This window comes from Halomonas campaniensis, from assembly GCF_002211105.1.
GTDB classification, from domain to species: Bacteria; Pseudomonadota; Gammaproteobacteria; order Pseudomonadales; family Halomonadaceae; genus Vreelandella; species Vreelandella campaniensis_A.
This window is the reverse complement of sequence record NZ_JPUA01000011.1, coordinates 113,006-170,676: the sequence shown is the minus strand read 5'-3', so window position 1 is coordinate 170,676 and position 57,671 is coordinate 113,006. Positions and strand designations below refer to the sequence as shown.

The window sequence follows — 57,671 nt, the reverse complement described above, 5'->3', positions numbered from 1 at the left end:
CGACTGCGACGTCACGTGTTTCGGTCGCGGTCTGGCTGTTACCCACCGCGTCGGTGGCGGTCACGCTGACTTCCACACGCTTGTCGGCGATCAGGTCTGCAGTTGCCACAGCAGTGCTATAGCTCAGGTTGCCTGCACCATCGTCGACCACACTGGTGGTGTATATGTTGCCATTCACGCTCAGCGTGACTTGGTCACCCGCCACCACGTCTCCGCCCACCGTACCGCTGATAGCTGTGAAGTTCTGCTCAGCCTCGTCGGCATTGATCACGTCGTCATCAGCAATGGTGTCGATAGTGATGGTGGCTTCTAAATCGACGTCTGAATCGGCGTCCGCGTCGGCATCAGCATCAGCGTCGGAGTCAGCATCAGCGTCTGCGTCTGCATCCGCGTCTGCATCCGCATCAGCGTCTGAATCCGCATCGGCATCGGCATCCGCGTCAGCATCTGAATCCGCATCGGCGTCTGCATCGGCGTCCGCATCTGCATCGGCGTCTGCATCGGCATCCGCATCAGCATCCGCATCAGCATCCGCATCAGCGTCAGCATCTGCATCGGCGTCTGCATCGGCGTCTGCATCGGCATCAGCATCCGCATCGGCATCCGCGTCAGCATCTGAATCCGCATCTGCATCTGCATCTGCGTCAGCATCTGCGTCTGCGTCTGCGTCTGCGTCAGCATCTGCATCGGCGTCTGCATCTGCGTCTGAATCCGCATCGGCATCCGCATCGGCGTCTGCATCAGCATCGGCGTCTGCGTCTGCATCTGCATCTGCATCTGCATCTGCATCGGCATCAGCATCCGCGTCTGCATCCGCGTCTGCATCGGCGTCTGCATCGGCGTCTGCATCGGCGTCTGCATCAGCGTCTGAATCCGCATCGGCATCCGCGTCAGCATCTGAATCCGCATCTGCATCTGCGTCAGCATCTGCATCGGCGTCTGCGTCTGCGTCTGCGTCTGCATCAGCGTCGGCATCTGCATCTGCATCTGCATCAGCATCAGCATCAGCATCCGCGTCTGCATCAGCGTCGGCATCTGCATCTGCATCTGCATCAGCGTCTGCATCAGCATCAGCATCTGCATCAGCATCAGCATCAGCATCAGCATCAGCATCAGCATCCGCGTCTGAATCAGCATCAGCGTCGGCGTCGGCGTCGGCGTCGGCATCAGCGTCCGCATCTGCATCTGCGTCCGCATCTGCATCGGCATCAGCATCAGCATCCGCATCGGCATCTGCGTCTGCATCGGCATCAGCATCCGCGTCTGCATCCGCATCTGCATCAGCGTCTGAATCCGCGTCAGCGTCTGCATCAGCGTCTGAATCCGCATCGGCATCCGCGTCAGCGTCTGCGTCTGCGTCTGCATCAGCGTCTGCATCAGCATCGGCGTCCGCATCAGCGTCTGCGTCTGCGTCTGCATCAGCGTCTGAATCCGCATCGGCGTCTGCATCAGCGTCGGCGTCTGCATCAGCGTCGGCGTCTGCATCCGCATCCGCATCCGCATCGGCGTCTGCATCGGCGTCTGAATCCGCATCGGCATCCGCGTCAGCATCTGAATCCGCATCCGCATCCGCATCTGCATCTGCGTCAGCATCGGCATCGGCATCGGCATCGGCATCGGCATCAGCATCCGCGTCTGCGTCGGCATCTGCATCAGCGTCGGCATCTGCATCGGCGTCTGCATCGGCGTCTGCATCCGCATCCGCATCCGCATCCGCATCCGCATCCGCATCCGCGTCAGCATCGGCATCAGCGTCTGCGTCTGCATCCGCGTCAGCGTCCGCATCGGCATCTGCATCTGCGTCGGCGTCAGCATCTGCGTCGGCATCCGCGTCGGAGTCAGCATCCGCATCGGCATCGGCATCGGCATCGGCATCAGCATCCGCATCCGCGTCTGCATCCGCATCGGCATCTGCATCCGCATCGGCATCTGCGTCTGCATCTGCATCAGCGTCCGCGTCTGAATCCGCATCTGCATCTGCATCTGCATCTGCATCTGCATCTGCATCTGCATCAGAGTCTGAATCCGCATCAGCGTCCGCATCTGAATCGGCGTCCGCGTCTGCATCAGCATCCGCATCAGCATCAGCATCAGCATCCGCATCCGCATCAGAATCAGCGTCCGCATCGGCATCTGAATCCGCATCAGCATCGGCGTCTGCATCGGCGTCTGCATCAGCATCTGAATCCGCATCTGCATCGGCGTCAGCGTCGGAGTCAGCATCTGCGTCGGAGTCAGCATCCGCATCGGCGTCTGCGTCTGAATCGGCGTCCGCATCGGCATCGGCATCTGCATCCGCATCGGCGTCTGCATCCGCATCCGCATCCGCATCCGCGTCAGCATCGGCATCAGCGTCTGCATCCGCATCAGCGTCCGCATCGGCATCTGCATCTGCGTCGGCGTCAGCATCTGCGTCGGAGTCAGCATCTGAATCCGCATCCGCGTCCGCATCGGCATCAGCGTCGGAGTCAGCATCGGCATCCGCGTCTGCATCAGCATCGGCGTCAGCATCGGCGTCCGCATCGGCATCAGAGTCTGAATCCGCATCTGCATCTGCATCTGCATCTGCATCAGAGTCAGAATCCGCATCAGCGTCCGCGTCCGCGTCTGCATCAGCATCTGCATCGGCATCTGTATCATCTAGTTCATCTGAAACAGCCGCAGCGCCATCATCAAACTCAACAAACTCAGCGCCTTCTAGGCCGCCTTCAGTCTCGAAACTTAGCGGGTCAGTTTCTTCAGCAATACGTGCAACGCGGACGAAATCGCTGCCGCCGCCACCGCCACCGGCGCCACCACCAGCAGCAGTCGCGTCAAGAAGGTCGAGGAGATCTCCCTCTTCATCGTCAAGGGCAGCAAGTAGCGCTTCAAGGTCGTCGTCTTGAGCACTGGCATCGGTGGTGACAATCGCATCAACATCAAGCTCGGGAGTAACAGCAACTTCTTGACCACCCTCGACAACGTTAGCGCCAGTTCCGTCGGCAAAGTCTAGTTCAACACGGCCGTCCGCAGAGGTAATGAGCGTTTCGCCCTCCTGAAGAACGTCGCCAATGCGCAGTTCACGCAAGTTGCCGTCTTCGCCACGTGCCCAAGCCTGACCCGAAATCGCTATAACTGTCGCCGTTGCCATGTGCTGTTCCCCGCCCACCATTTAATTAAAGGTCGCCGCTTTATTGAAGCCTAATGAAAATGGCTATTTACGGCATTCTGAAGCAAGCCTAGCCTTGATCAAGGCAATTTCATATTGTACCGGTGGACAATACGGGCAAAGTGGCAGGAAAAGTAATACAAGTGACTTTTAGTGCTATCTGGAAAGGCAAGGGGTTGTACGCGGAGCAACAGTGCCATAAAACCGATACAGGCGTTTATGAGTAGTAGCTACTTTTCCTCCAAGCTCAAAACACGATGTAAGTCTGAAACATCATCATCTTGATCAGCAAAAAAAGAATGATGATGTTCTATTGCCTCATAAGCTTTTATAAGCCCAGACATCATATTAAGCGCTCCAGAATCATTATTAGCCTGACAACGCTGACAAAACTCGTGCCCGCGCGCAGCCAACGCAACGTAATGTGCAGCAATGGTAGGAGAGCCAAATTCAGACCATTTTCGCTGAGCGACCAGAGCTTCCCACTGACTTTCCATAACTTCAAACACTTCGTCATGCAGTTTTGCTGATAACGGCCAGTAAGCTCCCATCGTGTCATATACCCAGCCCTGCCAGTCCATGAGCAGCATGTGGCTGTCTATATTCGCCACCCGTGCACTACTCGGGTTTTGCACCGTCAGGCTTTTGGGGATTCTTTCCACCGCAGCCATCATTTGTGGCCACAAATGCATAAAATGCTCAACTTGAAAGCTTTCTTTATCCACGTGTGTCAAATACGCAAAATGCGAAGTCTTTATTTTCTTCATGCGCTCGGGTAAAGAGGCAAACGTTGCTGTGTATTGCGCAATCAGCCGATCAGGTAATGGAACATGAAACAGGCATTGACGCAGTTCACTCATCCAGGGTTTACGCTCTTCCGAGTTTTTCCATAGAGGAAGCTCGTCGCCCACCTCCAACAATGCAAAAGAGCACCAAGGCAAGCGGCCACTTTCCAGTAAAACAGGCACTGTGGGAATGGTGCCATAGCAATAGCCGCTTACTTCTTTTAGAAGCGCAGCTTCATGAAGTGCTTCATTCTCCCGAGCAGGCACATAACATTTGAGTAATACATAGCGTGAAGCGCCGTTACCATCCGCATCACGCACCAATACTTGCGCTATCGCCCGCCCATGTAGCAGACGGCACTGTAAAACATCAAGATCGCCGTTACAGTGCTGATGCTCAGCCAACCAGGGTAATAGCCACTGATTGAGAGTTGTTTGTTCAAAACGTTGAACAAAATCAGTAATTGAAAACAGAGAGACCTGCTGATCTCGCGGTAAAAGAAGCATATTAATCTGCTGAAAATACTTGATAATACTCAAGAAACTCACCAGCGCATTAATACTTGCCGCCATGAGTTGGCGCATACTCAGCAACAGTATAAATAGCGTCAGGAGCGGCCGCATAGTGCCATTTAGGTAATCCAAAACAATAATCAAAAACCCCAGTACAAAACTGATATTGATCACGGTAAGCACGTTGACCTGCAGCGTACCTTGAATCTTTTGCACCCTTTCAAAGCGGTAGTAAAAGCAAACTACTATTACCAACCCAAGCACACATACCACTGCCAATAGCGCTAACAGGGGATGCAAAAGAGCGATCAGCAGACAAAATAGCAATGCAATAACCGTTGATGATATGGCGCCTACCACCACACCCAGTACACGTTTGCCGAGTAAGCGGTGATTAGCAACCAGTCGCGTTTTATTTAAGTGACGCAGTATCGTTACCGAAAGACTCGCGACGGCTTTTTTAACCAGCCATTGGAGAAGGGCATAGGAGCAAAAACAGGCTACTGCCAATGCTATCAGCACCGCTATTTTGCCGCTGCCAGTGTCTGCCCCGGTAATCCAGCCATCGATGCGGCTATGGCCGGTTATCAGCACTTGAAGCAGTTGCCAGGGGAGCACTAGGCTTGCCAATAGCATTACCTGGCTGGCGATCTGCATCAACAGGATAGCGAGCACGCGCCAGCGGAATGGCCACAGCACCGCACGTACCAGCGCAACCATTAAATCGCGGACTTGATCACTATAGATTTCACCCATCTCACTGCGTGCCGCCAGGTTGCTCATCGCTCAGCCATTGGCTCTATAAGTTGCATAAATACACGTAACTCGTCCGGCTGATCTGCTACCGGCATATACGTTGAAACTGCATGATGCACTGCAGATAGGATGGCCTCATTGTGGCGCAGACTGCGCTGGTCTGCCTCCGCCCAGCCGTACACTGGCCATTGCTCTTGAGCTGCAAGTACTGCCCCGGCCTCATGCAGTGAAGAAAATAACAGCGGTAGAAATGCGCTCCCATAACGCTCGGACACCGCCACGACTTGGCTACCATCGTGATAGCGTATATCTCGAAGCGCATCGGGAATGGATATATCCCCTTGGGGGTCAAGCAAATAAAACAATCGCTGCCAAAATGGCGCTGCGCCATAGCTCTCTTGCAACACCCTCTCAAGTGCCTCGACATTAGCAGGTAAGGGAGGCCCCTCTTGTACATTTCCTCTCAATAGCGATTCCGACCAACGAGCCAATCCTTCATGCACCCATCCTTGCTTGAACATCATGTGCGCGTTTTGGTATAGATGAAATAGCTCATGTGCAGGGGTTAGGTTGTGAGCTGCATCCACTTGCCCACCCAGTGCCATGCGAATATGGCAATCGGGCGAGGCAGCGCTGCGTACAACTTCGTCATAAGCCTGCCCTCCACGTGTTTGATCCGCACGTAAAATAACCATAATGAAGCCCGCACGCTGATAGCGTGGCATATGCAAAGGTGGCGTGAGCCCCAATACTTGGCTATAGAGAGCATCGGCAGCCGCCAACTGAATATCCAGATCATCTAGGCGCGTAGAGGGTAGTTCCGAATGCGGGTCAGAGCTCTCGACAAAGAAGTGCGTGTCATCACCTCCCTTCGCAAGATTCGGCTCATTTTCCAACTGCTCAAGCAACCTATCGCGCTGCAGGTAATAGCATGCGCCGACTTCAGACAGCGGATAAGCAGCACCAGGAGGTAGCAACGCCACACAAAACAGTAGCAGAGCACCCCACCCACACCGAGCTATCGAGACGTAGTTACAAATAGCCGTCATGGTGAGAAAAGTGCGTGCAACCCAATGCCATGGGAAGCCTTAACAAGCACACAATCCTGAGGTTTTAAGTATCCAGGTAATGCTGTTTCTAATGCTTTGACATCTGCAAAGTGAAGCACACCGGCGGCTTCCCCTCCTAGTAGTGGCGCTAACGCTTGGCAATGTTGCCCGCACAGCAGTATTTGCCTAGCCGATAGCGCGGTAAGTATGGGCAAAAGTTCCAGGTGCAACGCCTCTGTCTCTGAGCCAAGCTCCAGCATATCACCGAGAATTAATAACTTTTGGTTAGCTTGTACGGGCAGTGCAGCGAAAGCCTCCAGCGCCATGCGCATCGATAGCGGATTAGCGTTATAGGCCTCATCATAAAGGGTGATCGCCACTCCGTGGTACTCAATGGCCCGCACCTCTCCCCTCCCTGCCACCGCCTTAAAAGAGGCTAAGCGTGCCATAACGGCATCTAAAGGTAAGTTGTCATGTCTGGCCACTGCCAGCACTGCCATGGCGTTAAGCAGCATATGGCGTCCAGCGGCGTTCATGCGGAGCTGATAAATAGCACCATCGAACGTAATACGGCCACTATTACCTGCAAATTCAAGCATGCGTATATCAGCGTCAACATGCTCACCAAAGCTGATTACTGTTAGGTTGTGGATTCTTGCCTGCTCTGCAAGATACGCATACTGCGGCATATCGCGATAGAGAATGGCGACACCATTGGGTGGCATACCCTGAAAAATAAGCGCTTTCTTACGGGCAATTTCATCCAAGGTGTGGTGGTATTCCAGATGTGACGCAGCAATATTCGTAATAATGGCAATATCAGGGCGAGCAAGCGCCGTATTTTGGGCCATGGAGCCGATGGCCATTTCAACCACCCAGTACGGAGCTTCTTGGGGCATTGAAGCAATATTCCAGGCAATACCAACCGGCAGGTTGGCGCTGCCTTGCGTTTGCCCTACTGAATTATTGTAGCTCAGAGCATGGGCTAGCATCGCCACTGCCGTTGTTTTGCCTGCACTACCGGTAATACCAACGACACGGCCAGTGTAGCAGCGCCGTTGCCGCTGGCCTATGGCCAACATCGCAGCTCGCACATTACGCACCTGTAGTACAGGGGTGCCGATATCAAGATACGTCTTACTATCCTCGCAGAGCACCGCGGAAGCGCCTTTGGCAACCAGTGTCCTCACTACTGATGGCAAACAACCTCTCCCCTTATCCTTCCCCCGGGCCACCACCACCTGCCCCGGCTGAAAAGATTGCGACCAACTGCACACCCCTCTTGCCAGCCAACCAACAGGTGGCGCTACTGCCCATACGCCACCTGTTGTCGAAGCCATCGTCGCAGCATCAAGCTTATTACCTAACGATGACTTAATACTGGCATATTCACCTTGGCGCAGCATTTGTTGATAAGCCACCAACCCCGAAAGATAGTGTTCTACATCGTCAATCCTTACGCGAAAACTGTGGTGGCGAATAAAAAAACCATCCACGATAGTAGCGGGCGCCTTAAAGTACATCGCCATTTCCGGCCAGAAAAAACCATTCAAAAGATGGTTCGCTCTGACGTGCAGTGCCCGATAAAACGCATTGATATCAAACCCGTCCAGCACATCGACTAAATCAGGCCGCGCCTCCAGCTTAAGCAGCGTCTTGTGAAACGCCATTGCTAGCTCAAGCAGCGTGGGAAAAGTGGTGATCCGCTCGCGAATAAAATCGACATAGCCCGTGATATTGCGCACCGCAAAGGCAAAATATTTTCGCTCTGGACGATGTGACACCAATTCATTTGAGCAATAGGCAAGCCAATGGTCATGCGCCTTTTCGTGTCCATTGGCGATAAAGTAGTCAAACGCTTTGACCACGCAGTCTAGCCAATGGCGGTTGCGGGTATGATCGTAGAGACGCATCAGTGCAAAGGCAGCTTCACCATCGTAATAAATTATCCGCGTCTTTTCCTTGACCGATAAATCCGCAGCATTGAGTACATGGACAAAGCTACCGTCGGCCTCCTGCATTCGCGCAATCCCTAGCGCCAGCGCATCTGCCAGATCAGCGTAACACCCATCTCCCGTGACCTGGTGATACTTTACCAACGCCAGAATAGCGACCGCGTTGGCTCCCAGCTTAATGACATCGCCGGTGTCCACTACATAAGCAGCCCCTTGGCGATGAATAATAAACTGGGAACATAAGCCGGAAAGTGCCCAAAGTATCTGTTGGCGTATCAGGTCTAGCTGCCCATCATTTAAAAGACGCTGATCTGCGCAGGCCTCATACCCCTCTAATAAAGCATAAGTGCTGCTGGCGTGACGTAGCACATTGTAAGTGTTGATGCGGCGGTCAAAGCAGGGGAAATATCCATACACATAGTGGCCATCTTGACTCACTTGCTTACCCAGAAAACGAGTGGAACGCGCTATCAGCTCCCCAGTAGATGCTGCTGTCAGAGGAGGTGCCTCTCGACGCCCCCAGCGCCTTGGCTGGGTATCCAGAGCATGTACACTTGGTGCTTCACCACTCACGTCTAGAAACACGCCAGCAGTGGAAAAGCTCCATACCGGCATATCATCAGCAAAATCCGGCATTTGGCTGGAACCATGACGTGCTTTTATAAAACGCTCAAGGTTAGCCTGGTTAACTTCAGCGTGCGCAACCCGATTGCCTGAGTACAAACAGGCATTGGCGTTGAGCTCCATCTCTGTTAGTAGGAGTCGAGGAAATTTCTTACCCACAAACGCTAAACCGCTACGGCAATAGTTTCGCTTGCAGCGCTTAATCTCTTTTTTCAGCGCCTGCCACTGCCACTCTCTCACGGCAAAAGGCCATTCCAACCGACACCACACCAAAGGATGGGAGAACTTTCGCTCCAGCCGTGTCAACGCTTGCTTAAAAGTGGGTAATAACGACGCCCAACTGCCTGCCTGCAAACTGGCCAAATCAAGCTGCACAGACGTGACTTGGGCACGCTCATAGCCATCGCTTACCGAAATCAGCATCACCGGTGTAAATTCCGTCACCTTTGCATGCTTGTTCAACCAAATAGGCATCACCGTATCGCCCATGCTCTCCAAAGCACGCGAAAGATCAGCCGCTCGGGCAGAATGCTCAGCGCTCGACTGACTTGATGGAAACGAGCAATGCAGTGAAGAATCTTTAATACCCGGCATTAAGTTGCTCAATAATAGAGGCTAATGTGAGGGTCAGAAATATAGCGAAGAAGCTCTGCATCACATTAAGGCCTACTCACGCTAAATTAAATAAATTAAAAGCGCTCTGGAACGCGCTCAACTATCGGTGCTAGTTTCAAAATAAGCTGTAAGCGATCTCGAACAGCCAATTTTTTGAAAATAGCGCTAAGATGCGCTTTTACCGTACGTTCAGTAATATCGAGCTGACGCGCAACTTCTTTATTTGTCGCGCCGCGCACGACAGCGAGTGCTACTCCCCGCTCACGATCAGTGAGACTCCCAATCTCGGCGGTATTGAAAGTTTCACCACCTTCAGCCCGCTGCTGAAGCGCTTTGAAAGAACCACCCAACACTTTAGCCAACAACTCTTGACCAACCCACACACCTTGATTAGTCACCACCAGTGCTACTTGCTTAAGCACCTCCGGCGCAGCAAGGGTGTGAACATATCCTCGCGCCCCCAGATCCAGGGATCTCAACGCTTCTCGGTCATTCGGCGAATAACTGAGCACAACGACAATAGCTCCCTTAGCAGTTAGTGAACCAATAAGTTCTGACCACCCCTCAACCGTCGTAGACAACCACACCACATCATTAGGCTGTGCTTTACCAATAAAAACATCAGGTTTGGAAGTAACCATCTCGGGAAACGCTTTTTTCCAACGCGCTTTCAAGTTACCGTCGGTGGTAATAAACCAATGCTTCATCAGCGCTCCCCCATGGAATCACGCCACGCTCTTAAGACAGGTTTCAGCATAAACTGCATCACTGTGCGCTTGCCCGTTACTATATCCACCTGCGCTGTCATGCCGGGGATTACTTGTAATCTATCGGCGACATTTTCGTTTTCTAAACTACGCACCCGCACTTGGTAGAAGGTATTACCGTCATCATCAGTAATGGTATCGGCACTAATACGCTCTAACTCAGCCTGTAAGCCACCATAAATGGCATAGTCGTAGGCCGTGAGTTTGATAGTGGCAGGCTGCCCTGGGTGCAAAAAGGCGATATCTTGCGGGGCGATGCGTGCTTCAACCAGCAACTGGTCGTCAGTAGGCACGATTTCAACAACCTCTTGCCCTGGCTGGGCAACCCCGCCGATGGTGTTGATGTGGATACGTTGAACGATGCCATCAACCGGCGAACGAATTTCGGTCAATCGAACGCGATCCTGCAGCCCTGTGCCCGATTGCTGTAATGCGTTTAAGTCACCGAGCGTTTGCGCAAGGTCATTGCGCCACTCACTCCGACGCTCTGCGCTTAGCTCCAGCAGTTGACCCTCGGCTTCTTCGACAGCGGCTTCAAGTCGTGAAACGGCAGCATCAGCCTGGTTACGCTCACCTGTAGCGCTGGACACATCCCTTTGCAGGCGCAACACCTCTACTTCCGAGACAGCCCCCGAAGCCAACAATGGTCGCGTCAAGTTAAGCTCCTGACTAGCCATATTGACCTCACGTTGAGCTGTATCACGGCGAGCTTGTGCCTCCCGCAGCTCTTCCCGACGCTGACGAATACGGTCATTAAGTACATTTTCCTGTTCGCGCAACTCTTCGCGGCGGCTCTCATAAACCTCGCGCTCCTGGGCCACAATATCCGGCACTTCTTGGCGCAGCTCTTCGGAAGGCTCAAATGCAGTGCCTGTTGCCAATGCTCGCAGCCTTTCAGCGCGTGCTTGAAGTGCATAGCGCTGAGCACGGTTTTCACGAAAATCCGAAACGAAACGAGTGGGGTCAATTTGCATCAGCACTTCCCCTGCTTCAACAATTTGCCCTTCGCGAATAAAGATTTGTTCAATAACGCCACCGTCAAACGACTGAATACGCTGCAACTGGCTGGCGGGGATCACCCGCCCCGCTCCTCGGGTCACTTCATCGATAGAGGCGAAATACGCCCACACTAAAAGCGCCACAACGGTCAGCAAAACGGTATACAGGAATAGCCGTGCACGAATGGGCTCTTGCTGCATACGCGCCCAGTCGGTATCGCTTGCCCAATCACGGCTTAAGTGGGCGGAAGAGACACGCTTGGCAAACAGCCGATCCATAAAAGGGCGAAATGGCTTTTGGCCTTTTTCTGAGAAACGGCCAATGGCATCAAAGCCTTTTTGCTCGGAGGTAGAAGAGGATTTACGCGCCATTACGATGCCCTCCCGATCTGGCCTTTGCGCAATGCCTCGACCACAGTGTCACGCGGCCCATCGGCCACGACCTTGCCGGCATCCATGACGATAATTCGATCTACCAGGGAGAGAAGCGAGGTGCGGTGCGTCACCACCAGAATCGTTTTTCCTGCAGCCACGTTTGTCAGATTGGCTTTAAATGCCTCTTCGCTGGCGTTATCCATAGAGCTTGTCGGTTCATCCAACAGCAGAATAGGCGGATCCTGCACCAGCGCACGGGCGATAGCGACGGACTGTTTTTGTCCACCGGAAAGCGCTTGGCCACGCTCACCCACTTGCAGATCCACACCATGGGGGTGGCTATTGACAAGGGACTCCAAGCCAGCCAGTTCAATTGCACGTAGCAACGCCTCGTCATCAACGCGGTCACTACCGCCACCCGCCACAATATTATCCCGCAGTGACCCTGAAAACAGGCTAACGTCCTGGGGAACATAGCCAATATGGCGGCGTAGCTGCAGTGGATCTAACTGGCGAATATCCACGTTATCCACCAGCACCGCTCCAGACGTTGGCTGATAAAACCCCAACACCAATTTATTTAATGAAGATTTACCGCAACCAATGCGGCCAAGCAGGGCTACTTTTTCTCCGGCTTTGACCGTTATCGATACATCCTTCAGCGCTTCACGCTCTTCACTGGGGTAGCGAAGAGTAACTTTCTCAAGACGAATATTGCCAACGAAGCTGGGCTTTTCTACATAAGCTTTGCCCTCATGGCGCTCTACCTTTTTGTCCATTACTGCGTTGAGTGACTCAAGCGCCGTTGAGGATTGATGGTATTGCGCCAGCAGCGCCGCTGCCTGACTGATAGGTGCCATCGCCCGTGAAGAGAGCATATAGGCAGCAATCAACCCGCCCTGGGTGAGGTTGCCTTCGATAATTTGATAAACACCGACAATAATGACGCATACCGCCACGCTGTGCTGCGCCCACTGGGCCACATTGGAGACAGAGGTGCTGACCATTTTTAACTGCGCGCCGGTGCGGGAAAGGAAGGCCGATGATTTTTCCCAGTGGCGCTGGATACGGCTTTCTGCCCGCAGCGCTTTAACATTTTCTAACTGAGAAATCGATTCCACCAACAGCGAGTTACGCTGTGCGCCAACCTCCCAGGTAGTTTGAGAAAGCTCATGAAGTTTTCCCTGAGCGGCCAGTGCGTAAAGCAGCACAAATACAATGCCCACCAATACCGGCAGCACTAGCCAGGGGCTAATCAGCGCGATAATCGCCGCAAACATCAGTACAAATGGAAGGTCGACAATGCCCAAAATAGTCGCAGAACCAATAAAGGCGCGTACCGACTCAAAAGACTGGAGCGTTGAGGTAAACGACCCGGTGGATGCGGGGCGCTCTTCTAAGCGCAGGCCCAATGCTTTAGCCATGATTGAGGAAGAGAGCTTCACGTCCGCACGGCTAGCGGCTAAGTCGACAAAACTGCTGCGCATGAGCCTAAGCACCAAATCAAAGCACAGCACTATGAAGATGCCTATCGCCAGCACCCAGAGCGTTTCCGTTGCCTGATTGGGCACTACTCGATCATAGACATTAAGAACAAACAGTGGCATTGCGATGGCGAAAACATTGATCGCCACCGAGCCCAATACGATATCGCGATAGAGAGGTCTGTTTTCGCGAATGACGCCCCAAAACCAGTGCTGATCGCGACGCTTCTTGACCCCTGGTTCAGACGCATTATCCGCTAGAAATTTAGGGCGGACATAAATAGCTTCGCCGCTATAGCCCGCATACAGCTCTTCAAGAGGCAGTTCAACATTTGATTCCGATAGCTCAGGAAAGATGACGTTTGCTTTTTGCTGCTTGAGATCAATCCCCAACAGCACACACGCCCTACCCGGCTCCAACAAGAGAATAGCGGGAAATAGTGCAGGGTTTAGTGCCGACAGCTTGCTTTTAACAATCCGCGACGTCAGCCCGGCACGGGAAGCGGCCCTACCAAAGACGGAAGGCGTCAGCTTACCCTCCTCCAAGGGTAAGCCCGCTCTAAGGGCCTCTGATGACACCTCGTGCTGATGAAATGAGGCAACCGCTTTCAAACATTCGAGTAACTCATCGCCTAATGGCTGCTCGCCAGCATTTGCAGCGGTCGGCCTTTCCAGCTTGGTTTGTGTCACAAAGACCTCTTTACCCTAATGCCTATATAGGCATCTATTTCCCCTATGATTAGCGGAGGCCGCTAATCCATCGCCGCCAAACGACGAATAACGCTGTTTCTGTACAGAGAACTATTCAAACACATTAGCCGTTAGTGACCAGCGCATTCTCGTGGCCCAATTGCAGCTACTGGGAAATCATAGCTAGCTGCTCATTGTTGGCATAAGACGACGTTAGCGTATCGGCGTGAGTAGGTAACGAAGAAATACCGCGCGTAAAGTCTTCTAAATTAAAGCCACGTGGCCCTTCCGTTCCACAGGTCATCTCATTACTAAGCGTTATATCGTCGTAGCCAAGTTCGGCAAGGCTAGGAATATCGTCGCGCACCACTTCAAGAGTGTGCATAAGTTGCCCCATTGCTGCTAGCGTACGCGCTTGGGCCAAGGTTAAATCAAACTCAGCATTTGCGAAGGCTCGGCTGGCCTCGAAATATTCGTTTTCACTGTCAAGCACGTCCAACAACGTTCGCTGGCCAATATCAAACTGCTGCTGATAAGCCGCGCGAACTCGGTTAATCGACTGACGATGCTCATTTAGATAGCTCAGTTGCTCTTCCAAGCGCTGAGTATCGTTATAGGCAATTTGAGTGGTTTGACGAACGTTTGTACAAGCCGCCTCACGTTGATTGACGGCTTGCTCAATCCGCGTGGCCGCCGCATCAAACGCTGCACTATCAGAACCACCGCGATAGAGGTTCATGCTAGCGACCAGTTGAATACTGTGCTCGTCACTGCGCCCAGCTATTGAGTCGTCTTGATTATTGGTTCCCGTGCGCCCCTGTATATCAAGGCGGGGCATAAAGGCGGCCTTCGCAGCCCCTTGCTCAGCACGTTGCACAGCAATATTTTCAATCGCGGCATGGAAATCTGGGTTCCCTTCAAATGCCATTTCGACAGCTTGGTTAACATCCGTGGGCAGGTCAGCAGCCAAGCTAGGTGCAGGCGACATATTCTGGGGAGGAAGTTCGCCGACGATACGCTGATAGCGAGCCGTGACGTCGTGTAGGTTCGACGCTTCGGTCATCAAGTTAGATTCAGCTAACGCTAAACGGCCGCTGATTTGCTCCAGGTCAACGCCACGCCCCGCCCCGGAAAGGGCGCGCTCTTCAATTTGCGAGAATACCCGTTGATGCTCGCGGTAATTATCTTGCGCTAAACGCACCATCTCGCGGTAGCGAAGCACATCAAGATAGGTGCGAAAAGCTTCCAGCGTCACTTCTTCACTTGCGCCCAGCAACTCAAAATAGGCAATCAACCGAGTGCGATCCAACCGCTCTACTTCACTACGGGTGGCAAACCCATCAAACACCATTTGGGTGAGTGTAAGTTCCGCAAAGTCACTGCTGTAGCTTCCACGCCCATCATTTTGCTGGTCTTGACGCCCTACTCCTGCAGAGATATCGATCGAAGGCAAATAATTACCCTTTGCGACCCTGACATCGCTACCGGAAGCGCTAAAGTTCGCCCAAGCAGCATTGACATCGGGGTTCGTAATGATCGTTTGCTGAATCGTACTGGGAAGATCGGTGGAGCCTGGTGCGTAGAGACTAGCGGGAAGAGACTGCGCTAACGCCGTAAGCGGGACACACGCTAACGTGGTCACTGTCAGTGGCTTAAAAACATGGTGACAGAAGATTTTTTTTAGTCTCGATACGGCATTTTTGTTCATCGTCAGCGTTCCCTAAAGTGTGGCACTCATCGCACACAGCGCATTATTCGTGTGACCCATTGAGCTATGTTGCACTATTGCTTCAAGTATAAGCTCGCGAAATCTCATCGCTTAGCGAGCCTGTGTCCCTACGAGCACCCAATTTTTTGAAGTAAACCTATGGTAGTTAAAACTTAATCAGCTGAGCTTAGCCTAATTTAGTTAATTTCCTACTCACCCTGACGTCATAAAACCAAATGTCACAAAAAATTACAATAAGAACATCATTAAAACACAGAAAAATATTCAGAATCGTTCGCTTTTCTGTACTTGCTGCAGCCCCAGACCCAGCAGTATCAGCACTAGCCCAATTAACGTCGATGGCAAAATAGGCTCTCCCACTACCAGGAAAAGTAACAGCAGCGATACTGGCGGTGAGAGAAAAATCAGGTTGGAGACTTTTGCCGTACGCGACACCTTATGCACTGCCAACTGCCATAGAATGAACGCCACCCCCATTTCAAATAGCCCCACATACACTCCAGCACCAAAAGCAGGCCAACCGTGCCATTGGTAACCAGGGCCGAGCAGTAACAATAGGGTCAATACAGGCAGGCCTACGCTAAAATTTTGCCATTGACCAACGAGCGGAGGGCGTCGATCACGCGCATTGAGTAGCCAATAAAGCGCCCATAGCAACGTCGAAGCAAGTGCCAGCACGACCCCTAGCGGGTCGGCAAAAGAGACATTAAAAACCGCGCCGCGTGTTGCTATCACCCATACGCCTGCGTAGGCGACCAACCCAGCAACAATATCCATACGCGTCAAACGCTGCCCAAGTAATGGCACCGCCAAAAACGCCATCGCCAAGGCCCAGGTGTAATTCAAAGCCATCGCCTCCTGCCCAGGGAGGCGGTCATAGGCGGCGAAGAGCACCAAATAATAGGCCACCGGGTTCATCAGCCCTGCCCAGGCTGCTGTCTTCCAGCCGTTGCGTAGCGCTGTGGCGATATTTCCCTGCTTAATGACCAGCGCCCCCATCAGTGCCCAGGAAACGAGCGCTGCAAGCCACATCAGCTCTAGAGGGCTCATCCAAGCGAGTGCCACTTTGAAGGCCGTTGCCACCGTCGACCATAATGCGACGGCCCCTAAGCCAAACAGAATTGCTTGCCGATCCTGATTCATCGGTCGATATGCCCTAAATCTCGCCCCGGCTCCAACTGATCGCGTACACGCTGTTTGAGAAGCTTAATATCCGGAAAACCACCATCCCGCTTGCGCTCCCATAACAGCACATCATCACACCAGATCTCGAACGTACCGCCATGGGAAGGAGCTAACGATACCTCGCTTAATCCTTCACCAAAAGTTGAAAGCAATTCCTGTGCATACCAACCACTGCGCAGTAGCCACTGGCACTGAGTACAATAACGGATTTGAATACGTGACATCCCTGATCTCCAAGGCAAGTTAATGTGGCATCCTAAGAAGATATTCTGTCATCTTGAGATGACTTGAGATAGGTCAATTAAGAAGGAGCTCCGATGGCCGAACATGATGTTTCACAGTCTCGACTCTATGAGTGGCTAACGGGCGATGACGACAGCCGCATGTGCGACGACATACCTGAAAGCGCCTGCGACGAGCAACCGCACAATTTTTTTCTCCATGTATGGGCCTCTTTGGGCAATAAGTTGGCTGACGAACTGTCGAGCGCGCGTTTGGTTTTACCCTGGCTGATGGGCATTATTGGCGCTCCCGTATGGATGGTAGGCCTACTGGTTCCCATCCGGGAGTCAGGCGCCCTGCTGCCACAAATTTTTGTGGCTGGGTTTATCCGTTTAAAGCCCAGACGCAAATGGGTATGGGTCACAGGTGCACTAACCCAAGCATGTGCTGCCTTAGCGCTTGCCGTATTAGCGTTATTCGCCAACGGCACCCTAGGGGGTGCGTTAGTACTCGCAGTGCTCGTTCTGCTCTCACTGGCACGGGGGTTATCTTCAATTGCCACAAAAGATGTGCTGGGTAAAACCATTGCCAAGCGCCGCCGTGGCACGTTAATGGGCTGGAGCGGCAGTATTGCCGGTGGTGCGACGCTGGCAGCAGGGGCAGTGCTCATGTTATTTGAGAGCCGCCCCGGCAATTTAGTCGTGGCAATACTGCTGGTCATAGCCGCCAGCGGTTGGCTAATGAATGCCATCGCTGCCGCGCGCATTCAAGAAGCCGCCGGCGCGGTAGAGGGCGGAGAAAACGGCTGGGACAGCATTAAACTGGGGCTCTCGCTGCTGAAAGATGACCGCACTTTTTTACACTTTAATGTTGCGCGGGCACTCTTGCTTTCAAGTGCTCTTGCTCTTCCCTATATCGCTCTTCTCGGGCAGAACCAAAGCGGCACCGATCTGGGGGGCCTGGGCATACTGATTGTGGTATCGGGACTAGCCGCCATGGTGGCTAGCCCGGTATGGGGAAAACGCGCAGATCATTCAAGTCGGGGCGTGATGCGCGATGCAGCGATGGGTACTACTATTTGCTGCTTATTGGCCGCCAGCCTGGCTTGGCTCCCCGGCGAATGGACACACAGCATCTGGCCCTATGCAACGATTTACGCCCTGCTCGTCATTGTCCACCATGGCGTGCGATTAGGGCGTAAAACCTATCTCGTCGATATGGCAAGTCAAGATAATCGCGCACTTTACGTTGCCCTATCAAACACCTTAACCGGCGTATTAATGCTGCTCGTAGGTGGTGTCGTTGGCGCTTTTGCACAGTGGTTTGGTAGCGGCGTATTACTGCTCATTCTGGCAGCTACCGGCGCCGGAGCGATGCTAAGCGCGCATCAATTACCCGAAGTCGATTAACATGCCGCTGGCAAGCAATATGAAACAAAAGGTTATTTTCAATAAGCATGTTGGCGTTAGGCTAGCGTTCACGATTGCAATGCATGACAACGCTCGCCATGATAGGGCCAGATAGCAGTGATGCGTTGGCACATTTGCTATGCTACCTATAATAAGTGAACGGACATTCCGAGGGTTCACAGGCGTAGAAACGGCTGTGAATCATGGAAAGGACTTGGAGCTGCAACAGGAACCACTTGATGAAACGATCCCCTTTGATCAGCCCGGAGCTGCTTGAACGTATTGTTGACGCATCGGAAGACGGCATCGTCGTTGCCGAACAGGAAGGGGATGAAAACATCCTCATCTATGTCAACAAAGGCTTTGAGCGCTTAACGGGCTACAGTGCGGATGAAATTTTGTATCGCGACTGCCGCTTCTTACAAAACGAAGACCGTGACCAGGATGCGCTCGTCGCTATCCGGGATGCGCTTAAAGATGGCCACCCTTCCCGAGAAGTACTGCGCAATTACCGCAAAGACGGCACCATGTTTTGGAACGAGCTATCTATCACGCCTGTCTATGACGAAGCTGATGAGCTGATGTACTACATTGGTGTGCAAAAAGATGTGACGGAGCGTGTAGAAGCACAGCTTGCACTGGCAGCGTTACAACAGCAGCGAGAAAATAGCTAATTATTAACTTTCTCGCTAAAAAAAACTATAAAGCTTGAACTTCATCCCAACTGGCGTTATATAGCGGCAAGGCGCTTGAACTGCGCTAGGCGCTTCACGCTACGTAGCATGTGTTTTTGAACTGCATGTGCACTCGTGTGAAGCCGTTGTTTCGCCGGCACGCCGGCTGGGTTGGAGGACATCACATGAGCCGTGACCCCCTAAGTCGTGAAACGTTTACTACCGATGCACTCGAATCAGACGAGTTTGAAAGCTTAGACGCCGTCAATGATGACCAATACGGCAAAAGCAAACCAAGCAAAGCGGACAGCTTACGTGCGCGACGCCAAGTTGAAGCATGGTTGGAAGAGCGCCGACTCCAGCGCGCCATTGAAGACGACTGGGACGAAGAAGAGTAACCCTTGAGTAGCTCGGCCTTCTCAGCAATTGAGTGGGCCTGGCTTGCTATACGTTCCTAGCCTTTCCTGGCGTAGACCACTATCATCACCCCCTGGTCAGTAATACGAGTCGGCAATAAGAGCCAGTAGTCTGCTGCTGTCGCTTTATTCTTTTCATCAACTTAACGGATCTCCATGGCGCAATACGTTTTCACCATGAACCGGGTCGGCAAAGTAGTGCCGCCCAAAAAGCAAATTCTCAAGGATATTTCGCTCTCGTTTTTCCCGGGCGCCAAAATCGGTGTGCTGGGGCTTAACGGTTCGGGTAAATCCACACTGCTGCGCATTATGGCCGGTGTCGATAAAGAGTTTGAAGGTGAAGCTCGTCCGATGCCCGGCATCAATGTTGGCTACCTTCCCCAGGAGCCGCAGCTTGACGACGAGAAAAACGTCCGCGACACCGTCGAAGAAGCGCTAGGAGAGATTAAACAGGCGCAGGAGAAGCTGGATGGGGTGTATGCAGCCTACGCAGAACCCGACGCCGACTTTGACGCGTTGGCCAGCGAGCAGGCACGCCTTGAGAATATTATCGAAGCCGCCGATGCGCACAATCTGGAGCGCAAGCTTGAAGTAGCTGCGGAAGCACTGCGCCTGCCCCCCTGGGAGGCCAAGGTAGGTAATCTATCGGGCGGTGAGCGACGTCGTGTAGCACTCTGCCGCTTGCTGCTTTCCAGCCCTGATATGCTGCTGCTTGACGAGCCTACCAACCACCTTGACGCAGAGTCGGTGGCGTGGCTGGAACGTTTCCTTCACGACTATAACGGTACCGTCGTGGCGATTACCCACGACCGCTACTTCCTGGATAACGTAGCAGGCTGGATTCTGGAGCTTGACCGTGGTCAGGGTATCCCGTTTGAAGGTAACTATTCTCAGTGGCTGGAGCAGAAAGATCAGCGTCTGAATCAAGAAGCCAAGCAGGAAGCCTCGCGCCAGAAAGCCATCAAGCAAGAGCTTGAGTGGGTGCGTAGTAACGCCAAGGGCCGCCAGGCAAAAAGCAAAGCGCGTCTTAACCGCTTCGAAGAGATGCAGTCAGGCGACTTCCAGAAGCGTAATGAGACCAATGAGATTTATATTCCGCCTGGCCCGCGCCTGGGCGATAACGTCATTGAGTTTCGTGACGTGGCCAAGCGCTTCGATGACAAGCTGCTTTACCAGAACCTCTCCTTCACCATTCCCCAAGGTGCGATCGTTGGCATCGTCGGTGGTAACGGTGCGGGTAAATCGACGCTGTTCAAACTGATTACTGGTAAAGAGCAGCCAGATGAGGGCGAAGTCCTGGTAGGGGAAACCGTCGATATCGCCTATGTCGAACAGCTACGCGACAGCTTAGACGATAAACAGAGCGTCTGGGAAGCCGTTTCCGATGGTCAGGATATCCTTAATATCAACGGCTACGAAGTCTCCTCGCGCGCCTATGTGGGTCGTTTCAACTTTAAGGGTAATGACCAGCAGAAGCGTTTGTCTGAGCTTTCTGGTGGTGAGCGTGGTCGCTTACAGCTTGCCCAAACGCTCAAGCAAGGCGCTAACGTACTGCTACTCGATGAGCCCTCTAACGACCTGGATATCGAAACCCTGCGAGCACTGGAAGACGCGTTACTGGCCTTCCCTGGCTGCGCCATGGTGATCTCGCATGATCGCTGGTTCCTTGACCGTATCGCCACGCACATTATGGCCTTTGAAGGTGACTCTGAAGTGGTCTTGTTTGAAGGCAACTACGCAGAGTACGAAGAAGACCATAGAAAGCGGGTCGGAAACGATACGCCTAAGCGCATGAAATATAAGCGCATTGATGCCTAATCATCAGCATCACGCTGGCAGTCAATGCTGACGGCAAAGGCCTCGCTCTGCGAGGCCTTTTCATTTGCGTTTACGCTGACACTAGCGCAAAGCCCTAACGTCTGCGGCCTGTAAAAAAAGACACAAGAAACAAAATAACAAACAACACAAACAAAATTTGCGCAATGCTAGACGCCGCCCCGGCGATACCAGAAAAACCGACCGCTCCCGCGACAATCGCAATAATGAAAAACAGCACCGCATTGCCTAGCATGGTTTTGCTCCTCTCCTTGGTAATAACTTTCCTTAAAAACAGCGCCGCATATCCCATTATGCAACGTGAATATGTATCAGAGGTGATAGACGCTTTTAGTCATCATCTTAGAGGCCAGGCGCATCCCCCACTTCACCGGCGCTGGAAAACGAACGCCGCCTGCTTCTAAGGCAAGCTGAGCGTGGTGAGCTTCATCCATGGCCATCTGGCGCAGTATGGCGCGTGAGCGGTTATCGCCACTGGGTAGCGACTGTTGATGCGAATCAAGATGCTTACCTGCCTGCTCCTCGGTCGCAGCGACCAAGCCCAAGCTAATGCGATCACTGACCGCCCCCGCGGCCACACCCACGCCAAAGGAAGCAACATAAAACAACGGGTTCAGGTAGCTCGTTCGGCTCTGCAGTTGCTCCAGGCGCTCATCGCACCAAGCGAGATGATCGATCTTCTCCAGCGCCGACTGCTCCATCTGGTGACGCCCATGGGGAAGTTTAGCGGTTACGCCCTGCCCTTGATAAAGTGCTTGGGCACACACTTCACCAGTATGGTTAATTCGCATTAATCCCGCCGCATGGCGGCGCTCTTGATCATCAAGCACTCCCTCGGCGACTCCTTCGCCAGGGCTGGTACGCTGGGACGAGGCCGCATGGGGCATCAGCGTTCGTAAGGCTGTATCGAACTGATGTATCAGGCGATCTGAACGACTCTGCTGACGATCCATGGCAACACTCCGTTTAATTGCGATAGCGGCCTGCTGAACTCAACCGGCAGGCCAGGTGAAGGCACGCCCACCCAATAAGTGCATATGAATATGGTAGACCGTTTGACCGCCCATTTCGTTGCAGTTCATCACCACGCGGTAACCATCTTCTGCAAAGCCCTGCTCGCGAGCAAGCTTGGCAGCGGTAAACTGAAGCCGCCCAATCAAGGCCAGATCGGCCTCATCGATATCATTGAGCGTGGCGATATGCTTTTTAGGAATGATTAGCTGATGAGTAGGTGCCTGCGGGCTAATATCATTGAAAGCCAGCACATGATCATCTTCATAAACGATATCAGCAGGGATATCACGGTTAATGATTTTGCAAAACAGACAATCCATACAGCTCTCCATTGTTTACGTCTTGTCACTCAAGTGTGGAATTATCTCTACAAGCATTGATGGCGCCGACGGGGAGACAGCAACCCAACGCCCTTCATCAGCGGAAGCGCCTCTGCGCAAGAAGATGCCTGACCAAGGGGGCAAGTATTAACTCCATCGCCAACGACATCCGCGCACCCGGCACCACAAGTGTGTGCGGTCGGGTCATAAACGAATCCCTAATCATTGCCAGTAGCCAAGGGAAATCGACGGTGGAGGGATCCCGAAAGCGGATGACCACGAATGACTCTGCATCGGTGGGAATATCCTGCACCTCAAAAGGGTTGGAGGTATCGACGGTCGGCACACGTTGAAAATTGATGTGTGTACGCGAAAACTGCGGCTGGATATAGCGCACATAGTCATCCATCCGACCCAGGATAGTGTCAATGACCGCTTCTTGTGAGTAGCCGCGCAGCTTGGTGTCACGGTCGATCTTTTGAATCCACTCAAGATTCATGGTCGGCGCCACGCCTACCAGCAGATCCACATGGCGCGCAATGTCATACTCTTCCGTGACCAGCCCACCATGCAAACCTTCATAAAACAGCAGGTCGGTACCACAGGGCAGCGACTGCCACTCGGTGAAAGTACCGACCCGACATCCTGCCTCAATTTTCTGCTTATCTTCAGCGTGGATATAGTGCCGAAAAGTACCCGAACCATGTTCACCGTACTCACTGAACAGCCCTTCAAGGCGATCCAGCAAATTCGCCTCTACGGCAAAATGCGAAAGCTCATCTTTGCGCTCCGGCTCCTCCCGGAAGATGCGATGCAGGTCATCGCGTGTATAGCGATGAAAGGCATCGCCATCGACCATCGCTGCATGCACATCTTCGCGCAAAAACATGCGCTCAAAACTGCGCCGAACGGTGGTGGTACCCGCCCCTGAGGAGCCGGTTACCGCAATAATCGGATACTCCCGAGACATCAGCCACACCTCGCGCGGGATAGCGCTTGTTTAACCTGCTCAGGCACGTCGACAGGACGCCCGCTAGCAAGATCAATCAGAAGCTGATTGATCCGCGCGGTGGCGACTACCTGCTGAGAATCCAGCTGATAAATACGCTGATATATCGTCAATGATTTACCTTGCGGCTCAGGTACAGCGGTTGCAATCGTTAACCCGTCGGGCCAGCGCGCCTCGCTTTGATACTGAACGGCGAGATCAGCAACTACCGAAGGGTATCCGTGCATATCCCACTCAGGCAAATCCAATGCCGCGAAAGCTTGAATGCGCGCCTCGTGGAGCAGCGATACCAGCGCATCATGCCCCAAGTGGCGGCCGTAATTCATATCGGTTACCCGCACCGTCATAGGATGACGATGAATGACCGCCTCAGCGGGAAAGTCCAGCTTGACACGCTCCATGCCTGTTTCCTCGTCAGTGAATTAGGAAACCACTGATTAATCGGGGTATCCGTTCAGTATTTGCTTAGCGTAAGGCTTATTTACTCCTCGCGGGCAATCGCCCGGAAGGCGATATCACGGCGATACTCGACGCCATCCCACTGAATGGCACTAACGCCCTGGTACGCTTGCTGTTGCGCTGCTGAGACACTATCACCCAATGCCGTCACACATAGCACGCGGCCACCTGATGTGGTGATCTCACCTTTGGCATTTTGCACCGTACCCGCGTGAAACACTTTGCAGCCCGCTGCTTCCGCCGCGGCTAGACCGTGAATCACATCCCCCTTGCGGTAGCTACCGGGATACCCACCGGCTGCCAGTACCACCCCTACAGCCGCACGGTCGTCCCATTCGCAATGAAGTCCAGTCAACTTACCTTCAGCACCCGCTAAACAGAGCTCAGCAAAATCAGAGGTTAAACGGAGCATGATCGGCTGGGTTTCAGGGTCGCCAAAGCGGCAGTTATACTCAATCACCTTGGGGTTCCCCGCTGCATCGATCATCAGGCCTGCATATAAGAACCCGGTATACGCATTGCCCTCTTCGGCCATACCGCGCACGGTGGGCAGAATGACCCGCTCCATGATGCGGGCGTCAACCTCGGGCGTTACCACCGGCGCTGGCGAGTAGGCACCCATACCGCCGGTATTGGGGCCGGTATCACCATCGTAGGCGCGCTTGTGGTCTTGGCTGGTGGCCATGGGGACGACATTCTCTCCATCCACCATGACAATAAAGCTCGCCTCTTCGCCTTCCAAAAACTCTTCGATAACGACTCGCGCACCCGCACCGCCAAAGGCGTTGGCTTCCAGCATATCGCGAATAGCCGCCTCAGCCTCGGCCTCACTTAGCGCCACAATGACGCCTTTGCCCGCCGCCAAACCATCCGCTTTAATCACAATCGGCGCGCCCATTTTGCTTAAGTAATCAAGCGCAGGGTCTACTTCAGTAAACGTTTGATAATCAGCTGAAGGAATATTGTGACGGGCCAAGAAGTCTTTGGTAAATGATTTTGAGCCTTCCAACTGAGCGGCCGCCCGAGTAGGACCGAAGATAGTTAGGCCGGCCGCTTGGAAACGGTCAACAACACCTTCGACCAAGGGAGCCTCCGGCCCCACCACAGTCAAGCCAATCTGCTCATCACGGGCAAAAGCGACCAGGCTGTCTAGATCCGTTGCGTCAATCGCTACGTTGGTCAGCTTGGCTTCCGTCGCGGTGCCGGCATTGCCAGGTGTAACAAAGACCTGCTCAACCTGGGTGGATTGCGCCAATTTCCAAGCCAGGGCGTGCTCGCGACCACCGCCGCCTATCATCAAAACCTTCATGTGCATCCTTCTCAAACGGGAGAGCGTGTATCGGCGGCATTATGCCACAGCGCAGCACCAAGTGGGGTCAGGAGGAGGGTTTGTTATCCTTGTTGGCCTCACTGCTATCGCTCTCATGCTGCTCAGCATCACCCGGCTCATCGATCTGTCCTGGCTGATTCAAGGTTTTTTGCCAAAAACGCATGTTCTCTTCGGCGAGCTCACGCATAAATTCAAGCGGCGTATTACGCATCGCCTGCTTCCACTGGCTCTGCAGACGCTTCTGCTGCTCCAGCATCAGTTGCGTACCTTGCTCGAGATAACGCGACAACGGCAGCGGTGACGTCATATCGTATACACGGATTAGCTGCGCCAGCAGATCGTTTGAAAATACTTCCGCTTCGCTATCGGCCTGCTCCTGCTCAATAATGATAGAGAGCAGAATAGTGCGCGTCAGGTCTTCTCCGCTTTTGGCATCCTCCACCCTGAAAGGCTCTTCTTCGATGATTAAACGGCGCAGGTCTTCCAGCGTTACATAACGGCTCTGCTGAGTATCGTACAACCTACGGTTGGCATATTTGCGAATTACGCGCACGGCGCATCTCCTTAAACGCGATAGGGGCTTTTATTCCCGTTACTGGTATTGTGCCTGCACCACGCGCCTATGCAAGCCACCTTAATCGTTTAGATAGCCGCACTGCGCTAATTATTGACCAATAGACCACTATTATGAATTTGATTCTGCTCAACCCCAACGATCTTACCGACGATGGCCACGTCTGTATCACCGACCCACGCCGCCTGACACACCTTCGCGATGTTCATCGTTCGTCACCCGGCGACCTGCTCACCGTCGGAGTTCAAGGCGGCAACATGGGTAAAGCGCTGCTAAAAGAGCTCACCGCTGAGCGGGCGTATTTCCAAGTGGAGAGCCTCAACGAGCCACCGCCAGCGCCATTACCCGTGCATCTGGTCTTGGCTCTGCCCCGCCCGCGTATGTTGGCGCGAACCTTGGAGCATGTGACGGCACTTGGCGTTAAAGAGATCACCCTGCTACATACTAAACGGGTCGAGAAGAGCTACTGGCAATCCCCAGAGCTACGCCCTGATAAAATCTACCAGCATTTGATACTTGGCTTAGAGCAAGCTCGTGATACGCAGCTACCCTCGGTAATCCTAAGCAAAGGCTTCCGCCCTTTTTTGCAACAGCAACTACCCGCTTTGCTAAACCAACGCCGCGGATTGGTGGCGCATCCTGGCATGGCCAATGCCTGCCCAAGAGGCATCAGTGACCCCACCCTGCTACTGGTAGGCCCAGAGGGCGGTTTTATCGCTTGGGAGGTAGAGCAATTGATGCTGGCAGGCTGCGAGGGTATGCACCTTGGCCCGCGTATTTTACGGGTTGAAACAGCCGTGACTGCGCTTCTGTCACGGCTGTTCTAAGCCTTATCTTATTGCATCAGGCCGAGTGAGAGCATCAGGACTGATCATCTTCCGGGTCGTGGGGCACCACCTCAGCGTTTTCCCCGCACCCGGGTTCTTGCAAGAAGGTTTCGCGTACATCCAGTAAGCCAAGGTGGCTAATGGTACGGCGACCAAGCAGCAGCGGATAGTTCATCTCTTCACGGTCACGTAGGCTAAACTGCTCTTCGTAAATGGTGTCCCCCATACACACTTCCAGCAGCACCACAGGGCGTTCGTCACGGCCGCCTGCGCCACGCACGGATAGTTCCCGATAGAGCGGGCGCTCGATCTGATCGCTAAACACTTCACCACTTGCCTGATCTTCAAGCTTCAACCGAAAGCGAACCCACTCCTCGTCATCCTGCTCGAACATCTCTATATCGCGGGCGTCTAACGAGGAGGTTAATGCTCCGCTATCCAGCTTGGCTTTTACTTCGATATCCCAGGGTTGCAAGGTGGCTTTTTCAACCCAGCCGAATACCTGGTCATCATTCGCCATCGTCGTGGAGGCAGACAGAAAGGCTCCTAACACCACACTGCTAACAAATATCTTACCCATCAATTGCATAACATCATCCTTGGAAAGTAAAAGCATCCGATAAACGCGACTTACTGCGAACGCTGACGTAGCTGTTCAAGCAGCTCCTGGGTTGCAAACCCATCCGGTATTACCCCTTGATCACGCTGAAAGTTCCGCAACCCTTGCCGCGTGTTGGGCCCCATAACGCCGTCAGCGCCACCCACTGAATAGCCTGCACGGTTTAATGCGCGCTGAAGTTCTTGAACATCGTCACGGGTCAGCGGCGCTTGCTCCCGCGGCCAGCTGTGCTGAATGCCCTCGCGTCCAGCGATCGCATCGCCTAACGTTGCGACAGCCAGTGCGTAACTAGTGGCATTGTTATAGCGTAAGATCGCACGGAAATTGGCACCTACCAAAAAGGCGGGGCCCTCCGCGCCAGCGGGTATCACAATGGCTGCACTATCAAAGTTCGGCAATTCACCCTGCTGCGCCCGCACGCCTTGACTGCGCCACTCATCGCTGCTGCGTCGCTCGGTCTGGGCGTAATCAAACCCTTCAGGCAGGCGTACCTCAACCCCCCAGGGCTGGTTAGCCTGCCATCCAGCTCGGTCAAGATAGTTGGCCGTTGAGGCCATTACATCGGGGATGCTGCCCCAAATATCGCGCCGACCGTCGCCATCGCCATCTACCGCGTAGGCTTCGAAGCTGCTGGGAATAAACTGAGTATGGCCCATGGCTCCGGCCCAGGAGCCTTTCATTTCATCAGCGGCAATATCCCCTTGATCAATAATCCGCAACGCTGCGAGCAGTTCACCGCGGGCAAAGTCACGGCGCCGACCATCGTAAGCGAGCGTGGCGAGTGACTCCAAGGTCGAAAAATCGCCAAAATTACTGCCGTAATTGCTCTCAATGCCCCAAATGGCGACAATGATTTCGGCTGGCACTCCATAGCGCTGCTGCATTTGCTGAGCCGTTTCGCGGTGTTCGGCTAGCTTTTCTAACCCGTTATTAATACGCGTGGATGAAACGGCTGTATCCAAATATTCCCAAATAGGGCGGACAAACTCAGGCTGGTAACCGTCAAGCTCAATCACCCGTTCACGATAGCGAACACCATCCAGAGCGTTACTTAGGGTCGCCTCACTGATTCCCTGATCCGAAGCATACTGGCGAAAATCACGCAGCCACTGCTGAAAATTAGCATAGCTAACCTCAGTGGCCGTTTGAGTATCGACTTCAGACATCAGTTGAGGATTCGCAACCGCTACACTTGCTGCAAACGGCGTGCTTAAAACGGCCATTAATGAGGCACACAGCAACGGGCTACAACGCAGCCCAATAGAGAAATGACGAGACATTATTTCGATCCTTAGGCAGTCCTTGGCATACCAGGGATGATGGCCTAGAAAAGAGCCAGATACTAGGGTCTGGCAGAAGGTGATGATTACTTTATAACGCTCGCCACATCAGGCAGTTCGGCTGAACTGTCAAACTCACTGCGAGGGATCAACCACCGCTCCCACTGCTCAGGCTCAACGCAAGGCGCTTCAAACGTAGAAGGGTCGGCACGCCACGGTTGATGCCGTGCCAATCCATGGGGAAGTTTTTCAAGTGACTTTAACCAATGGGCAACATAAAGCCCCTGGGGATCGTAATGCCCTGCCTGCTTCAACACGTTAAAGTAGCGATCCTGGCGCGGATCGCGCCCAACACCAGCAATATAGCGCCAGTTGCCCCAATTACTGGCCACGTCATAATCAATCAGACAGTGCTCAAACCATAGCGCTCCTAAACGCCAATCGACATTTAAGTCTTTAACCAAAAAGCTGGCTACGTTTTGGCGGGCGCGATTGGATAGCCATCCAGTGTGACGAAGTTCCTGCATGGCAGCATCCACAAATGGCAGTCCTGTGGTGCCGCTACGCCAGGCATCGAAGGCGGCACACGGCCTGTCAGTTTGGTGGGAGCCAAACATCGTATCTCCTTCCAACTGAGCGGCACGAATAAAGTACTCCCGCCAGAGTAGTTCGAAAGTAATCCAGTAGCTTGATTCGTTACTCCCGTTTTCAGCCTCCCACACCCTCACCGCATCATAGACTTGACGGGCAGACAGGCAGCCGCGCGCCAACCAGGGTGAAACGCGGGTTGAAAAATTTGCTCCCAGCAGCCCATTACGGGTTTTCTTATACGTTTCACCGCCCTGTTGACGCCACAAGTAATCCTTCAGGCGCCCATGTGCTGCTGACTCCCCCCCTCTATATGCATAACCTTGACGAGCATCAGGATGCCAGGTAGCGCTCTGCTCACAGACAGCTTTGAGCGGCGGAAACCCCCTTGCCGCCTCAGGCCACGGGGGCAGTGTGACAGGGGCGCACCCACTGGCTGGGACGGTACATTCACTCTCCACGCTGCGCCTAAAAGAAGAAAAGCTCGCCGGCAACGCTTCAAGCGCAAAGGGCAATGCCGACTGGTCGATGAGGCGTCCACTCTCAAGGCAGTCAAGTGCTGTTTGACTAGGCAAGCCTTCCTTAACCGCCCGAATATGAGCGGTTTCCTCAACCCCTGCATGCTCAGCAACTCGGACTTGCCGTGCGTTAAGTGTAGAAGCCAGTTCAATCACTACGTCACTGGGTTTGCCAATACGAACCAGCAGGTCACTGCCGCGCTGCAGAAGCTCCCCACGCAACTCCATTAAACTTTGCCACAAAAAACGCAATCGAGCAGGCCCGATCCGCGGTGTCGATTCGCCGTCAAGTAAAGGAGATAACCACTGCTCGTCCAATACGTAGAGGCACAGCAGGTAACAAGGTGGGGTGGCGAAGTGAAAAAGAGGGTTATCAGCAATGCGCAAGTCGTCCCGCAACCAGACAATATCAATCGTGCTGTTCATGCTTGAGCCTCCTAGAGGTGCTTTGATGCCTGGTACATGGATGCTGGTACTTTAGGCTATGGCTGCTTAGCACTACGGCGGCACCGCTCGCTGCAGTAGCGCACTTGATCCCAACAGCGCGCCCATTTCTTTCGCCATGTAAACGGTCGCTGGCATTCAACACAGGTTTTTTCCGGCAGGTTTCCTTTGCGTCGCATACTCACGTTTAATCACATTTTTGGCTTTTTATGGTAAAAAACATGAACTCATTATCTTATACAGTACAAATATTGTACATTATTTTCTTGTACACACTTTGCTTCGGTTGAAATCATAGCGAGTGTTTACACACTCCCTACGTCAGACGCAAAAAAGCCACCCTAAGGCGGCTTTGTCGGTTACGCATTGGCTGGCGATTTAGCCAGCTCTAATCAGACGCTAATCAGGATCAGTCTCGCGGGGTTGGCGCTTGGCATTTTCCTGAGTTTCCAGGCCACTTTTCAGCTCATGGGTGAGTGGATCGTAGTTGGGGCGTAACTCATCCTTTACGGTTCCGCTCCACAGCTTGGAGCCAACGAAGTAGCCAGCGCGACCAATCACGTGAGCCGCCACCGGAGCGGTCATCAGGATAAACACGATAATAGCGAACGAGCGAGCCACTATACCTACTTCAGCAAAGTGCATAGCGGCCGCCAACATAATTAAAATGACGCCTAACGCCGCGGCCTTGGTGGTGGCGTGCATGCGGGTTAACAAATCGGGCAGCCGCAGCAGCCCAACTGAGGCGAGCAGTATAAACAGCGCCCCACCGATGATTAGCGCGCCCTTTATAAAGTCAATCATCCCTCGGACCTCCCCTTTCCAAGAAGCGTGCAAAGGCAATGGCTGCTAAAAACCCCATTAATGCGATTACAATCGCGGCATCCAGAAAACTAGCCACGTCGGACTTGATGGCATAAACCCCAACTAGCCCCACCACGGTGGTCGAAAAAAGCTCTAACGCCACGACGCGGTCGGGCAGACTCGGGCCACGCACTACGCGAACAAAGGTGAGGATAAGCGCCAGGCTCATAATCACCTGGCTGATAAGAATAACGGTGTCCATTAGCGAAACAGCTCCAAAGCCCGGTGCTCCATCTCTTTTAAGTTGCGCCGTAGCTCTTCCTCGTTGTCTAAAAACATCGCGTGGATATATAAGACTTTACGGTCATCCGACACATCCAGGCTCAGCGTACCGGGTGTCAACGAGATCAGATTAGCCACCAGGGTAATTTCCATTTCAGTACGTGCCGAAAGCGGCATCGCGATGACGCCAGGCTTCATATGCCAGGGTGGGGTCACAATGTCGAAAGCGACGCGCAAATTGGCTTGAACCAATTCTTTTAGAAAAAAACCAATAAAGCCGATGAAGCGCGGTACCCGCGCCGGGTAGCCCTTCAAAGAGTCGAGCTGAGGCTCAATCAATACCAGAGTGATATAGCCAAATATTAACCCGACGAGAAGGTTTAACCCGCTAAAATCACCGCTTAACAGCACCCAAGCAAGGCCTAGCAGCAGGTTCCAAATGGCCCCGGTCATGGCGCTTCCTCCTCGGCGTTAGGCTCTGGTGAAGGTGGTTCCAGCAGCACATCGTCAGCACTGGCCGCAACGCCTAACACCGCTTCAATATACCCCGAAGGTTCGAACAGCTGATCCCCGACCCCCATCATTACCCACATGATTGGCTCTGCAAGCACACCAATGAGCAGTGAAAATAATGCCAACACCATAACCGGCAAATACATCATCCACAGGCTGGGCTTTAGCAACCGCCCGTCATCGCCAGTAGGTGTGGTCGTTTCAGGAACGTGATTATCTTCTGGGAGAGACTTCCAAAACACCTCGTTCCAAATTTTCACCATGGAGTAGAGTGTCATTAGCCCCACAGCCAGCGCGATGCCGGTAACCCAATAGGCTTCAATCTCTAAACCGGCACGCACAATCACAAACTTGGCAAAAAAGCCTGACAGCGGCGGTATCCCCGCCAGTGAGAAGGCTGAAAGGAAGAACGCTACCGACAGCCAGGGACGCTCCCGGTACAGCCCGCCCATTTTTTTGAGCTGATAGGTTCCCTGCAAGCGGTGGGTGATACCACTGATCAAGAAGAGATTCGTCTTCACCACCATATTATGCACGATGGCAAATACACCGCCGGCAATAGCGAGGGGCGTGTACAGCGCCAGGCCCAGAATCATATAACCAATCTGGCTGACAATATGAAACGACAAGATCCGCCTAAATTCGTGCTGGGCGGCGGCACCGAGCACGCCCGTTACCATGGTGAATGCAGCGCCCCAGAGCATAATATCCTGAAGGTAGCCCATGGTTTGATCGAACATCAGCGTGAACACACGGAACATGGCATACACGCCCACTTTTGTGAGCAACCCCGCAAATAACGCAGAAACGGCGACAGGCGGTGTGTGGTACGAGGCTGGCAGCCAGAAAAACAGCGGGAACGCGGCCGCCTTGATCCCAAAGGCCACCATAAACATAACGGCAAGCACTTCGACCATGCCCGTATGTTCCGCCGCATCCATGCGCAGCGCAATGTCAGCCATATTAAGCGTACCCACCATGCCATAGAGTAGCCCCACCGCGGTCAGGAAGATGACCGATGCCAACAGGTTCAAGGTGACGTACTTAATCGCCCCTTCCATCTGCGCGCGTTCTCCCCCCAGAATCAGCAGCGCAAAGGAAGCTACCAGCATTACCTCAAACCATACATAGAGGTTAAAGATATCGCCGGTTAAGAAGGCCCCCATCACCCCGGCGAGTAGCAGGTGCATTAACGGGTAGTAGCCAAATTTTTCGTGGCCACGGCCAGTGGTGGCCAGCGAGTAGATACCCATTGCCAAACCGATAAGCGCGGTCATCAACACCATCACCGCGCTTAGCAGATCCGCAATCAAGGTAATTCCAAAGGGGGCGGGCCAGCTTCCCATCTGCATGGTGACATAGCCGTCCGACAGCGTGGATACAAACAGCCACAGGCTAACCATTAGCAGCGCAACATTGCCTGCCACCGCCAAGAAACGCTGCATAGGGCGCGAGCGCCAAAACAGCAAGGAAACCGCCCCGGTCAGCAGGGGCAAGAGGACGGGAAGAGCAACTTCAGGCCTCACGTATCAGTATCCTTCATCTTATCGAGATCATCAGCCTTAACCACTTCGTAGGCGCGTCGAATCAATACCACGGCAAAGGCAAGCACCCCAAAGGCAATCACAATAGCCGTCAGCACAACCGCTTGGGGTAAGGGGTCGGCTACCCCGCTGGGCGGCAACATCATGCCTTCTGCGATCAGTGGCGGTACCCCCCGGGTCATGCCTGCGGTGGTAAAAATCAGTAAATTGGCGGCATTAGAGAGCAGCATCAGACCAATCACTAACTTGACGATAGAGCGGCGCAACATCATAAAAATAGCCGTCGCGTACAGCAGGCCAATCGCCACTGCCATTAAAGGTTCCATGGTGTGCCTCCTGTTAACTCAAGGTTCATCCTTGTCGACCTCCATCAGCGTCATCACCATACCGGTGACCGAACCCAACACGGCAAAGTAGACGCCTATATCGAAAATTAGTGGCGTGGAGGCTTTAAAGTCGATAACCGGAATAGTCCACCACTGGGCGGTTAGAAATGGCTGGCCCATAAACCAGGCAGGCACTACCGAGATCATTCCCAGCAATAGCCCAACTCCAATCAGGTCTCGAGGGTCGACCATCCGCAGTACTTCTTTAGTGGCACTAACGCCAAACGCAAACAGATAGAGCGTAAAGGCGCCTGCTGCGACCAAGCCGGCAATAAACCCTCCCCCCGGCTCGTCATGCCCTCTCAGCAATAGGAAAATAGAAAACATCAATTGCAGCGGCATTAAAAAGCGCGCGGCGGTATTAAGAATAATCGTGCCTGACTTAACCATCGTAAGGCTCCTTGGCAGCCACATTGCTGCTATCGGCGGTTTTCGTGTTGTTGCGTAGCTTTAACATGGCGATCACGCCGATGGCGGCAAGCGCTAACACGAACATCTCACCTAAGGTATCCAGGGCACGGTAGTCGACCAAAATGACGTTAACGATGTTACGGCCATACGCCAAAGGCGCACTGTTCTCGATCATGTAGGCCGAAATGGGCTCAAACTGTTGAATGCTCCAGGAGGTCATAATCAGCAGGCAGATTAAAATACCTACCATCGCGGCCACCACGCCGTCGCGTATGCGCTCCAAGCTGGTGGAAAGATTCGAGAAGCGCGGCAGGCGAAACAACACCAGTACCAGCAAAATAACCGTTAAAGTCTCTACCAGCAGTTGGGTAATCGCTAAATCTGGCGCACTGAACAGAATAAAAATCAATGCAATGGAAAACCCCATGACCCCTACAGAGACCACAGCCCCCAGCCGCGATCGAGAAATAGTCGCAAACAGGGCCCCCATTACCATGGTGCCAGCCACGACCACCTCGTGAAAACGCACCTCCAGATCAAAGGCAAACACAGGCGAATGGCGTAATAGAATTGAATTACCGATCAGTGCAATCAGCGTCGCTAACATCACTAAAATGTAGTTACGCATATAGCCGTTTTGGAGCAGCCGCGTTTGCCACTCTGAGAAGTGCACAATGCCATTCATCATGCTTTCATACCCCGCCTCGGGGCCATGGCGCATCAACGGTGCCAACACCGAAAGCTTGCCACGCACGCTGTCCCAACGTTTAAACAGCAAAAAGCCCAAGCCAAGGCTAATGATCGACATGATCAACGCGATGTTAATGCCATACCAAAGCGACAGCGCCACCTCTATCGTTTGCCCGGATATAGCCGTGGCGGTTGTCGTTAACAATGCATCAGCACCCAGTACAGCGGGCATCAAGCCTAACAGGAGCGACCCTAGCGCGAGCAACGCGGGCCCAAGCAGCATACCTGGCGGGGCCTCATGTGGCTCAAGCAGGGTTTGGTGACGTTTACCGTAAAAAGGACGTAACGCCACAATGAAAGCAACGGCGATAGTTAAAATAGATGCCAGAAAGGCGAACAATACCAGTAGTGTTCGGAAGCTATCGGCGCCGAGAACTGATTCCAGCATCAGCTCTTTACCGATAAAACCGAGTAGCGGCGGCACACCAGCAAGCGAAAGCGCAGCTACCAACGCAATGGTGGCAGTCAGCGGCATCACTGAGCGTAACCCGCCCATCTGGGTGACATCTTTCGTGCCGGTTTCATGATCAAGAATACCGGCAACCATAAACAGCGCCCCTTTATAGAGAGAGTGCGCCAAAAGAAACGTAACAAACGCGGTCATCGCGTACTCGGTACCGATGCCCAATAGCATCGTCAGCGTGCCTAGCGCCATAATGGTCGAGTAAGCGAGCAGCTTTTTGATATTGGTGTGATGAATCGCTAAAAACGCCCCCACCAGCATCGTGGTCGCGCCGACCAAGGAAAGAACGCCAACCCACATCGCCGTGCCGCCAAGCTCCGGGTGTAAGCGTGCCAGTAGATAAATACCCGCTTTCACCATGGTGGCCGAGTGCAGGTAAGCCGAAACAGGAGTCGGCGCGGCCATGGCGTTGGGTAACCAGAAGTGAAACGGAAACTGAGCCGATTTGGTGAAGGCACCCAGTAGCAAACAGATCAGCATAGGCGTATAGAGTGCATGTTTACGCAGGTCAGCCTCCTGATCTAGAATCTCCGCCAGCGACCAGCTACCGCTGGCAATCCCTAGCAGCACGAGCCCAGCCATTAATGCTAACCCGCCCGCCACGGTAACGAATAAGCCCTGCCGCGCTGATTTACGTGCATTGATATCAGCGTGGTTAAAACCAATCAGCAAATAGGAGGTAATGCTGGTCAATTCCCAAAAAACGAAGAGCGTTAATAGGCCGTCAGCGAGTACCAGTCCCAGCATTGACACCATGAAGGCGACCAAGGCGATATGAAATCGGGCAAGATCAGGGTGATCTTTAAGGTACCCGCCGGCATATACCAGCACGCAGGCACCCATAACGGTAATCAATAGCCCAAACAACAGCGATAGACCGTCCAACAGGAAGGTAAGACTGATCCCCAAAGAAGGCACCCACTGCCACTCTAAAAGTAGGCTACCGTTCTCAATGACCTCCGGAGCTTGGAGCGCCAACCATGCGGCCAACCCCGCAGGAAACAGAGCCAGTACAAGACTGGTACGCTGACCGAACCAGTGGTTTAACATTGGCGATAGCGCCGCCAGTACAAAACCCATTAACACGGCAAATTGTATCAAGCGAAACCTCCTGAAAACGAAAGGTTCAACATCAGACAGCGGCTATAGCCCAGGCATCGTGCCTTATCACTGGCATGCCAGCGTTGAATAATAGTGATCCTAAAGTTGTACACCTTATAACAGTCAGTTTTGGCTGACCAGTCAAACCCTTAAACGCAAACAGCCGCAGGCTGTTGTAATGCGCACTGCGGCTGTTACAAGCGAGTGTTAACGGCAAATAGTTAAGCTATGGAGCCGATAGCCATCCGGCTAATTCATTATTGATGACGCCTAACAGTGCCTCAATATGGTCATCGCGATCATTCAGGCAAGGTATATAGCTGAACGTTTCGCCACCCGCTTCCATAAAGCTATCGCGGATTTCCTCTTCGATCTCTTCCAAGGTTTCAACACAGTCGGATGAGAAGGCAGGTGACATAATCGCAATGTGCTTATGCCCCTGCTCGGCAAGTTCGGCCACATGCTTAACGGTTTGCGGGCCGACCCATTTCTCGGGACCGAACTGCGACTGGAAAGCGGTATCCACCTCCTCCTTGCTAAAACCAAGCTTCTCGCGGAGCAGGCGCGTGGTTTTCTGGCACTGACAGTGGTAAGGATCACCCTCCATCAAATAGCGCTCGGGAACGCCATGGTAGCTGGCCACCAGCTTGGTCGGCCGGGTCGAGAAACCGTCGTAGGCTTCTTGTACCGAATTTGCCAACGCCTGAATGTAGTCAGGATGGTCAAAATAAGCCGGCACCGTGCGTATATAAGGCTGCCACTTCATCTTCATCAGGGTGCGAAATGCCTGATCATTCGCCGTTGCCGTGGTCGGTGAACCGTATTGGGGATAGAGCGGAAAAAATACGATTCGCTCACAGCCCTTCTCTTTTAATCGCGTCAGTACGCTTTCAGTCGAGGGGTTGCCATAGCGCATGCAAAAATCGACTTCAACATCGTCACCGTAAAGTGCTTTTAACCGCGCGGTCATTTTCTCAGTCTGGGCACGCGTCGTTGTCAGCAGCGGGCTTTCGTTTTTCTCATTATTCCAGATGCCACGGTAGGCCTTGCCCGATGAGAACGGACGCTTGGTCAAAATAATCAGCTGAAGTAGCGGCTGCCATTTCCAACCGGCATAGTCGACCACGCGCTTATCCGACAGAAACTCATTGAGGTAACGACGCATTGACCAGTAGTCGGTGGCATCCGGGGTGCCCAGGTTCGCTAGCACAACACCCACCTTGGCACGCGCTACCGGCGGGTGATCGCTGGGTGCATGGGCCAAACGGCCCTCACCCGGCTGATCCTTGACGACATTCTCGGTCATTACTCATGCTCCTGGAAAAATAACGATGATGCTCTTCTATCAATTAATTAAATCTTATCACTTTTCGGCAAAGCGGCGGCATAAAGTTATACTATCGACATTATTTGTATAACTACAGGCCAACTCATGTCCAAGCCTCTGCTTCTGGTGCTCGGCGATCAGCTCTCATTGTCACTCACAACGCTGCAGGACGCGCCCGCCAATGCGATCGTCGCGCTGTGCGAAGTGGCCGAAGAAGCGCGTTATGTGCCCCACCATATCCACAAAATCGGCCTCTTTTTGGCCGCCATGCGTCATTTTGCCCAGGCTCTGCGTGACAAAGGCTTTCAAGTCCACTACAGCGCGCTGGATGACGCGGACAACTGCCACTCCCTTATTGAGGAAGCTGAGCGCATCGCCCAACAGTATGGCTGTGATGAGATACGCGTTGCCCGGCCTGGCGAGTGGCGACTGTGGGAGACGATGCAGCAGCGCGAAAACGCAACGCTCCCCTGGCGACTGCTTGAGGATGAGCGCTTCTTCACCACCCCCGATGATTTCGCCAACTGGGCCAAAGGCCGCAAACAGCTACGCCTAGAGTACTTTTACCGGGAGCAGCGTAAGCGTACCGGATTCCTGATGGAGGGTGACGAGCCTGCTGGCGGCAAATGGAATTTTGACCACGATAATCGTCAGCCTATCGAGGCCGCGCTCGAGTTTCCTGAGCTTCCTCAACATCGCCAGGATGCGCTCACTCAAGAAGCGCTCAGCGATGCCAAGCGCCATTTTGGCGACCATATGGGATCTCTGGATAATTTCAATCTGCCAGTCACTCGTCGCCAAGCGCTGGTGGATTTAGACCATTTTATAGACCATGGACTGGCTGATTTTGGCCGCTATCAGGATGCAATCAGCGACTCTGCACCCTATCTGTATCATTCGCGTCTCTCAGCTGCCATGAACATCGGCTTACTGTCACCACATGAAGTCTGCGCAGCCGCCGAGCAGCGCTACTATGACGGCGATGTGCCGGTCAACGCCGTCGAAGGCTTTATCCGTCAAATTCTTGGCTGGCGCGAGTATGTGCGCGGCCTCTACTGGACACAGATGCCAAGCTACAAAAGCGCCAACCAGCTAGGTTTTGAGCGCGATTTACCCGCCTTTTACTGGGACGCGGATACCGATATGCGCTGCTTACAGCGTGCTATTCAGATGACCATCGACAATAGCTACGCCCACCATATTCAACGACTGATGGTCACAGGTAATTTCGCACTGCTATGCGGGGTTAAACCCGAAGCGCTGTGCGACTGGTATCTTGCGGTTTATGCCGATGCCAGCGAGTGGGTAGAACTGCCTAACACCCTGGGGATGGTGCTCCATGCCGACGGCGGTTTAATGGGCTCCAAGCCTTACTGTGCTTCGGGTAAGTATATCGACAAAATGTCCGATCACTGCCAGCACTGCCGCTACTCGCCAAAACAGGTCACGGGGCCAAAAGCCTGCCCTTTTAACAGCCTTTACTGGCACTTCCTTGAAATCAACGCTGAACGTCTGAATAAAAATCCGCGTATGAAGCTGATTTACGGCTCGCTCAACCGCATGGCCGATGAGAAGCGCGAGGCTATCCGCCAACAGGCCGAGCTCTTTCTGGATCAACTGGAAACGTCATCTGGTTATGGGCAACTCTGCCACACGGCTGGCTATGCAACGTCCACAACCGAAAGCCAATAAGGAATAACGATGAGCCGCTACTCACCACTGAAGGCAACCTCGCCTGTCACCCTCTTTCACGATGGCCACTGCCCCTTTTGCCAACAGGAAGTTGCGTGGCTGGAAAAGCATCGCCATCGGGAACACATCGCGCTGGTCGATATTCAGGCTCATGGCTTTAACGCCAAGGAGCATGGAAAAGAATTTAACGCCATGATGGGCCAGCTGCACCTGCGGGATAGCCAAGGAGAGTGGTATATCGGTATGGATGCCAGCCGTGCCCTCTATGCGGTGTTGGGCTATCGGCGGCTGGTAAAGTTGTCGTGCTTACCGGGTCTATACGGCGCAATGAACGCCGGTTACCGATTTTTTGCCCGTCGCCGAATCCGGCTTGGGCGGTGGTGGGAAATGCGTAAGACTAAATATTAATGGGTGTGAGCAGCGTTAAAAAACAAGCGGCATACGCGATGTGAGCGGCTCACTATAGTGCGCATCGCGGCCTATCACTTCATCGTGGGGCACATGCTGAACAAGATATGCGCGATGAATCCCTGCGCGCTTGAGATCCATATAGGCATCGTCCAACGAGCGAAACAGCATCGGCTTAGCACGATGCGTCAGCATATGGCGCTCGCCTTCAACATCCTCCAGCTCAACTTGATAAAAACGGCTGCCCGAATGGGTAATCACGCGAATTTCAAAATTGTCGTGATTGGCAACAAACTGCTTAAGATCTTTAAGCTCCATGGTTCCCTCCTATTATTTGGCTATTTCATACGTTATGTCTTCAGGGCACAGCATGACTGCGCCCCATGACACTTCTGTTGCCCCGTCATTGCAATGTAATGACAATAAGCAATAACTAGACATTAATAGCTAAGAGGTCAATAGTGCAAGAGAGTTCCTGACCGGAAGGTCAAGACATCAATCGATTATTGATATTCAGAGGGGTCGATGGCTTTACCAAGCGAATTGCGGTCAATCCAGTTGCCACCCTTAGTCTCTTTGTAGCGGAACACGACCTTATCGCCCACCGTCACAGGCAGCTCACCATCTTCAGTCTGGTAACTATACTTCTCGCCCGCGACTACCAAATGGTAGCGATAAAGGTCCGGCATACCCAGCCACTCTTTGAAAGGGCCTTCCCGCTCTATCGCCTCTAGTTCACCGCGGCCTTCTAACTTAGGAAGACGCTGCCGATTACCGCGCCGAAATCCACCTGCCATTTGCTGCTCCCGTTTTTACATATCGTGGGTGGGGCATTATACGAGCTCGCTCCCCATCCTCAAGTGACTCATCATAAAGCTGTCTCTACCAACCAGTCTTTACAAAACTAGTCGCCGAACGCTTGGCCGTAACTGTCCGGGGCCAAATCCTCAAAGCGGGTATATTTACCGATAAACGCCATATGCACCGTGCCGATAGGACCATTACGCTGCTTACCGATAATTAACTCAGCTATTCCCTGATTGTCAGGATTATCTGGATTATAGACCTCATCGCGATAAACGAAGGCAATGACGTCCGCATCCTGCTCGATCGCTCCAGATTCCCTCAAATCCGACATAACCGGACGCTTGTTGGGACGCTGCTCCAAGGAGCGGTTCAACTGGGATAGTGCCACCACGGGGCAGTTAAACTCTTTCGCTAACCCTTTCAAAGAGCGCGAAATCTCGGAAATCTCACCGGTACGGTTTTCACTAAAGCCGGGGATCTGCATCAACTGCAGATAATCGATCATCACCAGCGCGATATTGCCATGCTCACGCACCACGCGGCGCAACCGTGAGCGCATCTCGTTAGGCGACAAAGCCGCGGTATCGTCGATAAACAGCTGTTTGTCTTTGAGCAAATTAACCGCGGAGGTTAAGCGCGGCCAATCCTCGTCTTCCAATTGACCGGTACGCACACGGGTTTGATCGATCCGGCCCAGGGACGACAGCATCCTCAGCATGAGCGACTCAGCGGGCATCTCCATGGAGAACACCATCACCGGCTTGTCGCTGGAAATCACCGCGTGCTCAACCAAATTCATCGCGAAGGTCGTCTTACCCATCGAGGGCCGTCCGGCGATAACCACCATGTCGGATGGCTGTAACCCGGTGGTCATTTCATCCAGGTCACGAAAACCGGTGGAAAGCCCAGTCATCTCACCTTTCAGATTAAACAACTCGTCGATGCGATCAACCGCTTTGGTCAATAGATCACTCATGCCAATAGGACCGCCGGTTTTGGGACGCTCCTCGGCAATCTGAAACACTAACCGCTCGGCTTCGTTAAGCAATTCATCCGCAGGACGCCCCTGGGGGGTAAAGGCACTATCGGCAATTTGGTTAGCGGCACGGATCAGCTTACGCAGCGTTGCCCGCTCACGCACGATATCCGCATAGGCGCGAATATTGCTCGCTGAGGGTGTGTTACGGGCAAGTTCGGCTAGAAACGCCAGGCCGCCTACGGTATCCAAATGATCACGCGCTTCCAGCGCTTCGGAAAGCGTCACCACATCCAGCGGCTGACCGGCTTCCGCCAGATGAATCATCACATTGAACACTAAACGGTGCTCATAGCGGTAGAAGTCATCAGCGACCAACCGCTCTGAGACGTTATCCCAGGCCTGGTTGTCTAGCATGAGCCCGCCTAGTACCGATTGCTCCGCCTCTAATGAATGCGGCGGCAGTTTTAGCGCTGCCGTTTCTGTATCGGCAGAAGGCTGATCCTGCATAGCGAGCTCCTTTAAACACTACTGCGTAGCCGGTGAAGATGCTTATCTTAGCCGCATGCGTTGCGACTACCAACATGATCGAGGCGTTGTCTTAAAATACCCAGCGGGGGATGGGCTAGATAGTTTTGGCAACGTCCAAAAAAATGGCGAATATCCAGAAAAACAAAAGGCGCGGGAGAAACCCCGCGCCTTTTGAGGCAGCTGTATTAGCTGCAGTTAGTAACGATTTTACGTCGTTACTAACTTAATTACGCTCACTTACTCTGCAACTACCACTACGCGTACAACGGCATCCACTTCAGCGTGCAAGTGAAGGGTGATGTCGTATTCGCCGGTTTGACGAATCGGGCCATTCGGCATACGGACTTCGCTCTTGGCAATATCGATGCCAGCAGAGGAAATCGCGTCGGCCAGGTCACGCGGACCGATAGAACCAAACAGTTTGCCTTCGTCGCCTGCTTTGGAAACCAAAGAGAGCTCGATGTCGTTTAACTGCTCAGCACGCGCTTCGGCTTCTGCCTTGCGCTCAGCGGCTTGCGCTTCGAGCTCGGCACGCTGCGCTTCAAACGCTTCGATGTTGTCTTTGGTGGCCGGTACGGCTAAGCCGTAAGGCACCAAGTAGTTACGACCATAACCAGGCTTCACGGTGACCTTGTCACCCAGGCCGCCCAGCTTACCAATGTTGTCGAGCAGAATGACTTCCATCTCGTAAACCTCTTGTCAGTTGCTGCGGGCAAGGCGTGCGCGAACGTTCGCGAATGTATCAATCAGCCCCAACAGCAGCACAATGAGAATCGTGGGCCAGGTCGTGATCAGTAGCACATAAAATGCTACCAGCCACAGCCCGTTCATCCCCTTTATTCCAATAAAACCATGCACTAACGCAACGCCAGCGACCAATAGCGGAATCCAACCCAGCATCGCCAGAGCATGAGCACCTAGCACCATACCGATCACCCCAATAACGGCCAGCAAGGCCAGCTCTTTGGGGGTCAAGCGCAGTGCGTGGAACTCTTCACGGAAGCCACCTGGATTATACAACCCAGCTTGCCAACTCCGCGCAAGTGCCAGACACAGGATGGCTGCCAACAGCACCACAAATCCGGTCACGCCACCCACTACCAGCGAAGCAATGGTTTGAGTATCGTAGCCCTGATTGGCAAATTCCGTGAGCATGCGATCAACTTCTTCTGAACCTTCTCGCAACTGCTCAAGCATTAGCTCAGTGCCACCTGGCGGACTGAAGATGCCGAGTTGAACCATGATAGCAGCGACCAAGGTCCCCACAATCAGGGTCTCACCCCACCGCATCCTCTCGCGCAGGATAACGGCCATCAGCGTAACTAGCAGTAAGCTAGCCAGCGGAATCACGTCACCCTGGGCCCACCACCAACCGGCCGGTAGTGCTGCAGCGATAATGACCGGCAGCGCAGGTGCAAAACCTTTGCGTAGGGTCATCAACGCGGCGATGGCTGCACCTAACCAGAACAGCCAGGGCACTAGCGTTGCCAAGGCCGCCCCGCCAGCAGCGTAAGGCGTGCCCCGCATTAGCCATCGGGCTAGTGCCAGCATCACGTTAAACGCTTACTGGTGGCTATCGGAGTAGGGCAGCAGTGCCAGATAGCGCGAGCGCTTGATAGCGGTCGCCAACTGACGCTGATAGCGTGCTTTGGTGCCGGTAATACGGCTTGGAACGATCTTGCCGGTTTCAGTAACGTAGGCCTTCAGCGTGTCCAGATCTTTGTAATCGATCTGCTTGATGCCTTCAGCGGTAAAGCGGCAAAACTTACGGCGACGGAAAAAACGTGCCATGGACTAGCTCCTTAAAACGTGCAGTGAATAAAATCAGGCAGTTTCTTCTTCTTCAGCGCGCGGTTTTTCTTCGCGACGCGGACGTTTTTCTTCTGCCGGTTTCATCATCGGGGAAGCTTCAGTAACAGCTTCTTTGCAGCGAACAACCAAGCTGCGGATAATGGCGTCGTTGTAACGGAAGATGTTCTCGATCTCGTCGAGAGTCTCACCGGAACATTCAACGTTCATCAGCACGTAGTGGGCTTTGTGGATCTTGTTGATCGGGTAAGCCAAATGACGGCGGCCCCAATCTTCTAGACGGTGCACAGTGCCGCTGTTTTCGGTAACGATGCTGGTGTAGCGTTCGACCATCGCCGGCACCTGCTCGCTTTGATCCGGGTGGACCATAAACACGATTTCGTAATGACGCATGGGATCTCCTTGCGGTTTGACAGCTTCCATTGTGTGCCACTGCGAAGTGCAATAAACGACGACAAGGAAGCAAGGAGTTAACTGAAGTGCTCCGCCACCGCACTAGGCGGCCACCGGGGCATCAAACAGAACTTTTATTTCAACAACTGTTTTTCACGACAGCTTCAATTACTAATTCTCACAGCTAACGCCCGCTTGCAGACAAACGGGCGCGTGTATCTTAGTAGTACGGCGATTAACTTGCAAGTTGACGCTGGCGGACAGCCTCAAATAGACAAATACCGGTGGCCACCGAAACGTTAAGGCTAGAGACTTCACCGGCCATCGGCAACTTGGCAAGATTATCGCATGCTTCGCGGGTTAAGCGTCGCATCCCCTTCCCTTCGGCCCCCATCACTAACGCCGTCGGGCCGGTCATATCTATCTCGAAGACGCTGGCCTGTGCCTCACCTGCCGTACCGGTTATCCACACACCGGCATCTTTTAGCTTGGCGAGCGTACGCGCCAGGTTGGTCACTTGATAAACCGGCACGACTTCGGCAGCACCACAGGCGACTTTGCGCACCGTTGCATTGAGCGGTGCAGCCTTATCCTTTGCCACAATGACCCCATGGGCACCGGCGGCATCAGCACTGCGCAGGCAGGCGCCAAAGTTGTGCACGTCGGTCACACCATCCAAAATCAGCAATAGCGGCGGTGTATTCGAGGGCCAGGCGCGCAGCTTAAGCCAAAGCGACTCCTCACCTTCAGGCGTTAACGGCGGACAAAACGCCACCACCCCCTGATGAGCCGCGCCCTGGGTTAATTGATCAAGCAGGTCGCGGGGCTGCTCTTTCACTCTAGCCCCTTGCCCTTGAGCGTGAGCGATCAGCTCCTTCAAGCGACTCCCCGCCCCCTGCTGCACCCAAAGCTCGCGCGGCGCTTCACCTCTGTCCAGCAGGCTCTGCAGGGCATGAACGCCGTATACCTGATCCAGGCCATCGGGAGTTTTGGGCCCCCGCCGAGATGACGCTGATTTCATGCTCAACCCTTATTCGGTGATGGTTTGCGCGGGCCATTGCGGGTACGCCGGGGGCCACGACGAGTGGCAGGCTTCTCACTACTGGATTTCTTCTCCCCCGCCGCTTTTGCGCCATCACCTTTAGCACCAGCGCCTTTAGCACCAGCACCCTCTTGCCCACCACGGCTCTTACGCGGCTGGCGGCGGGGGCGAGGTTTTTCATCCCCCAGGCCGAAGTCAATCTTACGGTCATCCATATCCACACGCGCCACCTGCACGGTAAGGCCATCGCCCAAGCGATAGGTCGTGCCGGTGCGCTCACCTTTAAGGCGGTGCTTCTCAGCTTCGTAGTGGTAGTAGTCCGAAGGCAGCGATGTCACATGCACCAGACCTTCTACGAAGAACTCATCCAAACGTACAAACAGACCGAACTGAGTGACAGAAGCGATGGTACCTTCAAACATCTCGCCGAGTTTGTCGGACATAAACTCGCACTTCAGCCAGCTCTCTACGTCACGGGTGGCTTCGTCGGCGCGGCGCTCGGTCATTGAGCAGTGTTCGCCCAGCTCAAGCATCTGTTCAAAGGTATATGGACACCACTTGCTGGGCGGCTCAACCGGTGCACCTTCTACGCGCAGCACCGTGTTGGTCTGGCGCGGACCGCGGATTACCGAACGGATGGCGCGGTGCACCAGCAGATCAGGATAGCGACGAATCGGCGAAGTGAAGTGGGCGTAGGCTTGATACGCCAGGCCAAAGTGGCCCTCATTCTGTGGCGAATAGACAGCCTGATTCATCGAGCGCAGCATGACTGTTTGGATGATATCGAAGTCAGGACGATCGGCAATCGCCTCACGCAACGCCTGGTAATCCTGTGGCGTCGGCATATCGCCGCCACCAACGGAAAGCCCCAACTCATTCAGGAAAAGGCGCAGCTTATCGAGGCGCTCGGGAGTAGGCCGCTCATGAATCCGGTAGAGTGCCGGCAAATCATGCTTATCCAAGAAGCGAGCAGTCGCCACATTGGCCGCTAGCATGCACTCTTCAATTAACTTGTGGGCATTGTTACGGCTACGTGGAACAATTTTTTCGATTTTGCGCTCATCGTTAAAGATGATCGCCGTTTCAGTGGTATCAAAATCTATCGCACCGCGTTCAGCACGCGCTTCGCGCAATAAATAGTAAAGCTCTTCCAGATTTTTCAGCGGCTTCACCAGCTCGCTGTGCTCTGCCCGAAGCGCTTCACCCTCTTCGCTCTCCTCATCAAGAATCGCGGCCACCTTGTTATAGGTCAGGCGAGCGTGGGAGTTCATGACGGCTTCATAGAAGCGGTAGCGGCTAATCGCCCCGGTTTGCGAGATATTCATCTCGCACACCAACACCAGACGATCCACGTGGGGATTCAGTGAGCAGAGCCCGTTGGACAGTAGCTCCGGCAGCATGGGAACCACTTGGCCAGGGAAGTAGACCGAGTTACCCCGAGTGCGACCTTCATCATCCAGCGGCGTGCCGGGACGCACATAGTGGGAAACGTCCGCGATGGCGACGAGCAGCTTCCAACTGCCGGATTTGGTTTTCCAAGCACACACGGCGTCGTCAAAGTCTTTGGCAGACTCATCGTCAATGGTAACCAGCGGTACATCACGCAAGTCAACGCGGTGCTGTTTATCCTCTTCCAGCACTTCCGCTGAAATACCAGCGATCTGATCAAGCACTTCAGGCGGAAATTCTGCAGGAATATCGTAACTGCGAATCGCAATATCAATTTCCATACCAGGATCCATACGCTCGCCCAGCACTTCGATCACCTCCCCCACCGGCTGTACACGGGTGGCCGGCTGCTGAACGATTTTGGCCGAGATCACCTGGCCATCTTTAGCCCCACCGCAGGCGCTATGAGGAATAATCACTTCCTGAGTAATACGCGGATTTTCCGGAATTAGAATGCCGAACTCGGGGGTATTACTACGGTAAACGCCGACGATGGTTTGCGTGTTGCGCGCGATGACATCGGCAATGGTCGCCTCATCACGACCACGGCGATCTCGGCCGCTAATGCGCGCGAGCACGTGGTCTCCGTGAAAGACACGGCGCATTTGGCGCGGGGGCAATACCAGGTCGGGTTTTTTGCCATCATCGCGTAGCAGAAAACCAAACCCATCACGGTGACCAAGCACCTTGCCTTTAATCAGATCGAGTTTGTCGATCAGCGCATAGGCACCGCGGCGATCGCGCAGCACCTGGCCGTCGCGCTCCATCGCCGCTAATCGGCGCCTGACGGCTTCGATCAGCTCTTCGTCTTCCAGCCCCAGCATGCGGCTCATATTTTCGTGGGTAATCGGCTTACCATAGCTTTCTAACGCAGCCAGAAGATACTCACGGCTCGGCGCTGGGTTGCCATATTTATGCGCCTCGCGCTCAGCGTGCGGATCATCACTTAACGTCCAGTACTTCATGCGATCAACATCCTTGATGGCGTCATTTGCGAGAGGCATAAAAAAGGCGCAAACGCGTTGCGTTGCGGGCTGGATATTTCAACGCTTGATAGGCTGAAATGAATAGGGTTTTGTTTAGTCATAGGCGCAGTATAGCGCTGCACGTTCAATCACCCAACCGTCTTAGAGGTTGTTTACGCAATTTGCTTTATAAAAAGCGCCTGTGGGGTCTTGCATTTAACCATCACCCCGGTATTATACGCGCCACTTGCCCAGATGGCGGAATTGGTAGACGCGCTAGCTTCAGGTGCTAGTGTCCGTATGGACGTGGAGGTTCAAGTCCTCTTCTGGGCACCAAACTGCTTTTATGCTATCTATTGGTATAAGCAGGTCGGTGTTAAGCAAGGCAAGGTTTGTGTTCGCCCAGGTGGCGGAATTGGTAGACGCGCTAGCTTCAGGTGCTAGTGTCTGTATGGACGTGGAGGTTCAAGTCCTCTCCTGGGCACCATACGAACACAAACGGTAAGTAGTTAATCCAAGCGTTAGATGATGCGCCCAGGTGGCGGAATTGGTAGACGCGCTAGCTTCAGGTGCTAGTGTCCGTATGGACGTGGAGGTTCAAGTCCTCTCCTGGGCACCATGACTTACATGGGCCAGTCCGCATCATTACTCTCCCTATTAAATGCTTGTTCGTCCCCCCTTTTTTTTTCGAAGCATTTCCCAGATTACTGGAACCTGCCCGGACGTCGTGCCACTTCTTCAAGTGCCCACCCCTGTATACGCAACTCTCCTTCCAATACAGACTCTACTTCCGTTGCTAAGTCTGGGAAGAAGTTAAGCCCTGTGCGTGCCTCAATCTCATCGATGGTCACCAAATAGTCATCCAGCGGCTCATTGCCCCGAACGTCTTGTGGCATGATAAACGCCAACGCTAATGGTGCCTCGTTGTGGGGCGCCACTATGATCTTGTAAAAAGCCGAAGGCACTTCGACCAGTCCCACCCGGTTGAACACGTTATCCATAAAGTGTTCTGGGAAAATGGGGCCGGTAATCACCTGTAAACGGTCAAAACGTGGCGCAAAGTGATCCATGACCGCTTCTTCCAAGCGCTGCCAGAGCTGTCGGTTCAGGTTGGGCCGCTGGGGGGTCATATTACTCATTAGGAGGGTATCGACCTGGGCACTTCGCCCATGCACGGCGGCAATCGCATAATTGGGCGCCATATGCCCTCGATCATAGCCGCTACCGGCGTAGCTATCGGTGCCTATCGGCCATAGCGTGCGCCAATCGGCTTGAAAATTTGGCCTTGGGCCAATGCTCGAGTCGTCTACTGCTTCAACCTGATAGCTTACCCATAGCGGATTGACCCGCACATCAGACCAGCCCACCAAATAGCCATCATTGCGCAACACCCGGTGCATCGTGGTGGGGCGAAACTCCTCCCAAGTGGGCACCCCCATCCAGGTGTAAGCATCTTTATGCTGGCGCTCCTGAAACTCCCATAGTCCTGTGCCAACCACCACAAAAAGCACGGCAATGCCCAGGCGTCGCCCCTGCCGACGCCAGCTCAAAAGCGATGTTCCCAACAGACTGTCCCCTTGTTAAATGCTTACATTAGCGCTTTTTCATTTTTACTTCGTTCGTGAACGCTTTGCGTGTAACCAAATAATAAAGGGCTACCAACCCAAAGAGAACATGGTTTCAAGATCGTGGCGGGAGTGAACCTGCATGGCATTCAGGGTTTCGGTATCGCTGATGCCTTCTACAGCATTCAGGCGCTCCGTCACCAATTCAGCCAAGCTTTCAAAATCACGGGTGCGAGCAATGGCTACTAAGTCGTAGCGGCCACAGGTGGAGTAAACTTCGCTAATGCCCTCTACATCGGCCAGACGCTCGGCCACAGCCTTAACCTGGCCTTTATCGGTATTGATTAAAATGACTGCGTTTTGCATGGCGCGCCTCTTTAGAGAAATATAGGTTAGAGAAAATAATCAAAAGTTGAGAGAAAATGGTCATAAAAGTAGTGTCAAAGCTGGGCAGAGTATAGCAGTGACGAGGAAGCGAGCGCAGCACCCGGCGACAGCGTGACCAATTGTCGCTATACCTGCACCAGTATTCGCACAACCTTTGTACATCCGCTAGCATGTAGTTGAAGTATAGAATTGAAAGATGCAGCCAAAAGCTCCGGCTTATATGATGATGCGGAGCATAAAGAGGTGGAGAACCACCCGATAACGTGACCAAACGTCAGACCGTGACGATAAGGAGTAATCATGGCTAATAAAAGCCGTCGTGACTTTATGCGCAACAGCATGCTGGGCCTTGCGGCCCTGCCACTGGGAGCTGGCATTCTTTCTAAAAATGCTTTCGCCCAAGAGCTGCCACGTCTTGATCCTTCCTCAAGCAATGCCCAAGCGCTGAACTACGTGGAAGACGCCAGTGAAGCCAGCGATCACCCGGCATATGAAGAGGGCGAACGCTGCGATAACTGCATGTTCTACAAAGCAGAAAACGAGGGCTGCCAGCTATTTCCGGAGAATAGCGTAGCGCCTGCTGGCTGGTGCCAATCCTGGACCGCCCAAGCTTAAGCATCTAACACTTGAGCGCTGATAAATACCTCTACCCCGCCTTTTGAGCGGGGTAGCTTTGTTGAAGACACGCCAGCGGCTAAGAGGTCGGACTTTCATCCTCTACCGGCCAGTGAAAACGCCGCGTTACCCGCCCCTCTTGCAAAGAGACGAGATGAACGGGAAAGCCCCATAGCTGCTGTAGGTGGCGAATAACGGGATAGACACTGCGCCCCAAAGGGCGCCGACTATCCTGGACATGATGAAGGGTCAAAGATCGATCTCCGCGAATAGCCGCTTCGACCACTTGAATATTGGGTTCGCGGACAGAGAGCGCGTACTGGGTAGCAAGCGCCTCACGCACCTGCCGGTAGCCCTGCTCGTTATGAATCGCTGCGACCTCAAGCGTCTCTACCTGATCATCATCCACGACCAAAAACAGCTTATGGTCGCGCATCACCTTCGGTGATAGGAACTGCTGGATAAACGACTCATCCTTGAAGTTGCGCATGGCAAACTCCAGCGTTTCCCGCCATGGAGTACCTGCAATATCAGGAAACCACTCACGATCCTCATCGGTGGGCGCTTCACAGACCCGCTTAATATCCATAAAGATCGCGAAGCCTAGGGCATAGGGGTTAATCCCGCTGAAGTGTGGGTTGTCAAACGCGGGCTGGTTAATCACCGCGGCATGCGACTGTAAAAACTCTAGCATCAATCCTTCATCGACATTGCCGTCGTCGTAGAGTCGGTTCATCAGCGTGTAGTGCCAGAAGCACGCCCACCCCTCATTCATTACCTGGGTTTGCCGCTGAGGATAAAAATACTGCGCCAGCTTGCGAACAATACGCACGATTTCGCGCTGCCATGGGGCCAACAGCGGCGCATTCTTCTCGATAAAATAGAGTAGATTCTCCTGAGGCTCTGGTGGGTATTGACCGCCGCTATGCAACCCGAGCGGATCATCTTCTGCATGCAGGCTGCCAGGTAGCGGTGCTTCCCCAGTGGATGTCTCGGGAATAGTACGCCAGAGCATATTAACCTGGGTCTGCAGATAGGCTTCGCGCTCCTCCTGACGCTTCGCTTCCTCTTCGGCGGAGATCGGCGATGGGCGCTTGTAACGGTCGACTCCGTAGTTTTGCAGCGCATGGCAAGCATCCAGTAACTGCTCAACGGCCTGCACGCCGTGGCGCTCTTCACACTTGGCGATATATTTACGCGCAAACACCAGGTAATCAACGATTGACGAGGCGTCGGTCCAGGCGCGGAACAGGTAGTTGCCCTTAAAGAAGGAGTTGTGGCCGTAGCAGGCGTGGGCCATCACCAACACCTGCATCATCAGCGTATTCTCTTCCATTAAATAAGCGATGCAGGGGTCGGAATTGATCACCAGCTCATAGGCCAGGCCCATCTGGCCGCGCTTGTACGCCTGCTCCACAGCCAGAAACTGCTTGCCGAATGACCAGTGGTGGTAGCCCACAGGCATACCGACACTGGCGTAGGCGTCCATCATCTGCTCGGTGGTAATGACTTCTATCTGGTTGGGATAGGTATCCAGCCGATACTCATCGGCGAGCCTTGCCAGCTCCGCATCAAAACGCTCCAGTACGCTGAAGTTCCAATCGGAGCCGGTAGCAATCGGCTTACGCTTGCGGGTCGCACTCATAGCCCACTCCTCTGCACGCGGTCACTAACCTGTATACAAGGTCACTAGGACTGGCTTAAGCGGCGCTTAAACAGTTCACGAAAGACCGGATAAATATCGCCCGCCTCCACAATCTGGCGCATGGCAAAGCGTTCGGGGAACTCTTTCACCACACTCTCATATTCATGCCACAGCGACTGATGGTCGTGGGGCGTGATCTCAACGTAGGCGTAGTACTGCAACTGCGGCATAAGCTGTTTGACCAGCAGGTCGCGGCAGATATTGGAGTCATCGTCCCAGTTGTCGCCATCGGAGGCCTGGGCCACATACAGATTCCATTGGCCAACGGGATAGCGCTTTTCAATAATCTTATTCACCAGATTCAGCGCACTGGAAACAATCGTGCCGCCGGTTTCCCGGGAGTAGAAAAACTCCTCTTCACTGACTTCCCGGGCAGCCGTATGGTGGCGCACGAACACCAGCTCGACTTTCTCGTAGTGCTTCTCCAAGAACAGATAGAGCAACAGGAAGAAGCGCTTGGCGATATCCTTGTGGTTCTGGGTCATCGAGCCGGAAACATCCATGACGCAAAACATCACTGCTTGATTGGAGGGCTGTGGCTGGGCGCTTAACTGGTGGTAGCGCAGGTCGTAGGTGTCAATAAACGGCACCCCGGCGATGCGCTTCTCCAGACGCTCAATTTCGGCTTTCAGCTCGACGATGCGAGCTGGATTACGCAGCACCGGGTCTTTACGCTCTTCGGCCTCCAAGGCATCAATCGCTTCTCTTAGCGCCCGCTTAATCGGCGCGCGCATGGCAATACGCCGGGCATAGGCTTCGCGCATCGAACGGGTAATGCTAATCCGGGACGGCACGCCGTCCCGGGAGAGCCCTGCCCGCACCATTTTGACCTCTTCCAGCGACTTCAGCGACTTGCGCTGTAGATGGGGCAGCTCCAGGCCATCAAACACAAACTCCAAAAACTCTTCGCGACTAAGGGTAAAAGCGAACTCATCAACGCCTTCCCCCTGGTTAGAGGCGCCGCCCTCGCCGGCGCCACTGCCGCCCCCCTGGCCACTGGGGCGGCGGATTTTGTCACCGGCGACAAACTCTTTATTTCCGGGGGAAACGATATTCCGCGCCCCGCCCGGCCCGTGTTGGAAGACCGGTTCGGAGATATCCTTCGCCGGAATCGAGACTTTCTCGCCGCGCTCCATATCGGTAATGGAGCGGCGGTTAACGGCCTCTTCAACCGAACGCTTGATATGCTTACGGTAGCGCTCCAAAAAGCGCTGACGATTTACCGCGCTTTTATGTTTCGCGTTCGGTCTTCGATCAATAAAGTAGGTCATACGACCTCCTTAGACACCCATCTTAAGCACGCCACTCCTTACTGGGATTTGCGCACCCGCAGATACCACTCGGATAACAACCGCACCTGTTTTTCGGTGTAGCCGCGATCGACCATCCGCGCCACAAAGTCTTCGTGCTTCTTCTGATCCGAGCGGGAAGCCTTGGCATTGAACGAAATCACCGGCAGCAGCTCTTCGGTATTGGCGAACATCTTGTGTTCAATAACACCTTTGAGTTTTTCATAGGACTGCCAGCTCGGGTTCATACCGTTGTTTTGTGCCCGCGCCCGCAGCACAAAATTGACCACCTCGTGGCGGAAATCTTTGGGGTTCGAGATGCCCGCGGGTTTTTCGATTTTCTCCAGCTCTTCGTTGAGCGCCTGGCGGTCTAGCAACTCACCGGTTTCGTGGTCGCGGTACTCCTGATCCTGAATCCAGAAGTCTGCGTAGGTCACATAGCGGTCAAAGATATTCTGACCATACTCGCTATAGGATTCGAGGTAAGCGGTCTGGATCTCCTTACCAATAAAGTCCACATAGCGAGGCGCCATATACTCTTTGATAAAGCCCAAGTAGCGCTCAAACACTTCCGAGGGCAGCTGTTCACGCTCCAACGCCTGTTCCAGTACATAAAGTAAATGAACCGGGTTAGCGGCCACCTCAGTGCTGTCAAAGTTGAAGACCTTGGAGAGAATCTTGAATGCAAAGCGAGTGGAGAGCCCCTGCATCCCCTCGTCGACGCCCGCAGCATCTCGATACTCCTGGATCGACTTGGCGCGAGGGTCGGTGTCCTTGAGATTTTCACCATCATAGACGCGCATTTTCGAGTAGATATTGGAGTTTTCCGGCGCTTTTAGCCGCGATAGCACCGAGAACTGGGCAAGCATGCGCAGGGTATCCGGTGCGCAGGGCGCGGCGTTAAGCGACGAGTCCTCAAGCAGTTTTTGATAGATCTTGATCTCTTCGGTAACCCGCAGACAATAAGGCACTTTGACGATATACACCCGATCAAGGAACGCCTCATTATTTCGGTTGTTGCGAAACGCCTGCCACTCCGATTCGTTGGAGTGGGCCAGAATCACACCATCAAAGGGAATCGCCCCCATACCTTCGGTAGGGTTGTAGTTACCCTCTTGGGTGGCGGTAAGCAGTGGATGCAGCACCTTGATCGGCGCCTTGAACATCTCCACAAACTCCATCAGCCCCTGGTTGGCACGGCATAAGCCACCGGAGAAGCTGTAGGCATCCGGGTCGTCCTGGGAGTAGAGCTCTAACTGACGAATATCGACTTTACCCACCAGCGACGAGATATCCTGGTTGTTTTCATCCCCCGGCTCGGTTTTGGAGATAGCGATCTGGTTAAGCCGTGATGGGTATAAACGCACGACCCGGAACTGGGAAATATCGCCGCCGTACTCTTTCAGCCGCTTCGCTGCCCAGGGCGACATGACGCTGCGTAAATAGCGCTGTGGAATGCCATACTCTTTCTCCAGCAGTTCGCCGTCCTCTTCGGGCGAAAAGAGGCCCAGCGGCGACTCATAGACCGGCGAGTCTTTAATGGCATAAAAAGGTATCCGTTCCATCAACAGTTTAAGACGTTCGGCAAGTGACGATTTACCGCCCCCCACCGGGCCAAGCAGGTAAAGAATCTGCTTGCGCTCTTCAAGCCCTTGAGCCGCATGACGGAAGTAGGAGACGATCTGCTCAATGGCCTCCTCCATACCGTGAAATTCGGCAAAGGCAGGATAGCGGCGAATCACTTTGTTGGAAAAAATTCGTGATAGACGCGGGTCTTTCGCCGTGTCGATCACTTCAGGCTCGCCTATGGCTTCCAGCATGCGCTCGGCGGCGCTGGCATAAACCTTCGGATCACGACGACAAAGCGCCAAATACTCCTCAAGGCTCATGTCCTCTTGCTGAACGCGGGAAAAACGGTCTTGAACGTGATCAAAGATGCTCATGGAACTCTCCTGTGGCCCATCCCCAGGCAGTCACCGTCAAGCCAAGTGTTTCGCAACGGTGTGCCAAACGAGGTGTCGCTTTTTTAGCGTAGTCAGCATTAGCAAAAAGTGATGACTAAAACCTTCAACGCTGCAGCGATATAGATAAGAGAATTATTCCGACGAATAGTTGCGTTAGTCCATGCGCCACCCATAAACGCAAAGCACTCAACCAGCAACGCCGCTGCGATTGGCAGCGGCGTTGCTAGATCGTGGGTCTCAAGCCGCGCCACAGTGAGCGCAGCGGCCGCCTTTAGTGCGCTAGTACCAAGCGAATATCGGCCAGTAGCGCATCCAGCAGTTCAACGGTAGTGTTCCAAGCACACACAAAACGGGCGCCGCCTGCGCCTATAAAGGTATAGAAGGTCCACCCTTTGCCTTTCAACGCTTCAATAGCGGAGGGCGGCAATTCAACGAAAACACTATTGGCTTGGGTAGGGAACATAAGCGATACGCCCGGCAGCGCTTGCAACCCTTCCGATAAGTAGCGAGCCATCTCGTTGGCATGCTGGGCATTGGTTAACCAGGCACCGCTCTCTAGTAGTCCTAACCACGGGGCTGAGACAAAGCGCATTTTGGAGGCCAACTGCCCCGCCTGCTTACAACGGTAGGAGAAATCTTCGGCCAGCTCCCGGTTAAAAAACAGGATCGCCTCACCAAACGCTAGGCCGTTTTTGGTGCCCGAAAAACACAATGCATCTACCCCTACCTGCCAGGTAAGCTCGGCCGGTGACATATTTAGGCTGGCACAGGCGTTGGCAAAGCGGGCGCCGTCCATGTGCAGGCGCAGGTCATGCTTATCGGCAATGGCGCGAATCGCCATAAGCTCTTCCCGGGAGTAGAGCGTGCCCACTTCGGTGGCTTGAGTGAGCGATACCACTTTGGGCTTGGGGTAGTGAATATCGCTGCGCTTGGTGACCAGCGCTTCAATTCCTTCCGGGGTTAGTTTGCCGTTGGCGCCCGACGAGGTAAGCAGTTTAGCGCCGTTTGAGAAGAATTCAGGACCGCCGCACTCGTCGGTTTCGATATGCGCCAGCTCGTGGCAAATCACGCTGTGGTAGCTGCGTCCCATGGCTGAGAGCGCCAGGGAGTTGGCGGCAGTACCGTTGAAAACAAAGAAGACATCGCAGTCGTAGTCAAACATCTCGCGGAAGCGATCCGCAGCGCGTGCGGTCCAGAGATCGTTGCCGTAAGCCAAATCATCGCAACGGTTGGCTTCAAGCAGGTATTCCATCGCCTCCGGGCAGATACCGGAGGTGTTATCACTGGCTAAAAATCGCGGGCTACACTCCGAGGTCATGACGACAGTCCTTTTATCTGGCGATCGAACAGCGCGAGCTGGGTGCCACTCGCGCCTTTAATATCTAACCATGCTTAACAGTTAGATTAGTCATTTAGTCTATCGCCATTTATGGGCTAACGTCACCTGCACTTTTAAGCACTTACTTATAAGCCGCCCTTATGCCCTTTTTTATAAGCTTGCCGCCAATCGAGTGCCTTGTTCAATCGCGCGCTTGGCATCCAGTTCGCTGGCTTCATCGGCACCGCCAATAATATGTACCGCTGTTCCTGCACGCTCCAGCGGCGCCAGCAGATCACGCACCGACTCCTGCCCGGCGCACACGATAATGCTGTCAACGGCAAGCACTTGCTCGACACCGTCGCGGCGAATATGCAGCCCCTCGTCGTCGATTTTGAGATATTCGCAGCCGGTGAGGGTTTTTACCCCCCGCTGCTTAAGCGAGGCGCGATGTACCCAACCGGTGGTTTTGCCCAGATACTTACCCGGCTTGGAGGTTTTACGCTGGAGCATGACAATGTCACGGGGAACCGCAGGCGGCGTGGGTGCTTTTAGGCCGCCCCGTTCGCCCACCGCCAAGTCCACGCCCCACTCGTCACACCACTCGGCAATGTCCAGTGCCGGGTGGCCTTGGTGCGCCAGCAATTCAGACACATCAAAGCCAATGCCCCCCGCACCGATCACAGCCACTTTACGGCCAACGCGCTCAGGGGATTCGATCGCCTCGGCGTAACTCAGCACCTTGTCGTGGTCGTGACCTGGAAGATTGAGTTCCCGGGGCTGAACGCCGGTGGCCATCACCACCTCATCGAAATCGGCGAGGGTTTCTGCACTTGCCGTAGTGTTTAGACGTACTTCTACCGCATATTTCTCCAGCATCACCCGGTAGTAGCGAAGGGTTTCATTAAACTCCTCTTTACCGGGAATCTTACGCGCATAGTTAAACTGCCCGCCCAGCTCGCT

The 57,671-nt window shown here is 53.7% G+C and carries 53 protein-coding genes and 3 tRNA genes (1 of these 56 cut by a window edge); 11 read left to right on the top strand and 45 right to left on the bottom strand.

Annotated features, from left to right (window positions below):
* The 10 genes from JI62_RS05080 to JI62_RS05035 all read right to left on the bottom strand — a co-directional run.
* Positions 1–3,130, bottom strand: part of the annotated coding region (locus tag JI62_RS05080) for an Ig-like domain-containing protein (protein ID WP_141101300.1) (this coding region is incomplete at its 3' end). The annotated region extends 1,125 nt beyond the left edge of the window; 3,130 of its 4,255 annotated nt are in view.
* Between the two features lie 248 nt (positions 3,131–3,378).
* The gene (locus JI62_RS05075; RefSeq protein WP_240513140.1) at positions 3,379–5,229 is read right to left on the bottom strand and encodes an ABC transporter ATP-binding protein; all 1,851 of its coding nucleotides are present in this window, start codon (positions 5,227–5,229) and stop codon (positions 3,379–3,381) included.
* The gene (locus tag JI62_RS05070; RefSeq protein ID WP_240513139.1) at positions 5,226–6,251 is read right to left on the bottom strand and encodes a hypothetical protein; all 1,026 of its coding nucleotides are present in this window, start codon (positions 6,249–6,251) and stop codon (positions 5,226–5,228) included. The genes JI62_RS05075 and JI62_RS05070 overlap by 4 nt, the downstream gene beginning before the upstream one ends.
* Positions 6,248–9,424, bottom strand: a complete 3,177-nt coding sequence (locus JI62_RS05065; protein WP_088699111.1) for a UDP-N-acetylmuramoyl-tripeptide--D-alanyl-D-alanine ligase — start codon at positions 9,422–9,424, stop codon at positions 6,248–6,250. Before JI62_RS05065 ends, JI62_RS05070 begins: the two co-directional genes overlap by 4 nt.
* Positions 9,425–9,519: 95 nt before the next feature.
* Complete coding sequence (locus tag JI62_RS05060) at positions 9,520–10,152, bottom strand: response regulator transcription factor (protein ID WP_088699110.1); 633 nt, start codon at positions 10,150–10,152, stop codon at positions 9,520–9,522.
* Positions 10,152–11,582: an HlyD family type I secretion periplasmic adaptor subunit gene (locus JI62_RS05055; RefSeq protein ID WP_088699109.1), complete on the bottom strand. Its 1,431-nt coding sequence runs from the start codon at positions 11,580–11,582 to the stop codon at positions 10,152–10,154. Before JI62_RS05055 ends, JI62_RS05060 begins: the two co-directional genes overlap by 1 nt.
* The gene (locus JI62_RS05050; protein ID WP_088699108.1) at positions 11,582–13,759 is read right to left on the bottom strand and encodes a type I secretion system permease/ATPase; all 2,178 of its coding nucleotides are present in this window, start codon (positions 13,757–13,759) and stop codon (positions 11,582–11,584) included. Before JI62_RS05050 ends, JI62_RS05055 begins: the two co-directional genes overlap by 1 nt.
* A gap of 166 nt (positions 13,760–13,925) precedes the next feature.
* Entirely contained in the window at positions 13,926–15,467 is a 1,542-nt protein-coding gene (locus JI62_RS05045; protein WP_088699107.1) for a TolC family outer membrane protein, read from the bottom strand.
* Between the two features lie 285 nt (positions 15,468–15,752).
* Positions 15,753–16,631, bottom strand: coding sequence for a DMT family transporter (locus JI62_RS05040; protein WP_088699106.1), 879 nt, complete (start codon positions 16,629–16,631; stop codon positions 15,753–15,755).
* Positions 16,628–16,897, bottom strand: a complete 270-nt coding sequence (locus tag JI62_RS05035) for a SelT/SelW/SelH family protein (RefSeq protein WP_071693760.1) — start codon at positions 16,895–16,897, stop codon at positions 16,628–16,630. The genes JI62_RS05040 and JI62_RS05035 overlap by 4 nt, the downstream gene beginning before the upstream one ends.
* A gap of 93 nt (positions 16,898–16,990) precedes the next feature.
* On the opposite strand from JI62_RS05035, the gene JI62_RS05030 reads away from it, so the two are divergent.
* The 4 genes from JI62_RS05030 (at position 16,991) to ettA (ending at position 21,212) form a co-directional block, all read left to right on the top strand.
* Positions 16,991–18,304 carry an MFS transporter gene (locus JI62_RS05030; RefSeq protein WP_088699105.1) on the top strand — a complete coding sequence of 438 codons (1,314 nt, stop codon included), beginning with the start codon at positions 16,991–16,993 and terminating at the stop codon, positions 18,302–18,304.
* 239 nt (positions 18,305–18,543) lie between these two features.
* Positions 18,544–18,978, top strand: a complete 435-nt coding sequence (locus tag JI62_RS05025) for a PAS domain S-box protein (protein ID WP_088699104.1) — start codon at positions 18,544–18,546, stop codon at positions 18,976–18,978.
* A 185-nt stretch (positions 18,979–19,163) separates the two neighbouring features.
* On the top strand, positions 19,164–19,376 hold the full coding sequence (locus tag JI62_RS05020; RefSeq protein WP_088699103.1) for a PA3496 family putative envelope integrity protein: 213 nt from the start codon (positions 19,164–19,166) through the stop codon (positions 19,374–19,376).
* A 174-nt stretch (positions 19,377–19,550) separates the two neighbouring features.
* Positions 19,551–21,212, top strand: coding sequence for an energy-dependent translational throttle protein EttA (ettA, locus tag JI62_RS05015; RefSeq protein ID WP_088699102.1), 1,662 nt, complete (start codon positions 19,551–19,553; stop codon positions 21,210–21,212).
* Between the two features lie 94 nt (positions 21,213–21,306).
* Here the strand turns inward: ettA and JI62_RS05010 are convergent, their stop codons facing one another.
* The 7 genes from JI62_RS05010 to phaR all read right to left on the bottom strand — a co-directional run bounded on the left by JI62_RS05010 (position 21,307) and on the right by phaR (position 25,915).
* Positions 21,307–21,465 (bottom strand): DUF1328 domain-containing protein, encoded by a 159-nt coding sequence (locus tag JI62_RS05010; protein ID WP_088699101.1) that lies wholly within the window; start codon positions 21,463–21,465, stop codon positions 21,307–21,309.
* 76 nt (positions 21,466–21,541) lie between these two features.
* A complete protein-coding gene (gene coq7 / locus JI62_RS05005; RefSeq protein ID WP_088699100.1) occupies positions 21,542–22,183 on the bottom strand; it encodes a 2-polyprenyl-3-methyl-6-methoxy-1,4-benzoquinone monooxygenase in 642 nt (213 codons plus the stop codon).
* Positions 22,184–22,222: 39 nt separating this feature from the next.
* A complete protein-coding gene (locus JI62_RS05000) occupies positions 22,223–22,564 on the bottom strand; it encodes a histidine triad nucleotide-binding protein (protein WP_088699099.1) in 342 nt (113 codons plus the stop codon).
* Positions 22,565–22,661: 97 nt separating this feature from the next.
* The gene (locus JI62_RS04995) at positions 22,662–23,534 is read right to left on the bottom strand and encodes a phosphoribulokinase (RefSeq protein WP_088699098.1); all 873 of its coding nucleotides are present in this window, start codon (positions 23,532–23,534) and stop codon (positions 22,662–22,664) included.
* Positions 23,534–23,974, bottom strand: a complete 441-nt coding sequence (locus tag JI62_RS04990) for an acyl-CoA thioesterase (protein ID WP_088699097.1) — start codon at positions 23,972–23,974, stop codon at positions 23,534–23,536. Before JI62_RS04990 ends, JI62_RS04995 begins: the two co-directional genes overlap by 1 nt.
* An 80-nt stretch (positions 23,975–24,054) precedes the next feature.
* Positions 24,055–25,341 carry a phosphoribosylamine--glycine ligase gene (purD, locus tag JI62_RS04985; protein ID WP_088699096.1) on the bottom strand — a complete coding sequence of 429 codons (1,287 nt, stop codon included), beginning with the start codon at positions 25,339–25,341 and terminating at the stop codon, positions 24,055–24,057.
* 67 nt (positions 25,342–25,408) lie between these two features.
* The gene (gene phaR / locus JI62_RS04980; protein WP_088699095.1) at positions 25,409–25,915 is read right to left on the bottom strand and encodes a polyhydroxyalkanoate synthesis repressor PhaR; all 507 of its coding nucleotides are present in this window, start codon (positions 25,913–25,915) and stop codon (positions 25,409–25,411) included.
* A gap of 134 nt (positions 25,916–26,049) precedes the next feature.
* Here phaR and JI62_RS04975 point away from each other — a divergent pair, with 134 nt between their 5' ends.
* Entirely contained in the window at positions 26,050–26,763 is a 714-nt protein-coding gene (locus JI62_RS04975) for a 16S rRNA (uracil(1498)-N(3))-methyltransferase (RefSeq protein ID WP_088699094.1), read from the top strand.
* A 34-nt stretch (positions 26,764–26,797) separates the two neighbouring features.
* Here the strand turns inward: JI62_RS04975 and JI62_RS04970 are convergent, their stop codons facing one another.
* From JI62_RS04970 to hemH, 12 genes are all read right to left on the bottom strand, one after another.
* Positions 26,798–27,352 carry an ATP-dependent zinc protease family protein gene (locus tag JI62_RS04970; RefSeq protein WP_088699093.1) on the bottom strand — a complete coding sequence of 185 codons (555 nt, stop codon included), beginning with the start codon at positions 27,350–27,352 and terminating at the stop codon, positions 26,798–26,800.
* Positions 27,353–27,393: 41 nt separating this feature from the next.
* Positions 27,394–28,662 carry a lytic murein transglycosylase gene (locus JI62_RS04965; RefSeq protein ID WP_088699092.1) on the bottom strand — a complete coding sequence of 423 codons (1,269 nt, stop codon included), beginning with the start codon at positions 28,660–28,662 and terminating at the stop codon, positions 27,394–27,396.
* An 86-nt stretch (positions 28,663–28,748) separates the two neighbouring features.
* Positions 28,749–30,194, bottom strand: coding sequence for a DASH family cryptochrome (locus JI62_RS04960; protein ID WP_088699091.1), 1,446 nt, complete (start codon positions 30,192–30,194; stop codon positions 28,749–28,751).
* Between the two features lie 56 nt (positions 30,195–30,250).
* Complete coding sequence (locus JI62_RS04955) at positions 30,251–30,391, bottom strand: DUF2256 domain-containing protein (protein ID WP_088699090.1); 141 nt, start codon at positions 30,389–30,391, stop codon at positions 30,251–30,253.
* Between the two features lie 220 nt (positions 30,392–30,611).
* Positions 30,612–31,016, bottom strand: a complete 405-nt coding sequence (gene mnhG / locus JI62_RS04950) for a monovalent cation/H(+) antiporter subunit G (RefSeq protein ID WP_007113321.1) — start codon at positions 31,014–31,016, stop codon at positions 30,612–30,614.
* The gene (locus JI62_RS04945) at positions 31,009–31,278 is read right to left on the bottom strand and encodes a monovalent cation/H+ antiporter complex subunit F (RefSeq protein WP_008958995.1); all 270 of its coding nucleotides are present in this window, start codon (positions 31,276–31,278) and stop codon (positions 31,009–31,011) included. The genes mnhG and JI62_RS04945 overlap by 8 nt, the downstream gene beginning before the upstream one ends.
* Positions 31,278–31,751, bottom strand: a complete 474-nt coding sequence (locus JI62_RS04940; protein ID WP_088699089.1) for a Na+/H+ antiporter subunit E — start codon at positions 31,749–31,751, stop codon at positions 31,278–31,280. Before JI62_RS04940 ends, JI62_RS04945 begins: the two co-directional genes overlap by 1 nt.
* The gene (locus JI62_RS04935) at positions 31,748–33,337 is read right to left on the bottom strand and encodes a Na+/H+ antiporter subunit D (protein ID WP_088699088.1); all 1,590 of its coding nucleotides are present in this window, start codon (positions 33,335–33,337) and stop codon (positions 31,748–31,750) included. Before JI62_RS04935 ends, JI62_RS04940 begins: the two co-directional genes overlap by 4 nt.
* A complete protein-coding gene (locus JI62_RS04930; protein WP_088699087.1) occupies positions 33,334–33,681 on the bottom strand; it encodes a Na+/H+ antiporter subunit C in 348 nt (115 codons plus the stop codon). The genes JI62_RS04935 and JI62_RS04930 overlap by 4 nt, the downstream gene beginning before the upstream one ends.
* A gap of 18 nt (positions 33,682–33,699) precedes the next feature.
* Positions 33,700–34,131 carry a Na+/H+ antiporter subunit B gene (locus JI62_RS04925; RefSeq protein ID WP_071693780.1) on the bottom strand — a complete coding sequence of 144 codons (432 nt, stop codon included), beginning with the start codon at positions 34,129–34,131 and terminating at the stop codon, positions 33,700–33,702.
* Complete coding sequence (locus JI62_RS04920) at positions 34,124–36,463, bottom strand: putative monovalent cation/H+ antiporter subunit A (RefSeq protein WP_088699119.1); 2,340 nt, start codon at positions 36,461–36,463, stop codon at positions 34,124–34,126. Before JI62_RS04920 ends, JI62_RS04925 begins: the two co-directional genes overlap by 8 nt.
* A 229-nt stretch (positions 36,464–36,692) precedes the next feature.
* Positions 36,693–37,772: a ferrochelatase gene (hemH, locus tag JI62_RS04915; RefSeq protein WP_088699086.1), complete on the bottom strand. Its 1,080-nt coding sequence runs from the start codon at positions 37,770–37,772 to the stop codon at positions 36,693–36,695.
* A 126-nt stretch (positions 37,773–37,898) separates the two neighbouring features.
* On the opposite strand from hemH, the gene JI62_RS04910 reads away from it, so the two are divergent.
* Both JI62_RS04910 and JI62_RS04905 read left to right on the top strand, forming a co-directional pair.
* Positions 37,899–39,485: a cryptochrome/photolyase family protein gene (locus tag JI62_RS04910; RefSeq protein WP_088699085.1), complete on the top strand. Its 1,587-nt coding sequence runs from the start codon at positions 37,899–37,901 to the stop codon at positions 39,483–39,485.
* A 9-nt stretch (positions 39,486–39,494) separates the two neighbouring features.
* Positions 39,495–39,893, top strand: coding sequence for a thiol-disulfide oxidoreductase DCC family protein (locus JI62_RS04905; protein ID WP_088699084.1), 399 nt, complete (start codon positions 39,495–39,497; stop codon positions 39,891–39,893).
* A gap of 15 nt (positions 39,894–39,908) precedes the next feature.
* On the opposite strand, the gene JI62_RS04900 is transcribed toward JI62_RS04905, so the two are convergent.
* The 9 genes from JI62_RS04900 to rnr all read right to left on the bottom strand — a co-directional run bounded on the left by JI62_RS04900 (position 39,909) and on the right by rnr (position 47,865).
* Entirely contained in the window at positions 39,909–40,211 is a 303-nt protein-coding gene (locus tag JI62_RS04900) for a DUF6482 family protein (RefSeq protein WP_088699083.1), read from the bottom strand.
* Positions 40,212–40,396: 185 nt separating this feature from the next.
* Complete coding sequence (locus JI62_RS04895) at positions 40,397–40,690, bottom strand: hypothetical protein (RefSeq protein ID WP_022522725.1); 294 nt, start codon at positions 40,688–40,690, stop codon at positions 40,397–40,399.
* A 107-nt stretch (positions 40,691–40,797) separates the two neighbouring features.
* The gene (dnaB, locus tag JI62_RS04890) at positions 40,798–42,186 is read right to left on the bottom strand and encodes a replicative DNA helicase (protein WP_009287667.1); all 1,389 of its coding nucleotides are present in this window, start codon (positions 42,184–42,186) and stop codon (positions 40,798–40,800) included.
* A 258-nt stretch (positions 42,187–42,444) separates the two neighbouring features.
* The gene (rplI, locus tag JI62_RS04885) at positions 42,445–42,891 is read right to left on the bottom strand and encodes a 50S ribosomal protein L9 (protein WP_022522724.1); all 447 of its coding nucleotides are present in this window, start codon (positions 42,889–42,891) and stop codon (positions 42,445–42,447) included.
* A gap of 15 nt (positions 42,892–42,906) precedes the next feature.
* Positions 42,907–43,758, bottom strand: a complete 852-nt coding sequence (locus tag JI62_RS04880; protein ID WP_088699082.1) for a hypothetical protein — start codon at positions 43,756–43,758, stop codon at positions 42,907–42,909.
* Positions 43,759–43,770: 12 nt separating this feature from the next.
* Positions 43,771–43,998, bottom strand: a complete 228-nt coding sequence (gene rpsR / locus JI62_RS04875) for a 30S ribosomal protein S18 (protein ID WP_007113337.1) — start codon at positions 43,996–43,998, stop codon at positions 43,771–43,773.
* 33 nt (positions 43,999–44,031) lie between these two features.
* Positions 44,032–44,409, bottom strand: coding sequence for a 30S ribosomal protein S6 (gene rpsF, locus JI62_RS04870; RefSeq protein WP_007113338.1), 378 nt, complete (start codon positions 44,407–44,409; stop codon positions 44,032–44,034).
* A gap of 235 nt (positions 44,410–44,644) precedes the next feature.
* Positions 44,645–45,430, bottom strand: a complete 786-nt coding sequence (gene rlmB, locus JI62_RS04865) for a 23S rRNA (guanosine(2251)-2'-O)-methyltransferase RlmB (protein ID WP_088699081.1) — start codon at positions 45,428–45,430, stop codon at positions 44,645–44,647.
* Positions 45,431–45,432: 2 nt separating this feature from the next.
* Positions 45,433–47,865: a ribonuclease R gene (rnr, locus tag JI62_RS04860; RefSeq protein WP_088699080.1), complete on the bottom strand. Its 2,433-nt coding sequence runs from the start codon at positions 47,863–47,865 to the stop codon at positions 45,433–45,435.
* A gap of 249 nt (positions 47,866–48,114) precedes the next feature.
* On the opposite strand from rnr, the gene JI62_RS04855 reads away from it, so the two are divergent.
* The 3 genes from JI62_RS04855 (at position 48,115) to JI62_RS04845 (ending at position 48,484) form a co-directional block, all read left to right on the top strand.
* A tRNA-Leu gene (locus JI62_RS04855) sits at positions 48,115–48,201 on the top strand.
* Positions 48,202–48,265: 64 nt separating this feature from the next.
* Positions 48,266–48,352, top strand: a tRNA-Leu gene (locus JI62_RS04850).
* Positions 48,353–48,397: 45 nt separating this feature from the next.
* Positions 48,398–48,484 (top strand) — tRNA-Leu (locus JI62_RS04845).
* A gap of 85 nt (positions 48,485–48,569) precedes the next feature.
* Here the strand turns inward: JI62_RS04845 and JI62_RS04840 are convergent.
* Together JI62_RS04840 and JI62_RS04835 are read right to left on the bottom strand one after the other, a co-directional pair.
* Positions 48,570–49,415 carry a DNA/RNA non-specific endonuclease gene (locus JI62_RS04840; protein ID WP_088699079.1) on the bottom strand — a complete coding sequence of 282 codons (846 nt, stop codon included), beginning with the start codon at positions 49,413–49,415 and terminating at the stop codon, positions 48,570–48,572.
* Between the two features lie 105 nt (positions 49,416–49,520).
* Positions 49,521–49,796 (bottom strand): Lrp/AsnC family transcriptional regulator, encoded by a 276-nt coding sequence (locus JI62_RS04835; protein ID WP_008958975.1) that lies wholly within the window; start codon positions 49,794–49,796, stop codon positions 49,521–49,523.
* A gap of 321 nt (positions 49,797–50,117) precedes the next feature.
* Here JI62_RS04835 and JI62_RS04830 point away from each other — a divergent pair, with 321 nt between their 5' ends.
* Positions 50,118–50,432 (top strand): high-potential iron-sulfur protein, encoded by a 315-nt coding sequence (locus JI62_RS04830; protein WP_088699078.1) that lies wholly within the window; start codon positions 50,118–50,120, stop codon positions 50,430–50,432.
* Between the two features lie 79 nt (positions 50,433–50,511).
* Here the strand turns inward: JI62_RS04830 and JI62_RS04825 are convergent, their stop codons facing one another.
* From JI62_RS04825 to JI62_RS22840, 5 genes are all read right to left on the bottom strand, one after another.
* Positions 50,512–52,077 (bottom strand): SpoVR family protein, encoded by a 1,566-nt coding sequence (locus tag JI62_RS04825; protein ID WP_088699077.1) that lies wholly within the window; start codon positions 52,075–52,077, stop codon positions 50,512–50,514.
* Between the two features lie 44 nt (positions 52,078–52,121).
* Positions 52,122–53,408: a YeaH/YhbH family protein gene (locus JI62_RS04820; protein WP_088699076.1), complete on the bottom strand. Its 1,287-nt coding sequence runs from the start codon at positions 53,406–53,408 to the stop codon at positions 52,122–52,124.
* A 38-nt stretch (positions 53,409–53,446) separates the two neighbouring features.
* Positions 53,447–55,369 (bottom strand): PrkA family serine protein kinase, encoded by a 1,923-nt coding sequence (locus JI62_RS04815; protein WP_088699075.1) that lies wholly within the window; start codon positions 55,367–55,369, stop codon positions 53,447–53,449.
* A gap of 292 nt (positions 55,370–55,661) precedes the next feature.
* A complete protein-coding gene (locus tag JI62_RS04810) occupies positions 55,662–56,708 on the bottom strand; it encodes a threonine aldolase family protein (RefSeq protein WP_088699074.1) in 1,047 nt (348 codons plus the stop codon).
* 171 nt (positions 56,709–56,879) lie between these two features.
* The coding region (locus JI62_RS22840) for an FAD-dependent oxidoreductase (protein ID WP_240513138.1) at positions 56,880–57,671 on the bottom strand (792 nt) is incomplete at its 5' end.

Coding starts and splice junctions, on each gene's coding strand:
- JI62_RS05075 (WP_240513140.1), bottom strand. CDS start 5,229: ATGAGCAACCTGGCGGCACGCAGTGAGATGGGTGAAATCTATAGTGAT.
- JI62_RS05070 (WP_240513139.1), bottom strand. CDS start 6,251: ATGACGGCTATTTGTAACTACGTCTCGATAGCTCGGTGTGGGTGGGGT.
- JI62_RS05065 (WP_088699111.1), bottom strand. CDS start 9,424: ATGCCGGGTATTAAAGATTCTTCACTGCATTGCTCGTTTCCATCAAGT.
- JI62_RS05060 (WP_088699110.1), bottom strand. CDS start 10,152: ATGAAGCATTGGTTTATTACCACCGACGGTAACTTGAAAGCGCGTTGG.
- JI62_RS05055 (WP_088699109.1), bottom strand. CDS start 11,582: ATGGCGCGTAAATCCTCTTCTACCTCCGAGCAAAAAGGCTTTGATGCC.
- JI62_RS05045 (WP_088699107.1), bottom strand. CDS start 15,467: ATGAACAAAAATGCCGTATCGAGACTAAAAAAAATCTTCTGTCACCAT.
- JI62_RS05040 (WP_088699106.1), bottom strand. CDS start 16,631: ATGAATCAGGATCGGCAAGCAATTCTGTTTGGCTTAGGGGCCGTCGCA.
- JI62_RS05035 (WP_071693760.1), bottom strand. CDS start 16,897: ATGTCACGTATTCAAATCCGTTATTGTACTCAGTGCCAGTGGCTACTG.
- JI62_RS05030 (WP_088699105.1), top strand. CDS start 16,991: ATGGCCGAACATGATGTTTCACAGTCTCGACTCTATGAGTGGCTAACG.
- JI62_RS05025 (WP_088699104.1), top strand. CDS start 18,544: ATGAAACGATCCCCTTTGATCAGCCCGGAGCTGCTTGAACGTATTGTT.
- JI62_RS05020 (WP_088699103.1), top strand. CDS start 19,164: ATGAGCCGTGACCCCCTAAGTCGTGAAACGTTTACTACCGATGCACTC.
- ettA (WP_088699102.1), top strand. CDS start 19,551: ATGGCGCAATACGTTTTCACCATGAACCGGGTCGGCAAAGTAGTGCCG.
- JI62_RS05010 (WP_088699101.1), bottom strand. CDS start 21,465: ATGCTAGGCAATGCGGTGCTGTTTTTCATTATTGCGATTGTCGCGGGA.
- coq7 (WP_088699100.1), bottom strand. CDS start 22,183: ATGGATCGTCAGCAGAGTCGTTCAGATCGCCTGATACATCAGTTCGAT.
- JI62_RS05000 (WP_088699099.1), bottom strand. CDS start 22,564: ATGGATTGTCTGTTTTGCAAAATCATTAACCGTGATATCCCTGCTGAT.
- JI62_RS04995 (WP_088699098.1), bottom strand. CDS start 23,534: ATGTCTCGGGAGTATCCGATTATTGCGGTAACCGGCTCCTCAGGGGCG.
- JI62_RS04990 (WP_088699097.1), bottom strand. CDS start 23,974: ATGGAGCGTGTCAAGCTGGACTTTCCCGCTGAGGCGGTCATTCATCGT.
- purD (WP_088699096.1), bottom strand. CDS start 25,341: ATGAAGGTTTTGATGATAGGCGGCGGTGGTCGCGAGCACGCCCTGGCT.
- JI62_RS04975 (WP_088699094.1), top strand. CDS start 26,050: ATGAATTTGATTCTGCTCAACCCCAACGATCTTACCGACGATGGCCAC.
- JI62_RS04970 (WP_088699093.1), bottom strand. CDS start 27,352: ATGCAATTGATGGGTAAGATATTTGTTAGCAGTGTGGTGTTAGGAGCC.
- JI62_RS04965 (WP_088699092.1), bottom strand. CDS start 28,662: ATGTCTCGTCATTTCTCTATTGGGCTGCGTTGTAGCCCGTTGCTGTGT.
- JI62_RS04960 (WP_088699091.1), bottom strand. CDS start 30,194: ATGAACAGCACGATTGATATTGTCTGGTTGCGGGACGACTTGCGCATT.
- JI62_RS04955 (WP_088699090.1), bottom strand. CDS start 30,391: ATGCGACGCAAAGGAAACCTGCCGGAAAAAACCTGTGTTGAATGCCAG.
- mnhG (WP_007113321.1), bottom strand. CDS start 31,016: ATGATTGACTTTATAAAGGGCGCGCTAATCATCGGTGGGGCGCTGTTT.
- JI62_RS04945 (WP_008958995.1), bottom strand. CDS start 31,278: ATGGACACCGTTATTCTTATCAGCCAGGTGATTATGAGCCTGGCGCTT.
- JI62_RS04940 (WP_088699089.1), bottom strand. CDS start 31,751: ATGACCGGGGCCATTTGGAACCTGCTGCTAGGCCTTGCTTGGGTGCTG.
- JI62_RS04930 (WP_088699087.1), bottom strand. CDS start 33,681: ATGGAACCTTTAATGGCAGTGGCGATTGGCCTGCTGTACGCGACGGCT.
- JI62_RS04925 (WP_071693780.1), bottom strand. CDS start 34,131: ATGGTTAAGTCAGGCACGATTATTCTTAATACCGCCGCGCGCTTTTTA.
- hemH (WP_088699086.1), bottom strand. CDS start 37,772: ATGACCGAGAATGTCGTCAAGGATCAGCCGGGTGAGGGCCGTTTGGCC.
- JI62_RS04910 (WP_088699085.1), top strand. CDS start 37,899: ATGTCCAAGCCTCTGCTTCTGGTGCTCGGCGATCAGCTCTCATTGTCA.
- JI62_RS04905 (WP_088699084.1), top strand. CDS start 39,495: ATGAGCCGCTACTCACCACTGAAGGCAACCTCGCCTGTCACCCTCTTT.
- JI62_RS04900 (WP_088699083.1), bottom strand. CDS start 40,211: ATGGAGCTTAAAGATCTTAAGCAGTTTGTTGCCAATCACGACAATTTT.
- JI62_RS04895 (WP_022522725.1), bottom strand. CDS start 40,690: ATGGCAGGTGGATTTCGGCGCGGTAATCGGCAGCGTCTTCCTAAGTTA.
- dnaB (WP_009287667.1), bottom strand. CDS start 42,186: ATGCAGGATCAGCCTTCTGCCGATACAGAAACGGCAGCGCTAAAACTG.
- rplI (WP_022522724.1), bottom strand. CDS start 42,891: ATGGAAGTCATTCTGCTCGACAACATTGGTAAGCTGGGCGGCCTGGGT.
- JI62_RS04880 (WP_088699082.1), bottom strand. CDS start 43,758: ATGCTGGCACTAGCCCGATGGCTAATGCGGGGCACGCCTTACGCTGCT.
- rpsR (WP_007113337.1), bottom strand. CDS start 43,998: ATGGCACGTTTTTTCCGTCGCCGTAAGTTTTGCCGCTTTACCGCTGAA.
- rpsF (WP_007113338.1), bottom strand. CDS start 44,409: ATGCGTCATTACGAAATCGTGTTTATGGTCCACCCGGATCAAAGCGAG.
- rlmB (WP_088699081.1), bottom strand. CDS start 45,430: ATGAAATCAGCGTCATCTCGGCGGGGGCCCAAAACTCCCGATGGCCTG.
- rnr (WP_088699080.1), bottom strand. CDS start 47,865: ATGAAGTACTGGACGTTAAGTGATGATCCGCACGCTGAGCGCGAGGCG.
- JI62_RS04835 (WP_008958975.1), bottom strand. CDS start 49,796: ATGCAAAACGCAGTCATTTTAATCAATACCGATAAAGGCCAGGTTAAG.
- JI62_RS04830 (WP_088699078.1), top strand. CDS start 50,118: ATGGCTAATAAAAGCCGTCGTGACTTTATGCGCAACAGCATGCTGGGC.
- JI62_RS04825 (WP_088699077.1), bottom strand. CDS start 52,077: ATGAGTGCGACCCGCAAGCGTAAGCCGATTGCTACCGGCTCCGATTGG.
- JI62_RS04820 (WP_088699076.1), bottom strand. CDS start 53,408: ATGACCTACTTTATTGATCGAAGACCGAACGCGAAACATAAAAGCGCG.
- JI62_RS04815 (WP_088699075.1), bottom strand. CDS start 55,369: ATGAGCATCTTTGATCACGTTCAAGACCGTTTTTCCCGCGTTCAGCAA.
- JI62_RS04810 (WP_088699074.1), bottom strand. CDS start 56,708: ATGACCTCGGAGTGTAGCCCGCGATTTTTAGCCAGTGATAACACCTCC.